The following is a 57,671-nucleotide window of genomic DNA, read 5'->3' on the forward strand; positions in this document are numbered from 1 at the left end:
TCATCGTCTCGTGCAATATGTATGGAATATTCCGTGGGAGATCAAGGTGACGGGCAATCGTGAGAAAGGTATCTTGCGCAAGGCGCTAGAAGGTGTTTTGCCTGATGATGTGCTATATCGCAAAAAGAGCCCCTATCCCAAGACGCACAATCCTGCTTATCTTCATGAAGTGCGCAAGCAGGCATTGGATATGCTGGATGATCCGTCCTCTCCCATTCTGCCACTGATTGATGCAGCCCGGATACGGGAAATTGCAGCTTCGCCTGAAGCCTCATCCAATCTGCCTTGGTTCGGTCAGCTCATGTCAGGCCCGCAGCTATTCGCCTACCTGACTCAAGTCAACTATTGGCTTCGCACGTATAAGGTCGCTATTCGTTGATAACAGAACAACCTTCCGATCGCTGTTATCCCCAGTTTTCTTTTGGCCCTCTATCCAGATTTCTTTCGGCTCTCTATCTTTTGGCTCTCTATATAGTTATGTAAAATAAGCAGGCAGCCCGTCATATTCGAGCTGCCTGCTTCCTTATTTCACGATATCCTGTAATTATCCCGGCTCCTTGATCTTACCTCTTGTAATTCTTGGTGATCTGTGGAGCGCATGAGTTAGCAGATAACGGCTCTATACTCACATATAATCTGTTCCTTACGCTAGGGCGAACCGTCCAACCATCCTCGGTACTTTACAGCTCGTGACTACCCAACTGTTGAACCAAAGAACGCAGCGCTGCCCCGCGGTGACTGATCGACTGCTTCTCCTCCATCGTTAGCTCGGCCATAGTCTTCTCGTAGGCTGGCACGTAGAATACAGGATCATAACCGAAGCCACCATTCCCGGCTCTCTCGGCGGTAATCCAGCCCTCGGCTTCCCCAGAAGCCTCCAGCGTACGTCCTGTATGCGGATCATACAGGACGAGCGAGCAGACGAAGCGGGCAGGACTCAATAACGGTTGTCCCGTATCATCTCCCTGCTGCGCTCCTTCCAGCAGCTCCAGCAGCTTCTCGATGTTACCCTCATCCGTGGCATTCTCGCCAGCAAAGCGTGCAGAATATACACCTGGCGCTCCATCCAGCAAATCCACACAGAGACCGGAATCATCAGCCAGAACGGGCAGTCCCAGAGCATCCCCTACTGTTCTGGCCTTCTTCAGGGCATTATCAGAAAAAGTCGCGCCATCCTCCACCACATCAGGCAGATCCGGGTAATCAAACATGCTCTTAACCTCTTTGTTAAAAGGGGCCAGCGCATGGGCGAACTCTCGTACCTTGCCCTTGTTTTTCGTGGCGACGATAACGATATCCTTCTGACTGCTCATTAAGCATTCACCCCAGCTTGGCGACTCCCAATCTTCAGTGCGATTGGCCCCAGCACTTCCTTCTGGCGCTCAATTAGCTGCAGAATGCCATTCTCGCCGAGTGTCAGCATCTCTTCCAGCTCCTTGCGATCGAATGGGCTGTCCTCTCCAGTGCCTTGTAGCTCTACGAATTTGCCGCTGCCCGTCATGACCAGATTCATATCGACCTTCGCTTTGGAATCTTCATCATAATTAAGATCAAGTACCGTGTTCCCCCCGGCTACTCCCACGCTCACTGAGGCCAGAAAGTCCGTAATAGGAAATACCTGAAGCTTATGCTGCTGGGCAATCTTATCGACCGCGATGGACAATGCCACAAAGGCACCTGTGATGGAAGTGGTTCTCGTACCGCCATCTGCCTGTATAACATCACAGTCCAGTGTGATTGTGCGTTCCCCAAGTGCCTGCAAGTCAACGACCGAGCGCAATGCTCTGCCGATCAGACGCTGAATCTCCATCGTGCGTCCTCCCAGCTTACCGCGAGCTGCCTCACGCTGGTTACGGGTATGTGTTGCTCTAGGTAGCATCGAATATTCTGCATTGATCCAACCCTTGCCTTGACCTTTCATGAAGGGAGGTACCCGCTCTTCTACACTGGCAGTACACATCACCTTCGTATCTCCCATTTCAATATATACGGACCCTTCCGCATATTTGTTCACACCTGTGGTCAACTTCATTGGCCTTAGCTCATCACTGTTGCTGCGTCCATTAGATCTCATGTTTTCCTCCTACATCGTTTGCGTCCTGCATGTTCACTCTATTCTAACAGAGGAATTGTAAAAATCCAAAAACAGGAACGCTCCGTGATCGCTCTAGATTGGAATTTCATTAATATGTTCAGGCCTTGCCACAGGTAAACCGTAATTTTGATTATCCTCGCCCATGACTGTCTTTTGCCCATTCAGCTCAATGCGGATCTTTGCTGTTCCGCCCGCATTATCTGCTGCGGTAAGCACGATGGACTGCAGGAATTCCGCTGGGACGATCTCGCCATGCTCGAACATATCGTCTGTAATCGCGACACTGACCACCCCATCCTCTGTCTTCTTGACAGATTCCAGCTTCGTCTGGCCAGTCAGCACCTGATTGAGTCCTTGCTTGGACTGAGGACCATGAATAAGCTCAGTCAGGGCAGAGCTTAGCTTGTCAGGACCAGACTGAACGAGCCTCGTAACAGGCACATAGTAGGCCACGCCTGCAGGAGAAGCAGCGGAGAAATAGACCGTTACAGGGCTGGAAGACATCGCGGACACTCCGTTTCCAAGCTCCAGATTAATCCCCAAAGCTCTTGTCAACAGACGGTCGGTCGGTGTCCCATTGACTGGCATCTCATTCAGTTTGCGGCCATCCACCCATATCTGCACACTCTGTACATCCGGACGCTCCGTTAAAGTCCATGTCAGGGCTTCCAGTATTTTGCGTTCATCCTGTGCGGGATAGTCAAGGAACGAGGGGTTGAATTCCACCACAGCAACCTTGCTATCCTGATCAATACTTACGCTTTCCACCTCGGTCCCCTGCGGGAGAATTCCCTGAAATCCCTCAGGGATAATGCCTGAGAATGGTCCGCCTTTAACGAGCATTTCAAGTGAAGTCTTCGCATTCGCTGCCGAATCTCCAGGTGCAATCGGAAGTGATACTGGAGCTAGCAGACCATTCTGATCCGACAAATAGACAGCCTCCAGTCGATCTCCAGTCGGTACGCTCTCTCCTGATGCTGCCTTCAGCATCGCTTCTTCTACCGAAGCTGGCGGTGGATCAATGGACTGTGCAGAAGAATTGAATAGACCGCATCCAGCCAGCAACAATGGCACCATAAGCATGCCAACAGCCGGAACTAATCTAATAGTTCTTTTACCCTTCATAAGTGTTAGCCCTCCCTAACCTAGTAATTGCAGCCATACTCACATCCGCCAATGATTACGGACTTTTCGTAGTGATGTTCCCGTAAACAAAACCATAGCTAGCATTGTGAACAGGCTGGAGATTGTACTAATATGTATACGAGCCTGTATGCAAAAAATAACCAGCAAATTCTTCATGCAGAGCTCACTAGAAATCTCTGATTCAGGAAATAATCATACGACAAGAACGGCTGAGAGAGGGTGCTTCATGATGAAGGAAGAAAAGGTTCCGTATAGTCTGAACAGCAAGAAGGTCGCCGATGCTACCCGAGAGTGGCTACACAAGCGCGGTGTCATGATTAGCGAAATTGCAGAGCTGGTCATGCTGCTCCAGCAAAAGTATTACCCCACCCTTACGATGGAGGAATGCATTCACAATGTAGAGCAGGTACTTGCCAAGCGTGAGGTGCAAAATGCTGTGCTGACTGGCATTCAGCTCGATATACTTGCAGAGCAAGGTGCCTTGATCTCTCCCCTTCAGGAAATGATTGAGAATGATGAAGGCTTGTACGGAGTAGATGAGATTCTCGCCTTTTCCATCGTCAATGTATATGGAAGCATCGGCTTCACGAACTATGGATACGTGGACAAGCTGAAGCCAGGGGTGCTGGAGCGTCTGAACGATAAGTCGAGCCTCCCGATTCATACCTTCCTGGACGATATCGTTGGCGCGATTGCTGCCTCCGCAAGTAGTCGCATTGCCCACCGCAAGCAAGCAGAGCGGGAGCGGGAGCTTGGTGAAGATACGCTCGGAGACAACATCGCTCCTTGATCACGTCCCGATCGCATGACCCTATGGGCGCTAAGATATGAATCCGCTCGCTGAAGGATGATTAATAACGTTGGGAAATGTAACTGTAAGATAGAGGGCTTAGTTGAAATGGAGAGTGAGAGGGTACTATTGAGTAAGCCAAGTAACGTAAGTGGAATGAATAGCATAAGTGGCAAAAGTGACATGAAGGTCTCATGGAGCATTCGTCCCATGACAATAGAGGATTATGAACAGGCGTTCAGCCTGTGGGAGCACATGGAGGGACTAGCTGTCAGCGAGGCAGATTCACGTGAGCAGATTGAGCGCTATCTGAATCACAACCCCGGCTGCAGCTTCGTATGTGATATCGGCAATGGTATTGCAGGGACCGTGCTGGCCGGGCATGATGGACGCCGTGGCTTCTTGTATCATCTGGCGGTCGACTCTGCTTGGCGAGGGCGTGGTATCGGTGAGCATTTGGTCGAGCACGCCTTACAGGCCCTACGACAGGAAGGCATTGATAAATGCCATATCTTCGTCATTAGCGGTAACGAGCAGGGAGAGCGCTTCTGGCTGTCCCACGGCTGGGAGAAGCGGGATAGCTTCCATGTCTTTTCCCGCTCCCTTTAAAGTTCTCATAATAAGTTAATTCTTGAGTAGTAAGTAGTACCTTCGTCAGATTCGATCAAGCTACGAGTTGACTGACCACGGGGACGTTGAGTGGTGGAAGAGTAGCTCTTCCGCCTCTGTTCCCCCTTTTTGCATTGCCCGCCCACGCCGAATCAACTCGAACAGATGCGCCAGTGTCTCTGACATGGCGAAGCGCATCTGATGAGGTGTCAGCTTCTGACTGAACAACTGAATGCAGAGCTGGAAGGCTGTCGTCGGTCCTGCAACGAGCAACTCCTCCAAACGGGTCAACCGCTCCTCATGATGGGATAGCAAGATCGACGTTCGATCTTGAAAATTAGAAAAAGGGTTCCTATGGCCTGGGTAAGCCTTCGTTACCTCATACTTTCCGAGCTCCCTTAACCCATCCATATACTGCTGTAAAGGATTCGTCTCACCACCCGGCACATAGCTGATATTGGGTGAGATCTGCGGTAGCACCGCATCTCCACATAGCATCGTACGCCGCTCCGGCTGATAAAAGGACAGATGACCAGCAGCATGTCCACCGGTCTGGATCATCTGCCAGAATTGACCTCCCATGTTGAAGCTCTGCTGCTCATCCAGCAGGGTCACTTCCGGTTGGGGCGTCACCTGCTGCTCCCCCTCCTGCATATGTGCAGGCAGAGCCTCGAGCCACGTCGTTGTCATGCCATGTCTGGCATACAGCTCAGGCAGCTGTTGAACCATGTTCGCAGAGGCTCCCCACATTCTCCTCGCTTCCTCCTGGCTTCTTTGGGACATGTAGACCGGCGCACCACTTCGCTCCTGTAGCCAGCCTGTCATTCCATAATGATCAGGATGATGGTGAGTCGCCACAATACCTTTAATCTGCTTAAAGGACAGGGATAACTGCTCAAGCAACCACTTCCACTCCTGCTCAGCCAGCTCCGTGTGGGGACCAGGATCGATAATAGTCACACCCTCTCTGTCTCGAAGAATATAACTATTCACCCAGCGCAGGGGGAACGCCATCGTTATTTTCGCCTGAATCAGATCATCCTCATCCCAATAAGTAAGCTCTGGCAATTTCATGAGGTCCAACACTCCTTCTTTTGGCACCAGCTTGTCTTTGTCGCCATTTATGTATAGCTTCTATGTAGCTTCTCCTTCGCACTACTCCTTCCGGTAACCTACAAAGATCATGCGGGGAGAATTCTGCTCATCATATTTGTCCTCCTGATAGCTCCCATGCACTTGCTGAACATGAAGCCCTGCCTCCTGCAGCATTTGCATGAATTCTTCATAGGTATACAGCTTGACACGCTCTTGGTGAGTCCGCACGTCCCCTTGACCATCCTTCATGGGGCGCAGCGTGATCTGCTTACTGACATATCCGTCCTCCACCTTGCGGTGCTCTTCAATCTGCAGCCCCTCTATGGATCGGACAGAATGCGGCACCAAATGACGAATGACATAGGACGGGTTCATATAATCAATGATGAATCGTCCGTCTGGCTTCAATATTCGGCGAATCTCATGCAATACCTTCTCCTGCTCCTGATCATCCCGGAAATACCCGAACGAAGTAAAGAGGTTCACTACCGCATCATATCCGCCTTCTAATGGAAGATTTCTCATATCTGCACATACCCACTCTACCTGTTCCTGCTCATCAAGATGAGATGCTTCTTGCAAAAGTACCTTGGACAGGTCGACTCCTGTCACCTTATAGCCCATCTGGGCAAGTACGATGGAGTGTCTTCCCATGCCACAGCACAGATCCAGCACACGGGCTCCCTTCGGAAGGTCCAGCCAGGATATCATTTGATGGACCTCACGGTTCGCTCCGGCTACATCGCGATGCTTATATACAATCAGATAATCTTCTCCAAAGCTGTCCTTATACCATTCTGTCATGATTTCTATCCCCCCAAATACAAGTCTATCTAGCTACTGACATTCCATTTGGCCTGTAAAATTCTCTGATATTGTATCACATGCTACAATAATTACATGTTGCATAATTCATGACAAATGAGGTGCTACGAATGATTCATGTCGGATTAACCGGATGGGGGGACCACGAAAGCCTAGAACCCTACGGCACTAAGCCCTCAGCCAAGCTCTATGTGTACGGGACGCATTTTCCCATCGTTGAGTTGGACAGCTCCTTCTATGCAGTACAACCAGCGGAACGAATGGCAAAATGGGCAGCGGAGACGCCAGATGGCTTCTCCTTCATCGTGAAGGCGTATCAGGGAATGACCGGACATACACGAGGCAAGATACCTTATTTCATCTCGGAAGAGGATATGTATCACGCCTTCTTACAGTCCATAGCCCCCATGGTAGAGGCTGGCAAGCTCAAGGCAGTCTTGTTCCAATACCCACCATGGTTCGATTGCACCTTTGAAAATGTACAGATTCTACGTGATACCCGTAGTCGGATGAAGGATATTCCCTGTATCGTCGAGTTCCGTCATCAGAGCTGGTACGCGGACGAATTCTGTGAACGGACACTGGCCTTCCTATCCCGTGAGCAGTGGATGCATAGTGTGTGTGACGAGCCGCAGGCCGGATGGGGATCGATCCCCATCGTCCCCAAGGCCACTCACCCGGAGCTGACACTCGTCAGGCTGCATGGACGCAATGTCAGCGGCTGGAATCAGAGTGATGCTCCGAACTGGCGTGAGGTACGATACCTCTATAATTATAATGAGCAGGAGCTCACCGACTGGAAGCACATCATTCTGGAGCTGCAGCAGCAGTGCAAGGAAGTATGCGTCATCTTCAACAACAACTCAGGTGGGCACGCTGCGTCTAACGCTAAGCAGTTGATGACGCTACTGGGCATGAATCCGAAGCCCCTGCCTGTTCGTCTAGCACCTGAGGATGGAGAAGACCCGGAGCAGATGAGCCTCTTCTAAGCTTCAAGTTATTTCCTTAGAATCCCCTCTCTCTTTTCCCCCGGAAGTGGCCGATATATATAGTATCAGCATGCTGCGGTATTTCATGTAATTAGCCCGCATATGCGTTATATCAAGCAGATGCTCCATTAACCGATGGGTGCAGTTCGTGCAGAAAGCCGGGGGATTGGAATGAAACTTGGATTCTTGACGCTTCGAAAAAAATTAATCGCAGCATTTCTTTTTTGCTTGCTTGTCCCCACGTCTATCATTGGTGTGTTCTCATATCTGGCTGCTGGAGATCAGATTCGTAATGAGTTATTGAATAGTGCACAAGCAGGCACTAATGCAGCCGATATGGCTGTCACCCAGACACTTCGTGTTAAGATGAAAGACATTGAATATTATGCAACCGTGTTCAGTCCAGACATGACTATGGAGCCGGAAGACTCCGGTATTCTTAATGTACTGGATACATATTTGAATACACATGGTGACGTTCTAAACATGTATCTGGCTACTCCAGATGGTCGGATTGCGCCGGGACGTCCCCTCACCTCCAGCAATTATGACCCTCGTGAGAGACCATGGTACCAGCTTGCGATGAGCAATCCTGGTCAGACGGTTATGACGCCTGTAGAGCTGAATTCGCAGCAGGTCCCTGTCGTGTTCATTTCCCGAACATTACCGGATGGAAGTGGCGTTGTGGGACTATCCCTGGATCTTAGCGCACTGCAAGCCATGACGAACATGAAGATTGGGCAAGAGGGCTACGTCCTGATTTTGGATAACACGCATAAGGTTGTTGTACACCCGACACTGGCCAGTGCCGACCAGCCGGAAGGCACATGGGTTAATCAATTGTTCAGTGCTTCAGAGGGGCTATTCTCCTACACAGATGCTGATAGCAGTAGAGAGATGAGCTTTACGACGAATGAGCTGTCTGGCTGGAAGATTGCCGGAAGCCTTGACACCGCCGAGATTCAGGCAGCTGTAAGGCCGCTCTTGAACTTCATTGTCATTGTAATGGTCGTATCGGCCTTGCTGGTTGGTGTCGCTGCGGTCATTATCGTCCGTTCCCTACTGCGACCACTTCACCGTCTCGGTCGGTCTGCCGAGAGCATCAGTCAGGGAGACCTGGCTAGCCAGGTCCCGATTGATAGCCGCGATGAAGTAGGCGTACTCGCCAGTCACTTCCAGACTATGGTGGACAATCTGAGAGGTATGGTAGGCGGCATTCAGGATATGACCGTCAATCTGTCCTCCTCCGCCCAGCAGCTGGCAGCTGGCGCTCAGCAAACAACGAGTGCGATAGAGCATGTCACGGTAGCCATGCAGGATGTGGCTTCAGGTACAGAGCAGCAAGCCATGCGGGTGCAGGAAGGTCAGGACAACATGCAAGTCATTGCTGGCAAGTCACACGCCATGACCGAACTGATTATCCAGATGTCGGAGCTATCTGAGCAAGCTATCGTGGCCTCGGATCAGGGCAGTGAACATATCGGGACCAGTATCATGCACATTGATGGCATTCAAGCCATCGTCGAGGAGCTGGATAGCGTGATCAACACGCTAAATGAACGTTCCGGACACATCGGCAGTATCATCACATTGATCTCCGAGATTGCCAAGCAGACCAACCTGCTGGCCTTGAATGCCTCCATTGAAGCAGCACGAGCCGGAGAGCAAGGCAAGGGCTTTGCCGTAGTAGCTACGGAGGTCGGCAAGCTCGCAGCGAACTCCTCTACATCTGCGCAGCAGATTCGGGATCAGATCTCCAGCATTCAGGAAAGCGTGAACCAAGCTCATCAATCCATGGACACGGTGAAGGCAAGAGTTCAGGAGGGAATTGCCTCCATTGATCTGTCAGGACGCTCCTTCTCTCGTATTCGTCGGAATGTGGCCAAGACCGCCAAGCAGCTGGTTACCATCACACGTTCCTCCGAGGAGGTAACAGCAGGAGCCAATAGGGCAGCCGAAGCCATGGCTGATATCTCTCGTCTAGCCCAGGAGGCAGCCGCAAATACCGAGACCGTCTCTGCTGCAGCTCAGCAGCAGCTAGCTTCTATGGAAGAGATCGGCTCGTCTGCTGCGGATCTGACACACCTGGCAGAGCAGTTACGTACACAGGTCGAGAAGTTCCGCATTGATTCAAATGAATAGAGAACAGCAGGGTAGATAGCGTCACAAGAATTGGATTGAGACTATGCTCAGCTTCATCAAAAAAGGTTCTTCTCCGGGTCTGCAATATACTCAGACCTGCGCAGAAGAACCTTTTGTGTCGTTCTTTCCGTTTTGCCTTCAAAACGTGTACAATAGACAGGGACAGATTATGGAAAGAAAAGATTGAAGGAGGTCCTAAGTAGATGAGTTCCAACATCTATACTACATATTTTGCAGACCATCGGGAGCAGCACCTGTCAGAGCTGAAGGAATGGCTGACCATCCCCAGTATTTCTGCACTAAGCAATCACAAACAAGACGTGAACAGAGCAGCATCATGGCTGGCTGATCACCTGAAGGCAGCAGGTCTTGAGCACATCGAGATCATTGAGACAGCTGGCCATCCCATCGTATATGCGGATCATCTGCATGCTCCAGGGAAGCCCACCTTGTTAGTCTATGGGCACTATGATGTGCAGCCCGTCGATCCACTCCATCTATGGGAGACACCTCCGTTCGAGCCGACGGAGCGTGACGGCAAGCTGTATGCACGCGGAGCAACAGATGATAAGGGACAGATCTTCATGCACGTCAAAGCTATCGAGGCCATTCTCCGTGAAGACGGCAAGCTTCCGGTCAATATCAAGTTCTGCATAGAGGGTGAAGAAGAGATTGGTAGTCCTAATCTGTTAAAATTCCTCAACACTTCAGAAGCGGCAACCAAGCTGTCTGCGGATGCAGTGCTGGTCTCCGATACCTCCCTGATCGAGAAAGGCAAACCAGCGATCTGCACAGGGCTGCGCGGACTATGCTCCATGGAGCTGTCCCTGCACACAGCCAATACAGATCTACATTCCGGCAGCTATGGTGGTGGAGTGCCGAACGCACTTCATGCCATGGTCACGCTATTAGCTACCCTGCATGATGAGCAAGGACGTGTCGGTGTGGATGGCTTCTACGATGACGTTGAGCCTCTCTCCCCAGCCATGAAGACGGAGCTGGAGAAGATGGATCTGGACGAAGAGAAGCTACGCCAGGGTCTCGGTCTGGAGAGTCTATATGGCGAAGAGGGCTTTAACTTCGTGGAGCGTGTCGGTGTACGTCCAACTCTGGAGCTGAATGGTGTATACGGTGGCTTTCAGGGCGAAGGCAGCAAGACGGTCATTCCTAAGGAAGCTCATGCGAAGATTACCTGCCGACTGGTAGCGAATCAGGACCCACAGGACATCCTGGACAAGATCGAGCGGCATTTGAATTCGCATGTACCTACTGGTGCTCGCATTGATGTTCGCCAGAAGGAGAAGGCCCGTGCCTTCAACATTGATCCGGATCAGCCTTTCCTGCAACAGGCGGCAGATGCGTTCGAGCGGGTCTACGGCAGACGGGCCATCTTTACCAAGGATGGTGGCTCCATTCCCATCGTTGAGACCTTCGCACGGGCTTTGTCCGCACCAGTTGTATTGATGGGCTTCGGTCTGCCAGATGAGAATCTGCACGCACCGAACGAGCATTTCAATCTGGAGAATTTCGATAAAGGTCTGTTGACGATCGTCGAATACATTCGTTCGCTGCAAGCCTGAATATAGAATAAAAAAACAACCGGCGCTCAGCCGGTTGTTTCTCTTTCCACGAAATATTTATTGGTCATATAGTATGCTTCGCCACGTGATGTTTCTACCATTCCCTTCTTTGAATCCAGGAACACGATCTCCTTACATTTGGTACAGTACCACTTGGTTCGCTTGAACGGAGACTCCGTTACATATGCGGTACCACACTTACAGTCAATTTTGATCAAAATCTCTGTTTCTTTGTAGGCGTTCGATAGCTGCTTCAAGCTGCTGTCTGTCTGTTGCTGTTGGACAGGCGTGATTACTTCCTGATAGCTGGAAGAAGAATTATGTACTTTGAAATCAGCAACCAAGTCTGCGTGCAGGCCGAAAAATTCTTTTCCAATCTCGGTGACGAACTTCGTTCCACTCTTGTAACAATTCATCCACTCCTGGATCTGCTGATTAGACAAAGGCACAGTGCCCTTAATGCCACTGTTTAATGTGTAGGTCATGATGTATAAAGTATCCTCTTGTCTGTTTGCGTACATGAAGAGCCTCCTTTGGATTCACTGCTAATGTACTATAAAGATATGAAAACATCAATGCTATCCCTTATTTTAACCTTAATGTGGCAAAAACCGTGGTTTGACGATTTTGATTTATTTTTTACATTCCTTCCTCCGGTCATAGGCTGTTATCTGCTCTGCTGCTCTGCTGCTCTGCTGCTCTGCTGCTCTGCTCCTCTACTTTTCTCATTCTTTACAAATTCCCCCTCTCTCATAACTTTTAGTGTTCAGCCCGATATATATGGATGTACCTGTAAAACAATTCCCAATACCAGAACAGAAACAGACAACGGAGGAGAGACATATGAAGTTAGGCTTTTTTACTTTGCGCAGAAAATTGCTCGGATCATTTCTAATCTGTATGGTGATCCCTGCTTTACTGGTTAGCATAATTGCTTATGAAGTCGCCGCTGACAAAATTGAAGCTGAATTGATGTCAGGAGCTCAATCCAGCATCACGGCTGCTGACATGATCACTACCCAGACGATTAGTACCAAGGTCAAGGATATTGAATTTTATGCGAGCACCCTGAGCACCGAGATGGCATCCAATCCCGAGGAATCCGTACTACTACATGAGCTTCAGCTGTATCTGTCTACTCATGCAGAGGTTACGAATATTTTCGTAGGTACGAAAGATGGCCTCATGGTGCGAGGTCTGGAGCGTAACTCCTCGGAGCCCTATGATCCGCGAGAAAGAGCCTGGTACAAGGATGCCATGGACAAGCCTGGTGAGACGGTAATCTCATCCGTATCTTTGAATACCGAGAACATCCCTGTCGTGTTCATCTCACGTGTGCTTGCTGATGGAAACGGGGTCCTGGGGATGTCCCTGAATCTTACAGCATTGCAGGAAATGACCAACATAAAGGTCGGTGATCATGGATACATACTGATCCTTGATGGCAGCAAGCAGATTATCAGTCATCCGACACAGCCTGCTGGAGAAGTAGCGGAGACGGATATCAGCGATGGTTTGTTCAAGGATGCCTCCGGTCAATTCGATCATACTGATGACGCAGGAGCCGCTGAACGTATGAAGTATATAACCAACGAGTTAACAGGCTGGAAAATTGCAGGGGTACTGCAAACTTCCGAAATCTCACAGGCCATCGCTCCAATTACCTATGCGACCTTCATCGTGCTTGGTGTGTCTACTGTGGTTATTGGCCTGCTTTCCTACTGGTTGATTCACTCGATGCTGAAGCCACTGCAACGACTCAGACAGGTGGCTGAGCAGGTCAGCCATGGAGATCTGACACAGCAGACAACAATCACCAGTCGGGATGAAATCGGCTTATTAGCTAGTTATTTCGGAACCATGGTACACAATCTCCGCTCAATGGTAGTGAGCATACAGGATCTAACCTCGAATCTGTCTGCCTCTTCTCAGGAGCTTGCGGCAGGTGCAGAGCAGACTACCCGTGCCATTGAGCATGTAACCGTAGCAATCCAGGATGTAGCCTCAGGCAGTGAGAAGCAGGCCGAAAAGGTCCAGCACGGTCAGGAGAGCCTACAGGGCATTGCAGAGCAGATGACTTCCATGACTAATCTTGTCGCACAAATGGCGGAGTTCACCGAGCAGAGCATTACCGCGTCTGACAATGGTAGCGAGCAGATTGGTCACAGCGTAGTCCACGTTGATGGCATCCGTTCCATTGTCGAGGAGCTCGATACTATTATCGCTGCGCTCAACGAACGCTCTGTGCACATTGGTACCATTGTCACACTGATGGCGGACATTGCAAGACAGACCAACCTGTTGTCTCTCAATGCTTCCATTGAAGCTGCAAGAGCTGGTGAGCATGGTAAAGGCTTTGCCGTCGTGGCCTCCGAGGTTCGCCAGCTGGCTGAGAACTCATCCGCTTCCGCTGGACAGATTAACGAGCAGATCGCGGGCATCCAGCAGCAGGTCACTGAAGCCCTGCAAGCAATGCAGACCGTGAAGGAACGCGTCGGAGAAGGTATTCTGTCCATTGACTCGTCAGGCCGCTCCTTCTCTCGCATTCGCAGAAGCGTCATGAAGGCTGCGAAGCAGCTGGAGTCGGTATCCGGCGCTGTGCAGGAGATATCCCACGGGGCTGAAGATGTCGTGCTTACGATGACCGAAGTGACCCATCTGGCACAGGAAGCTGCAGCACATACAGAGACTGTCTCTGCCGCAGCCCAGCAGCAATTGGCTTCCATGGAGGAGATTGGTTCCTCCGCTGCAGACCTGACTCACCTGGCAGAGCAGCTACAGGAGCTTGCCGGCAGGTTCCGCATTTAAGAATGTCCAGAATACGCTAAGATAGAATACTAGACGAATGTGCCTAGATAAATACCCTATACCTGACGTAGTTTCTAGCACAGCTGAGCACTTACAACGAAGAGCCTCCCCTCCACATCAGTGGACTGGTGAGGCTCTTCTCTGTATGCTCCATTTTTGCTCCGTTTACTTAGCCAGACGCTTGTCATACATCAATTGAATCAGAATACCGAATGGATCTTGTACAATTCCATAGGCTTCGCTGAAGACGATCTCGCCCAAAGGTCGGATCACCTCGATTCTCGGGTCCTTGACTAGTGAATGATACATGCGTTCAATCTCCTGCCGATCTGCAGATTGAATGCAGAGGGATATATGATTTCCTGCTTGGTAGCTTGATTGAGGGAGCATCGTCTCCTCCGCTAGCATAAGCTTATGCACCCCAACCTCCAGTATGGAATGGGATACCCACTGCTCTGTTCCTTCCTTCACCACCAGAGTCGGTTCCATTCTCTTCATCTCTTCATAGGTCACCTTGAAGATGACCTTGGCCTGAAGATGACGCGTATAAAATTCAATAGCCTCTGCCGCTCTTCCATTCATCGATAAAAATGTAACTACCTCGTAGCTCATCATGTCACTCCTTTATTCATGTATGATGTTACGTGTGATCTATGTATACTATAATCACGAAAGGTATCAAAATTAGACACCATTGGTGGAGACTATGAAAAAATACGAAAACATATACAAGATCATGAATTATGCCTATAAAAAAGATCGCTTCACACTGCAGGATCTAATGACAGAGTTCAGTATTTCCAAAAGCACCGCCCTCCGCTACGTCAAAGCTCTTGAAGATATCGGTGTACCCCTATACTCGGAAATGGGCCGCTACGGCGGTTACACTATTCTGGACACCTATAAGCTGCCACCCGTGACTTTTTCTCCACAGGAGGCCTACGCCCTGTTCTTCTCTATGAAGAGCATGGAGCTGTTAGGGGCTATGCCCTTCCAAGCCGAATACGGTGCCATACGCTCCAAATTCCTGGATTCGGTATCGCCGAACATCAGGAGTACACTGGAGCAGTTGAACTCCCGTATTTCATTTGGTACTGTGAAGTTAGCTGACGATTGCCCAATGCTGGAGCCTATTCTTCGAGCGATTCTGAAGCCGTCTGTAGTGAGCATCGTATATCAGACCGCGCACAAGCAGACTGAACGCCGCATCCAGCCTATAGGCATGCTCGCCAAGTATGGCAGGTGGTACTGTCCGTCATGGGACCTCGACAAACAGGAATACAGGCTGTTCCGCTGTGACCGGATCATCCAATTGACTGTACTTGACGATCTGCCTTTGGAGTGGCTGCAGGCTCTGGATTTGACCAATCACTTCCAGTTGATACACAAGAGTAATCAGGCGATGGATTACATTATTACCATTGCTACAGAGGGCGAGCCCATCTACGAGCGTTCTCATTATCCCAATATGTCGCTTGCGAAGCAGGATGGGCAGAGCTTGATTACCGGCTGGATTGAACCTTCTGAGATGGATTTCCTGCTCCAATATTGTCATCAATTCGGGCCTTATCTGCTCGATATCCATCCTTATTCCATTAAGCAGAGGTTCACTCAGCAGCTCGTCAGCATGAAGGAACGACTGGGCAAAAGCATTCCATAGCGAAGGAACTCAAATAACCTAAGTAATGGTACGTAAGATAATGAAGGAATTGAAATGATAGAACACACTGTTTAGCTATGAAGGAGAACCTATGAGAAACTATATTATTTTCGGTGCAAGCAAGGGGCTAGGCGATGCTTTTGTGAAAGGACTGCCTGATCAAGGGGATCAAGTATGGATCGTCTCCAGAAATAAGCCAGGCAGCATGGAGCTTGCGGACGGCGTCAATAGAAGATGGATTGCCGCCGATCTGGGGCAGCCGAACGCTGCACAGGTCGTATCCGATGCTTTGCAAGGCGAGACCATTGATGTACTGATCTATAACGTGGGTATCTGGGAAAGGGGAGGCTTCGAGGATCACTATAGCTTTGACCTAGATACCCCTGCTGAGATAGCAAATATTATCCAAGTGAATATCACCGCAACGATTACCTGTACACAGGCACTATTGCCTAATATACGACAAGCTGAGGCTGGCAAAATCATCATGATTGGTTCGACAGCCGGGCTGGATCATACCAATAATGCTCAAGTGTCCTTCGTGGCCTCCAAGTTCGGCCTGCGCGGGATTGCGAATGCCTTGCGGGAGCATGTTCGCAAAGACAACATCGCGGTCACCTGCGTCAATCCCGGAGAGCTGGCTGCAGAGATTCCGTTCGAGGATGGTCCTGACAAGGCGATTGCAGAATATGACGGGACCCGGATTCCTGTACAGGATATCGTCTCCATCGTGAAGTGCATTGTCAGTCTGTCCAAGGTTGCTTGCGTCAAAGAAATTCATGTGCCTGCCATTACGGATGTCAATGCATAGTAATTCGTAATGATGTTGCGTAGACACACACATTACAACTTGTAGTACCTGATGTGGAGCATTACAGGCCATCAATCGTTCGTATGCAAAACTAGCCCTAGGCTAGGTAACGATCTAGTTCATTTATCAACTAGTCAGTTCTCGAAGGAGGTACAAGCCATTGAATGCAAAGCCACAGTTCGAGCTTTTAACAGACATGTATAGCAGCAGTTATTATCCCGATTTTCTGGTAGACAAGATCAAGGATGAAATCGTTAGCCTGGTTCATTTTCTGGAGACCGACAATAAGGACCTTGAAGCCATTCAAGAGAAGCTCGACCAGATGACGAGTACCATTAACGATATTCAGGAGCTGTTCTGGGAACACGGGAGCGAGATTGAGACTGTTGCGCGGGATAGCATTGCCGTATCCGTGAGAGATGTACTCCAATTCTTCGCTATTGAGATTGATCTGGAGGAGGCCCTTCGCGAACGAGACTGGTAAGGAGCAAAAGTATGGCAGCAGACGCCTAATGAGAATAGATGATGGATGTAAAATCAATTCCCAGACATGAACAGTATGAAATTAGAGCCGAACATTCAGTTCCGTTATGAGGAAGGTGGCGATAGTTATTTTGATTTTGACTTCAGGCTGAACATCGAAGCAACTGATATCTTCAGCCAGATCATAGCATCGGAGCTAAGCACTTGCCGGACAATCCTTGATGTTCGCAAGTAATAATGGTCACAGCACATGAGCAATGAATGATTATGAATTCGACCATGGAGCAAGCGCACTGTTACCGAGAAGTAGGCTATGGCGAAGCATCTTCATATGAATTTATATATGATCCGATAGTTTTGACGCAGCACTTGATTACATGGGGGATTGTTTGCTGATGATTTTTTACGGGGCCGAGCACCACATCCTTGTTTTATCCGATACCATTGATGCCGATGTGCATAAGCACTCTTTTATACAAGTTACCATCGCCTTAGAGGCTCCGTTTGACATGGACATTGAGGGGGAACCTATTTGTTCCAGCGGGGTGATTATTAATTCCAATGTGACGCATCGTTTGCACGGGATGGGGCAGCCTTTGCTACTGCTGCTTATGGATAGTACTTCAACAATGGCGGCAAGCTTCAAGCACTACATGGGTAGTCAGCCGTATGCGCTTTTTCCAGCAGAAATAATCGTCGATGCTGTCGCCCCATTTGTTCAAAACACATCCCCTCATGTTAAGGATACCGATGGATATGTTTCGTTCCTGGAGAAGCTCATGCAGCATCTTCATTTGGATTACATGCAACCCGCTATGACGGACCCCCGCATCAAGAAGCTTATTCAGCTCATAAAAGCTTGTACAGATTCTGACCACTCGATTGGTCATTTTGCTAGCCAGATCGGCTTATCCAACAGTAGGCTGTCACATCTCTTCAAAGAAAATACGGGGATATCGCTGAGTGGGTACATTCTGCTCCACAAGCTTCAGAAGGCTTCTTATCTGATCTTCCAGGGACTCCGTATTACAGATGCCGCTATGGCAGCAGGATTTGATAGTCCATCGCATTTAGCTGCCACAAGCAAGAAATTGCTAGGTATGACGGCCAAGGATATTCGCAAGGATAGCGTCTTTTTGCAAGTTTCCTGCCTGCATTAGCTATACAATTAGTGCAAGGAGGTGCTCGTAATGAATTCATATCTAACGAATACTGTATTGCTTGACTACACTCACCCGACGATTCAAGGCCTCATTCGTAGTCGGCAGTGGGATCGTCTACCAGTGAAGGATCAGATTCTTGCCGCATATAACTACGTCCGCGACGAGATCAGCTTTGGCTACAATCGATCCGATGATATTCCAGCCTCCGAAGTGTTGCTAGACGGCTATGGTCAATGCAATACCAAGGGCGTACTTTTCATGGCATTGCTAAGAGCTCTTGGCATCCCCTGTCGTATGCATGGGTTCACTATCCATAAACAGCTGCAAAAAGGCGCAATGAAGGGCTGGTATTATAGACTGTCTCCCCGGGAGATTCTGCACAGCTGGGTGGAAGTATGGTATGAGGACAGGTGGTTGAATATCGAGGGCTTCATTCTGGACCTTCCTTATCTCACCAAGCTTCAGCAAAAATTTCAGCAATGTACAGGCTCCTTTTGCGGCTATGGCGTTGCTACAGACAATTTTCAGAACCCGCCCATCCATTGGAATGAAAATGACACCTATGTGCAGAAAGAAGGAATTGTTCAGGATTTCGGAACCTACGAGAGTCCAGACGCCTTTTTCTCCGCACATCAACAACAGCTGGGTCCGCTCAAAAAAAAGATCTATAGCCGGATTGTCCGTCATTTAATGAATCGGAATATCAGGCGCATCAGGGAAGAATAGTTCGCAAGGAACTTTCCAACACGGAGCCAAGAGCTCCGTGTTTTTGTTGTTGGTCGCTAATTCTCACCAGGATTTGATTGAATAATGGCAACGAAAAGGAATACCGCACAAAAACCCTCTCTCCCATCCTTCTACAGAAGGATAATCAAGAAGGTTATGCACCCGCAGGAGCGTAAGTACGTTAGATTTTCAGTTCTCCAAGCTTGATCAGTTCTACGACCGCTTGTGAACGCCCCTTAACATTCAATTTTTGCATTACGTTCGAGATATGGTTTCTCACCGTTTTCTCGCTAATGAATAGCTGCCCTGCAATATCCCGCGTTGTCTTGTCTTGTACCAGCAATTCGAATACTTCACGTTCACGGTGAGTCAGCAAAAATTTGCTTTTGTGGTCGCTGCCCTTCAAGATTCACCCCTCCTTGCTCGGGTTTATGTGGTGTAACAAGGTTAAGGGATACAGTCAACACATTTTATGTTAGGTGAAGGGTGTTGGTTCAGTTTTACTGCAAAAATGGGCAGTTGTTTGCTCGAATGAACTCCCTCCAGCGTTTTGGGGAGAAGGGTTGATAAAAAAGTCTTTCCAGTTCATCATACTGTGACTCGTCCAGTCTCAGGTGGAGTGCTTTGGGGACTATCTTCGAACCAGGCTGGTAGCGCAGCTTCCTGCCTCCTGCTCCGCGCTTCAATGGAATGCGAAACTGTAGCAGATCCTCAAGCCGCTGCCATCCCTCCCAGCTTAATCGCCCTCCACGCTTCCAATCGATGGCATACAATGCAAAATACGAGCCATGTGTGTGCATTTTCTCCGCAATAATCCAGAGTGAGGGTATGTACTTCTGACGTTGTCGTCGATTCATAGCCAGATATCTCCTTTGCTGCTGGTATCCATGTAATCCATAGTAAATGAACCCGGGGCCTTTGTGTAATATTATGTTTTTTGTGGCTATGGCCCAGAATTTACTTGCTTTACTATAAATGATTGATTACAATCAAGTTGTAAAAATAATTTTCTTATTTAAGATATAATTAACAAAAATAATTTTCAGAGGAGCTTCTACATGACAGCCATACTGCATGTACTGCAGCAGACATTGGAGGGTCTCCCTCCACAGGAGCGCCGGATTGCGGAGATTATTTTGCATACTCCCTCCGAAGTTCCAGGCTGGACGATTAACCAACTGGCATTACAGAGCGGGACAAGTCCCGCAACGGTGACACGTTTTTGCAAAGCGTTCCATTTCAAAGGCTTTCCCGATTTCAAAATGAAGCTGGCTGCCGAGATCTCTCAGCCCGCTCAGGAGACGGCCTATCAGGATATTGTAGCAGGCAATCCCCTGTCCCGAATCGTAGAAGCAATCGCCGCCAATCATCTGGCCTCCATTTCAGATACTACCAGGCTGCTAGATATGGAACGACTGGAAAAGGCCGTGGAGCTGCTATGTCGTGCTAATCGCATTGACCTGTATGGAATGGCAACCTCCTCCATTGTGGCTCAGGATTTCTATCAGAAGCTGGTACGAATCGGCAAGAACAGCACAGCTTTTGCCGACTCTCATATGCAGATCACTTCAGCCTCAACACTCGGACCAGGAGATGTAGCGCTCGCTGTATCTTATTCCGGTGAGACCCCGGAGACGATTGACGCACTGCGTGTCGCGAAGGAGAACGGCGCAGCTACGCTGTCGCTCACCTCTTATGGTAGCAATACACTGGCCCGAACTGCGGATATTCCACTATTCTCCTCCTCACTGGAGGAAGGAATGCGCAGGGGTGATATGGCTTCGCGTATTGCTCAGCTGCATGTGATTGATATTTTGTTTACAGGTATGGTGAGCGCTGGCTTTGAACACTACATTCCAAGACTGGAGCATTCCTACCGCAACGTACAGAAGATTCGTAAACATCAGGGAGGCGAATGAAGGATGAATATTCGAATTTTTGAACATGAGGATGACCTAAATGCAGCAGGAGCAGGCATCATTGCAAGCCTCCTTCAGACCAAGCCCCGTGCCACCCTCGGCCTTGCAACCGGAAGCTCACCGGTAGGCATTTATCGCCATTTAACCGCAATGTACCACAGGAATCTAATCAGCTTTGCCCAGGTGTCCACAGTGAACCTTGATGAATATGTCGGATTGTCTTCCGACCACCCCGAGAGCTATCGCAGCTTCATGAACAAGCACCTCTTTGACGAGGTTGACATCCCACTCGCCAATACGCGTGTGCCGAATGGAAATGCTCCTGATCTACAGGCAGAATGCGCTGCTTATGATCGACTCATTGATGATCGAGGGCCAGTAGATCTTCAACTACTAGGCATCGGACACAACGGCCATATCGGGTTCAATGAGCCTGCTGAGAGTCTGATTGGTGGTACACACGTCGTCGAACTGGATGAGCAGACACGCACGGCCAACGCACGCTTCTTCGACTCGATTGATGATGTCCCCCGTCAAGCCATTACGATGGGCGTAGCTTCGATCATGAAGGCGCGCCAAATCCTGCTGATTGCACGCGGTGGAGATAAAGCGGATATTATTCGCCGAGCATTCACTGGGCCCATAACAACCGCATGCCCGGCGTCCCTGCTACAATGCCATCCGCATGTCGTTGTTCTGCTTGATCGTGAAGCAGGGAGTCGGCTGTCATGAGGGAGCAAGAGTCTAAGCCGCAGGTTATGTATGGCGCTGTCGTTACTCCGAGAGGCATTATCCATGACGGCGCGCTGGTCATACAGGATGGAGTTCTGCAATATGTAGGCAATATGGAGAACATCCCAACCCAATGGAAGGATGTCGCCTCCACTCTAGCACCGACGGCAGGAATCTCTTCTGATCAAGCGATAGCATCTGGCTCGCATGGCTACCTTGTACCTGGATTTATAGATATTCATGTCCATGGGGGTAACGGAGAAGACTTTATGGACGCTAACAAAAACGTACTCGATACCATTACTTCCTTTCATGCCTCACAGGGGACAACTTCTATGCTAGCTACGACCATGACAGCTCCCCGCAAGAGCATCGAGCGTGTACTGGCAGAAGTGCATGCCTATAGCCAACAGGATATGCGATACGCTCAATTGCTTGGCGTCCATCTGGAAGGACCCTTTCTCAGTCCCAAGTGGCCAGGAGCACAGAACCCGGAGCATATTGCTCTGCCCAATCTCGAATGGGTACGATCGTGGGTCACGCAATATCCTGACTTGATCCGTCAGCTCACATTGGCTCCAGAGCAGGAAGGTGCACTGGAGCTGATTACCTGGCTGAGTCAGCAAGGAATTACCTCAGCACTCGGACATACCGATGCCACCTATGAAGAGGTTCAGCGAGCTGTCGAGGCTGGACTACGCCACGCCGTTCACACGTTCAATGCTATGACTCCACTGCATCATCGGAAGCCTGGAGCGGCTGGAGCGGTGCTCGGGGATGATCGGATTGAAGCGGAGGTCATTGCCGACGGGATTCACGTTCATCCGGCAGCGGTGGTTTTACTTGCCAGACTGAAGCAGAATCATAATCTGATACTAATTACGGATGCCATGTCTGCGGCAGGGCTTCATGACGGGAACTATACGCTCGGTGATCTACCCGTTGTAGTGAAGGACGGGATCGCACGCCTTGAGGATGGGGTGACTCTTGCTGGTAGCACCTTAACTATGATCCGCGGCTTCCGCTTCCTCATCGAAGAAGCTGGCATGAGTCTGGTGGAGGCCTCGCTGGCTGCCAGTCTGAATCCGGCACTATCCATTGGCATGGCAGATCGTGTCGGTTCTCTGGAGCAGGGTAAGCAGGCAGATATACTACGCTTGTCCCCTCAGCTTGCGCTTGAGGAGGTATGGATTCAGGGCAGGCAGTTACCGTTGAAACCTTGAATATACCCTCCAACTGACAACCACAGTACATGCAACAATGAACCTGCAGCCCCTATTGGATAAAAACAAAAGTCACAGCAGCACCGATGATCAGGTACTAACTGTGACTTTTGTTCATGGATACTCCGTCAGAACATCTACAGAGCATTCCAGAATGCTACCAGCCCATATTATCGCACGGTATTACCGCGCATCCCTTGAGTTCCATTGACTGTTCCGTTCGGGTGGGTTGTTCCAGCTGGAGTCGGGAACAAGCGCTCAGTCATCACACGAAACTCATCAGTAATCGCGCGTACCGGATGCCCATTCTCCATATCACGGGCAAAAGTACTCATGCGCTGCGTGAAATGTGGGTCAGCCGATACATATACATTCTCAATCTCAGGAGCAAATTGCTTGACTTTATTGGCAATTTTATTCTTCAATTGTTGTGGCAGCTCTGCAGCTGCTGTGTTGGTATTATACGTGTGTACACCAGCTCGATTCGTCATCCCGTGATCACGAACACCTGCGTTAGGGTTCGCCGTTGCGCCTCTCATCATACCAAGCACACCTGTACGTGACGTCATATCCATACTGTGATCGGCTGGGCCATAGCCTGTATTTCCTCCAACCATATTACGCTCACCAATCAATGGCACGCCGGTCGTGTTAGGCGTATTCGTATACACACGGGGACCTCCCAGGTCTGTCGTCCGCTCATTTACACCGTTCATCCCACGAGTGCCATTCATTCCATTTGTGCCATTCATCCCACGCGTGCCGTTCATTCCATTTGTGCCATTCATCCCACGCGTGCTATTCATTCCACGTACGCCGTTTGCACCCATGTTATTCGTATTTACGGCTACATAGGCATCATTATTGCGCAGCATCACGGTAGCATTTCTTACTTCTGACATTTCAGAAATGCGCTGGGACAGCTCCTTGCTGACCCGCAGATTTTCACTGCGACCGTTCGCGCTCCCATCCATCAGACCATCCCGGCCCGTGGAATTGACACCGTAACGATTCACTCGGTTCATATCCAGAGTCTTCGCTCCATACCGAGTACTATTCGTGCTCACGTTTCTGTTACCATCCCGGTATCCACAGCCTGTCACGCTGACCATACCAGCAATCAGTACAGCAGATAAGGACAAAGAAATGAGTTGTTTCCCTCCAGGCATGAATTCATCCTCCAATATGATAAATTGTGTGACAACCCTAGAATGCTCTCTTGAGAAGGCATTTATCCTGCAAGGATATGGGAGCACAGTCGCACGCTTTATCTTCCTGAGAATCGCCTGCTACAGGATTATTCTGCTGTAGTAGCCTCATTTGCTGATTTTCCGATATCAGACACCTCACTCGCTGAGATGCCATAGGCCCAATTGCTATTGGGTGGAACTACCCATACCTTCGTATCGTTGGGAAGCGTCCAGCCTTGGTATACCTCTGTTGGATCTTGCCCTGAGCGTGTGACTGTCAAGGTAAACTGATGTACAGCCCCCTTGAGGTCGGAAGCGGGAAGCAAAGGTAGCTCTGCAACGGTATTCTTGATCTGGTCTGCAATGCCTGAAGCCACTTCGTTGGTTACGCTGGCTCCGTTCAGCTTCCACTCCGTCTCTGATGTTGTGCTGCGAGACAGCATCCATGATGCTTCTCTTCCCTCCCATTCCAGCTGGGTAATCTCGGACTGATCCCACAGGAACGGGGTCGTATTCACGAATTCGGAATAGCTCAGCAGCAAGGAAGTCACCGTATTATTGGCTATGGAAATCATATCTCCTTCATTCACCCGAGCGTATACCTGATCACCCGTAGGAAGGGTGTCGCCAAAAGCAACCTTTGTGATCGTTCCCTGCTCATCCGTAATTTCAATCTCGTCGTGATTCCCATCTATTCCATATTTGGAAATATCCTGCGGGTTCGCTACAATGACATCTCCAGCTTCTGCAGTCTGTAGCGTATCCAGCCAACGCTCTACACCGTATTTGTTCAAGGGATAGGAATCTGGCTCTTTCATCGTCCAGGCCCCTTTGTCCTGAATAAGTCGAATATCCGTCCCCTCTTCTCCTTTTCCACGAATCACAATCTCTCGGATCAAGCTTTTATCCTGTTGGACTAATCGCGCTGCTACGGTCTCAGTGCTCCGAAAGTAATTCTCCGAGCTTGCATACCAAAAGCCGGCTATACATATCACGACCAGCAATAATGTAGGCATCCATTTTCTCATGGCTGTCTTCTCCTCCACCACAGAAGTGCCCCAGCCGCTATCAGCACCAGCGGAATTCCGACCACGGTAATGGCGAAGATGGTCCGGGCTTGAACAGGCGTCAAATAAGCCAGCTCATAGCCTTGCTGTTGACGCGGTCTGATCGACAGATCGTTGGAACGCTCCAGCAGATGATTATAGCTATTCAGCGCCAGATCCCGATTGCCTCCATTCATCCATTCCGTATCACTGAACAGGGCCGAGCTGCCTAAAATTATCGCCTTGGGCTTGCCCTCTGCCGTATCAGCCGCATACCCTAGATTTACTGGTCCCTGAATATCAGTACCTTCATTAAAGCTCGTATCTCCATTTAACAGGCCCTTAATATCTAGCTCTCCATAGCTGTCACCCGAGCTCTGCATGAGAGAGGTCAGCTGCCAATTGCTCTGCTCCTCCTCGGATGTGGTCAAAGCAATAGACAGAGACAGCATGGGCAGCAGATTGGCTGAAGCCAGCTTCGATGTAATCGGATGCTCTCCAAGACTAGGCACAACCCACAATGGTCCCAGTGTATTGGTCTGGGTACGATCCACTGTGACGGCATGCAGGTCCTTCACGCCATAGTCAGAAGCCAAGGCATCAATATTACTCCAGCTCTTTGCCATATCATCCTTGAACCCAAGTGCTAGAATAAGCTTGCCGCCATTGCTCAAATATTCACGAATCAGCTTCAACTCCTGATCACTAAGATCACGTTGCGGACCTATGATCGCTAGTACATCCGTATCCTCAGGAATGGCTCCATCCCGATTCAGTTGAAGCTCGGTAGCCGTAGCGTTGTACTGCTCCAAAGACGAATGTAGCCCCGTCATTTCTGATAGTGGAATCTCTTCATGCCCGCTCAGGAAGGCAATCTTATGCATATCCGAGGAGGACAGAGACATCAGACTTGAGGTGAGCTGCTCCTCCCCTGCGAACTCGTAGCCATTGCCATCTGCCGTGGCACGGAACAAAGTACCGATATCTACGACTCGGCTCTGATCACCCTGCAGGAGCACAATCGAGGCGGATGAAACACCATACTGCCGCGCGAGTGCAGGCTCCTGATTCAATTCATACTCCTCCACAGACAGCTTGCTGCTGCGTTTCTTATATTCTTCAAGCAGATCAGAGACATCCTGATTCAGAACCTGATTCTGCGCACTACCTACCGTAAAGGACAAAATGCGCACATCCTGCCGGATCGACTTCAGCACACTCTGTGTCTGCTCAGACAGGGTGTACTGCTTATTCGCGGTCAGATCGAGCTGAAAGCCGCCAATCGAACGAAGAAACAACGTAAGCAGAATGAATATTCCAACTGCAGCCAGTGATAACACCACACTGTTTCCATGTCCCAGCCATTTTTTCATGTTCCGTTCACCTCCACCGTTTCCGTTCCACAACCTGTATGCTGAACAGCAGGAACAGTGCGGACAGTGTTATATAGTAGATGATGTCGGCTCCATTCAGGATGCCCTTCAGGAATCCATTAAAACGACTGGATAAGGAGAAGGGCTGAAGCCATTCCATAATAGCTGTGTTGCTATTGCCTCCGAGTGAATCAAGCATCCACAAAGTGAGCAATATAATGAAGCCGGCTACGGCCGCCACCATCTGATGTCGCGATAGAGACGAAGCGAATAGACCAATCGCCATCATACCAGCCCCCATGAGGAATAACCCGAATGCGGAGGTGAAGAGTATAACGAGGTCCAGCTCTCCGAACTGGGACATTAATAACGGATAGAGCAAATTAAGTAAGACCAGCACCAGCAAGAATACGAGCGAGGATAAATATTTACCTAAAATGATCTCTGTCGTGCTTGCTGGTGAGGTCAGTAATAACTCGTCAGTTCCCTGGCGGAATTCCTCGGCCATCAGTCTCATCGTCAATAGCGGAATAACGAAGATGAAGACAGATAATGTATCCCCCAGTACCAAGCGATAATCTACGATACTTGGCTGATAAAACACGAAGCTTGAGTAGAACAGTAACCCCGACAGGAGCATGTATACGGCAAGTATCCCGTACGACATAGGTGTCCATAGATAGCCATGCAGCTCCTTTCGACAGATCGCAAGCATCCTTCTCATCGCTTGTCCTCCTCTACTGAATTCTGCTTGTCCAGTGTGGAACTCGACGATTCAGGCTCGCCCGCTGAAGGAGTGTCCTGTCCGGAAGACTCTACCTGATTTGGAACGGTCTGTTGAGGATCTTCCGCTGAGACTATCTCTTCTGATGGGGAGGAGGCGCGCTCCAATGTCAGCTGCTGGAATATCTGCTCCAGACTTGGCTGTTCTCGCTTCATTTCCAGGATGGGCAGGTTCGCCTCGGATAAAAGATAGAATAACGGCTCACGGAAGTCCTCAGCCGTATTTCCTTCAAGGACCAAGCGAGTAATCCCGGGATTCGCTGGCTCATGGAGCGACTCATTTTCACCATGGCTCGAACGCCGCTCTGCCTCAGTTAATGTGTCCACAGCTAACGTGTTCACAACACCAGCTACCTGAGCCTTGGCATATGACCATCCTTCCAGTACACTCATGACTTGCTGCCGCTCCCCCTTGACCTCCAGCGTTACTTTGAAGGCTTCATTCACGCCTCCTCTCATCGCTTGCGGATCACCATCCAGGACAATCTTCCCCTCATGGATGATCAGCACTCGGTTACAGAGCATGCTTACCTCAGGCAAAATATGTGTACTAAGCAGTACAGTATGTTCTTCACCCAACTCACGAATCAGATCCCGGATCTCCATAATCTGATTAGGGTCCAGCCCCGATGTAGGCTCGTCCAGCACTAGTAAATCTGGCCGATGGAGGATAGCCCCCGCAAGGCCAAGTCTTTGCTTATATCCCTTGGACAGGCTCCGAACAAGCTGTCGTTCCCTTCCCTTCAGACCTAGTCTGCTAATCATTTCGCTAATGGTCATTTTTTGTTCACGGGCAGGAACATTTCGCAGATCCGCTACGAATCTCAAATAACCTTGCACGGACATTTCCGAATACAGAGGCGGTGTCTCTGGCAAATAACCAATTCGTGATCTTACCCGCTTCCCTTCATCATGCACGGATATCCCATTCACCAGCACTTCTCCCGAGGTGGGATACAGATATCCGGTAATCATTCGCATCGTCGTGGTTTTTCCGGCTCCATTTGGCCCCAGAAAACCAACAATCTCACCGGGCTGGATGCTGAAGTCAAGCTCTTTGACCCGCATCCGGCCTTCATAAGCTTTGCTAACCTTCTTCACATCAAGCACATCACTTCATCCTTTCTCCGCATATTCCCGCCTTTGTGCACGGGAGGCTGTACCACTATATCTAATAACTACTAATTCTCGCTTAAAGTTATCTAAATACAAGCTTAAAATAATGTGTCTAACTTGTGAACTGATAAATCATTAATATCAGCTTTCCCGTTTATTGCCATTTGACTTGCTGAGCCTGAAAAAAAAAGAAACTGCTCCTGCCGGAGCCTACGACGAAACATGGATGTCGCAAGCACGGCACGAACAGCTATAAAAGGCAGAAAAAATCCTGATATCTATCTAGAGTCTACATACTCCAAATATACTCCAAATATTTGCTCAAGATAACGTTCTTACTCACTACTTATCTCCTCGAACACCCTTGTAGACAGATTCGCACAGCTCCGTTGTAAACCTGCCCGACATTCCTTCAAGCGCCGTATTAGTGAACGCTACAACACTAAGCTCCTCACTCGGATCAACAAACCAGGAGTGCCCATAGGTGCCGCCCATCCGCCACGTTCCCGGCGATTCAGGTGTATTGGCATCCGCTGGGTCTTTAAGCAGCGTGAAACCTAGTCCAAAGCCTCTCCCCGGCCAATAAGGCATCACCAGGTGACCAATTTGATTGGTTGTCATTTCTGCGACAAGAGCCTTAGGCAGAATCGGATTTTCTCCCTGCCGCAAAGCTTCCAGCAGTTTAAGAAAGTCTCCTGCGCTACCAATCATGCCAGCTCCACCAGAAGGATAAGCTGTCTTATCGGTAAACCTATTGGGTGAAAGGCGAAATCCTGCCGTCCCCTGCACGAAAGGAACGGTATCCAAATCGTGCAAGCGCCGGGGCTCTCCTGCACTGTCTGCGTATGCTGCGGTCAATCGGTCCACATCCACAGCCTTGAAATCCGTGTCCATCATTGAAAGCGGATAAGTTACAAGCAAACGTACAGCTTCACTTAGCGGCATTCCAGTTACCTTTTCGATGACCGCTCCGAGCACGTCTGTTGCTATGGAATACCTCCACATTTTCCCCGGCTCATATAGAAGCGGGACAGAAGCGAGTCTTTGCAGATTCTCTTCAAGGGTAATTCCTGCCAGATCCATGCCGTCTGATACCCCGGCAAGCTCATAAGTTCCCGTTTCTTCCTGAAAGAAACGGTAGGTTAAGCCGGCGGTATGTGTCATCAGATGATGAACGGTCATGGAGGCATATTGTCCGTTTGGCAGTTTGGGTCGAAAGGCGGGCAACCATTTTTCCACCAGATCGTTTAACTGCAATCTCCCTTGCGAAATTAATACTAAAGCTGCCGCTGACACGATCGGCTTGGTTACCGAAGCATATCTAAACAAAGCATTTTCCTGCATCGGTCGTTTCTGCTCGCGGTCGGCCCAGCCAGCAGACCTGTTGTAAACAACATTTCCGCCTGATGCAATTAGGACGACGGTGCCTACGATCCTTTTTTCCTCAAGTGTGCGGTCAATTACCTCATTTACACTTTTATGTAGCCATTCCAGATCTATATTTCTCATGCTCCTCATCCTCTCCCGCTGTAATTTACTTGATTTTTTATAGCAAGTGTGTTTATTATATAAATAATTTCTGCCACCTTACATAAAGAAAACAAGTTATACAAAGAAATTTTCGATGATTTTAAAGGCATTAAAAATAAATTGATTTTAAATTAAAGGAGGATGATTTTCTTGGACGAAATCGATAAAGACATCCTGCTCCATTTGCAGAATCAGGCGAGATTATCAATGACAGATGTAGGAAAGCTAGTGGGGTTATCTCAGCCAGCTGTTACTGAACGTGTAAAACGCATGGAAGAAAAGGGGGTTATCGAGGAATACCGAACCGTCATTTCTTCGCAAAAAATGGGGAAGCAATGCACAGCCTTTATGCTTGTTCGGACACGGAATTGCTATCCTTTCCTTGATTTTTGTCGTTCATCGCCGGAGGTCACGGAATGTTACCGGATAAGCGGAGAGCATAATTATTTATTGAAGGTCCTCACGCAAACAACCCAGGACCTGGAGGAGTTTGAAAACCGGTGCGATCAATACGGAACCTATACGACTCTGATCGTCATGTCTTCACCGATCGCTTACAAAAATCTCATTGGAGAAACAGATTGGCTCGCATAAGATGTACTTCTCTAATCCCAAAAAAATGAATCCGCCATGCAGCGGATTCATTTTTTGCTAATGTTACATATACTCTTGGGCTCCTTTAGGTAGGAAATCCATGCTTTTTAGCTTGCCAAGCTGCAAGCAAAGAGAGAAGCAACAGGATAATTAATGCTCCCGGAAGGAATCGGGCTCCGAGCAACTCGAGAAGAAAGCCACCAATAATGCCTCCGCCGCCGATGGCCACATTCCACGCAGTAACCAGCATTGATTGGGCTATATCTGCGCTTTTCCCTCCAGCTTGTGCTATTGCTGTTTGCAGTAAAGTGGCTGCCCCACCAAACGTAAGCCCCCACGCTGTAATAGCAAGCATGATGATTACAGGCTGATTCATTCCGATTCCCAAGGCTACAGAAGCCAAGGCAAATCCTGTGATGCTGATTAAAACCAGCATTCTTAGAAAACGGTCAATCAGTATGCCTATTACCCAAATGCCAACAATCGAGGTAACTCCAAAAATAAGAAGAACCAAATCCACTCGCTGAGCAAACACGGTCTCCGCAAGATATGGTGCAATATAAGTGTACAAAATATTATGAGCCAGTATCCATGTCAAAACGACGAACAAAATTGTACGCACACCAGGAAGCAGGAAAACCTTGTGAAAAGGGACTTGATCACCAGCTGGCTCACCTGCATAATCCGGCACCTTCCAGAGCACCCAGCCAATAAGCGCTACAGTCAGTAATGATACAGCTCCGAAAATGAGACGCCACCCTGTATATGTTCCAAAAAAAGTACCAAGCGGAACGCCAAGCGCCAATGCCAGCGGAGTGCCGACCATGGCTACGGCCATCGCTTTTCCTTTCAGCGAATCAGGTACCATGCGCCGTGCATAACCGGCCGTCATCCCCCACAGAACACCTGCCGAGACACCTGCGAAGAAACGCGCGACAAGCGTCAGCACATAAGCAGAAGATAACGCGGTGATGGTGTTAAATACAAGAAAACCGATGATGCACAGCAATAGAAGCGGCCGACGCCTCCACCCACGGGTAGCCGTTGTCAAAGGAATGGCGGCCAGAAGCGATCCAATCGCATAGAGAGTGACCAGTTGTCCAGCAAGAGCTTCTCTAACCCCAAGATCCTGTGCAATTTGCGGCAGTAATCCAGCAGGTAGACTTTCCGTAAGAATGCAGATGAAGCCCGCCATAGCTAAAGCTAGCAACCCGGCCCACGGAAGACGTTTGGAAGACGACACATTAGCCCCGCCTTTTCTTACAAGAGCAGTGTTTAGGTTCACGAAAAAATCTCCTTTATTTATTTTTTGCCGCTAAAAAGGCTTTCGCTTCCGTATAAGCTTATATAAATAAAACACTTTTTTACATGGATGATTAAAGGGGGATGAAGTGAATTACGAGGAAAACACTTTTGTTTTCAAAGAAATCCCTTAATTTTAAAAGCAAAAAAGCAGCATCGCAGATGCCGCCTAATGATAGATCATAATCGCCGAGCTTGAAGCGTTCGATAGGGATGAATGTGAATTTCTCTTTCCCTCCGTACTGGATCGTGTCTTTCTACCCAATTGCATGGAGCATCTTCATAAATTCTATACAATATTTCTCAGCGCTGAATTCTTGCTGCAGATGCTTGAGCCCAGCATCACGAATACCGTCCCTATGTTTCGGATCATTCATCAGCTCCTTGGCACCACGCACAGCCTGCTCAATATCTCCGAGCATGTAACGCTTGCCAGTGACATTATGGATAACCGAAGCCGTCACACCATCTGAGTTCGAGGCCAGTACAGGGCATCTGCAGCTCAATGCCTCCAGTATTGATAACGGGGCGCCCTCTACCTTGGAGGTGGAGCATAACAGTCCGCCAGAATCGCCTATCTGCGAATAATAATAAGCCATCTGGACATTCGGTATATTGGAGCGGATCTCCAGACGAGGTCCCAGCCCCAGTCCCAACACCAGCTGCTCGAATTGCTCACGTTCTGTGGGCACAGACAGACTCGCATCCTCGAACATCCATAGACGTAGCTGGGGGTACTCCTGTATCAGTCGATACCCGATGTACAGGAACTCTCTCCAATTTTTGTTGTCCTCGATGCGCCCGATCCAGGCAACAATCGGAGCATCAGGCTTCGATGCCGAATAATAGGTGAAGCTTGTTGTATCAAAGCAATTGTTCATGTGAAACTTCGGAATGGTCGGATACAGCTCGTTGAAGAGTTTTGCGATATGGGGTGTATTAGGATTCAACAAGGCAGATGCATGGGCCTGAACAATGGGCATAGCCTTGGCTAGCTCTGCACGTGCTACCTCCATCGGACCGTAGCCCTGAATTTCAAGCACAAGCTTGCCTTGGAATCCGAGGCTTCTGAACCGTTCAAAGCTGCTATGATCCGTTGTCACGACGATAACGTCATACTGACCCTCCTGCAGAATTCGCCGCGTCTGCTCATCATCCCGAGTGACGTGAACCGGGAAGTCCACGGGATTTTGTAACCCGGCTCCCGGTTCATAATATAGGCATTCGGCCATAATCCCACGCTTGCGAAGTGCAGTGCAGCGCTGGCGGTTCAACGTCTCCATTCCCCCGCTCGGGATATAAAAAACAAACAGAACTTTCACTGCATGCTTCCTCCCTTCTACACTTTCCTGTCTGCTTGTGGGGACACATTAAGCCTCGTGATGGATGTAACCAAAATGGTGCCGTGAACATCGCTGCCAAAATAACTTTGGACCTGTGAACGAACTCTAGTCGAGGCTACACTGTCGAATGTGTCTGAATTCATTTCTCCTGCCCTGCTCCATGACCCGTCAGTCGATCTCCAGCTGCCTTCGCAAAAAAGGGATGTCAGGGATGGTATATTGTGCAGGCAGATTTTGCTGCAGCCGAGTCCAAAGATCAACCGTGCCACTTCGCTGCTCCAGCTCTCGGAATCCCTCCATGTTGAACCTTCTCTCCTCGCCACACAGCTCATGTGGGTCCAATGTCTTCAGAAAAGCAGGGTCAGGGAATAGACAAGTCGCTTCCAGAAGCTCTGCTAGTTGCTGCTGCCTCTCTTCGGGAAGGACAGGGCGGGTCGTGATATTAAATATAGGAATTCTAGTCACTCTTGTGCAGCTCCTTTCACCGAATCTATGGCAGCCTGATAGACCTGCAGTGTACGCTTCATTAGCGTAGTCGATGACCAATGCTTCTCTGCCCAAATTCGGGCCTGTTCCGCTAATTGCTGCCTGTATTCGTGTCCGGTTAACAGTAACTGAAGCGCTGCTGCCAACTGACGTTCATTTCCCGTCTCTACAATATGACCGGTTACACCATGCTTAATCATCTCCGGTATTCCTCCGGTATCCGATGCAACAATGGCTGTTCCCGCCAGCTGTGCCTCCATAATTGAGAATGGAAGATTATCCTGCAAGGATGGCAGCACCATCAGATCTGACTGACGCAGTAGGGCAGGCACGTCGCTCCGGTCACCAAGCAGCACTACCCGCTCCTGTAATTGGTATTCCGCAATCATGGCGCTGATCTCCTCTCGCAGCACGCCATCGCCGATTAACCAGCAGCGCCACGGAAGCTTGTGCTTAGCGGCCAGCAGACGCAGTGCCCCCAGCAGCACCCGATGACCCTTCACTGGTACGAGTCTGGCCGGACAGCTGATGATGGGTACTCCCTGCTGGAATTCAGCTTGCGTCAGGACAGGCACCTCTTTTGTACGCTTCAGGAAGCCAGCAATGTCCATTCCATAAGGAAGAACACACAGCGACTCCGGTGGCACCGCGAACTGTCCCATTTCACGAACCAGCCATTCGGTGGGAACGATCGTAGCATCTGCCGAAGTACAGCCATAGTACTCTTCATCTGCAACGTACTTCCAGGCCAGGCTTTCCTTGCTTGTAATGTCCCCGGCATAGACGTGCTCCTTGGCCAGCAGCCCATGAATCGTAGATACAAGTGCGGTAGAGGCTGGCTTGACTCGTGATAGAGCTCGGGTTGAGATAATATCCTGCGTATGAATGAGATCATATTGCTTCAGATTGAACAAGGAGGCTGCCAGCTCGAAGCAATAGCGCTCAATTTCACGGTAACGGACCCAGGGCTGAATATGAGGGAGATATTTTTGATACAGGGGCATCAGTCTCTCGTATACCACTTCCTTGATCGGCCATTTGTCCTCTACTTGGCTACCATCTGTCAGGTAATAGTGCGCCATATCCGGGTGGTGGGCCAGCACATCGACTGTATGCCCTTGCTGCTCCAGCTCTTTTTTGAGCAGGCGCACATAGACGTCTACGCCTCCCACGTGCGGAAGATACCAATAGGTGACGATCAGAATGCGCAAAGGTCTAACGTAGGTGGGATGACCTTTGGCTGCGAGAGCTGATGATAGATGCGTGCTGGAGGTGGAATCAACTATTGTGGGTGACGGCATAGTTCGGTCAGGAACCTTGGCTGGTGTTTCCGATTGCTTCACAGAGTCGATCTGATCAAACGAATGGAAGGACGAGGATTCAGTAGTTTGGATGAGTTCATTAGATGCACTAGAAGTGGTTGGTGTGGTTGATGCATTAGTTTCGTTAGTTTTGTTAAATGCGTTTGCCGTTGACTCACTTGATGCACTTGATGCACTCGATGCAGCTAATTCCGTTGGAAGGGCTGTTTCGGTTGAGCATGTTAATCCCGTTGGTTCGCTGGAATCGTTGGAATTGGTGAATTCCACTGATGGAGTTGTTGGAGTTGTTGGAGCTGATTGGCTCGATTCTCTAGTTTCGGGGGAATGGGATAAGTTACTGGATTTTACAGAGCTAGTAGCATCCTGAGCGTTCCCTTCTTGATTGAAAATATACACACAGCCCGCCATCCAATGCTGACGATTCAAGCCCGACAACGCGCCGATCGCAAGCCGTCTACGGCCCATTCCAGCATCTAATACGCACAGGGAATGACCGAATAATTCATGCTCGGCACCCTCCAGTTCATGCAGCACCTGTCCCAAAGAATCCAGTACGTAGGTAAAGCCTGCTCTGGAGCCAATAAGCCATTGCTTCTGTCCGCTCAGTCCACTGCCAACGAAGGTTCCGAGCTGCTGGGATGCAAATGTCCCTTCCTTCTGCAGAAGCTCCCGCTGTAGCGCAACAGAATAGACGGTGACGAGTCCTCCACGCTGGTATTTGCGACTGGCATTTGGTGAGCCTATCAGGATATCTGGTATTCCGTCTCCGTCCACATCCTGTACGGCAACACGACTCCCACCTTCATCATAGGCACGGCTCCCTCTCCATTCGCCCAGCACGCCGTTCGGTGCGCAGATCATCACTCTCCCACTGCGTGTCATCCCATCTGCATGATAATGAGGAGCACCGATGATCAGCTCATCTCGGCCATCACCATTGACGTCACCTGCCGCCAGTGATAGACCCAGTCCCTCTCGGGCATTTCCCATGAAGCGAGCCAAAATTTGCTTTCCATCCTGCTTATAGACGGTAACCATTCCATCTTGCTCCGTGCCATACATGTCTGTCTGATGGGAGGACACAGCTACCTCCGGTATCCCGTCTCCATCCCAGTCCAGAATGGCCAGTTGAGATCCCAGACGAGCGTAATCCTCCATCCCTTGCCAGCGATATAGCAATTCTCCCGACACGCCAGAGAAGACACGGATCTCTCCGCACTCTACGCAGGTGAGACTACTTGCTCGTGGAGAGGCTACAACAATCTCAGGAACGCCATCACCATTGAGATCTCCAAGCGCAAGAGCTGCTCCGAAGCAATCCCCGTTGTTATTTCCCTCCAATGTATACAGGAGCTCCATATCACGGGTGTAGACGTATACTCTGCCGCTAAAAGGATACGGGATAGGGTTCACTCCATTTTTATCCTCTACATAAGTAGCCGTACTGGCTGCAATGATCCATTCTTCCTGTCCGTCCCCGTTAATATCTCCCGCTAGAATACGGCTGCCGAATCGGTCATGCTCCCCTTCTCCCTCTACTGTCTTCCATAGATAAAAGGGCTGCTGCTCACTCATTCATTCTCCACCTCTCCAAGTACAGCTGTAATCCTGAGTTCGCTGGATGTATGCAAAGTGATCTTCTGCGTATAAGGCTTGTAACCTTCCTTCACACATACAAGCTCATAGCTTCCAGGCTGAACATCACTTAGTTGAAATGCTCCATCATGCCCGCTTCTCGCGTTGTACAACACCATCCCTGCACAATCGAGCAAATGAAGACCTGCATCTGGGATCGGCTGTGCTGTTGTCGTAGCTGTTACAACGCCTGATATGTCAGATAGCTCACGGGCTAATGCTTCAGGTGCGCCACCTGCCAGGAATATGCTCCTCTGATCCGACTCTTCGGGCATTATGAATTCTAAAGACCCCCAGGGATGTGAGCATGTTATATCATCCATCTCGGTGGTGTTCGTTGTGGTTGTTGTTAAAATCGGAATGCTCGGATTGCTGGTTGTATGCTTGTTGGAATGAATATTTCCAACGGGATCGGTACTCTGATCCATACCAGAATCATTAATAGCAGTAACCCCAGCATTAGCAAGGTGGGCAGCTGTATGTGCCTCCGTGTATATGTTCAACATTCGCCTCGTCATCACAGCTTCATCCCACTCGCCCCGCTTGGCTAATGCTTGCTGTGATTGACGGTGTCTCAGCGCAGGGTCGTCGATCAGTAGGGCAAGCTTCTGATACAGCATGTCGGCATTGGCTGGTTCGACCAGGAAGCCATCTCCCCCATCACGAATCATTTCCACGATACCGCCTACACCAGAAGCCACTACAGGCTTACCAGCACTCTGGGCCTCGATAATGGAATACGGAAGATTGTCCTGCAGCGACGGAAGCACCACGATATCTGCACGGGACAATAGCTGTGGAATATCCTTACGCTTACCGAGTAAATACACCGAAGCTTCCAGACCAAGAGTCGCAATCTGCTCCTCCAGTGTCTTCCTGAGCATACCATCGCCAATGATCCAGCAGACGAATGGACGACCCGAATCACGGAGCTTCGCAAGCGCCTTCAGCAGATATACATGTCCCTTAATGGCAACCAGCCTCGCAGGACAAGCAATGACAAGCTTATCCTTCCCCTGAGCCTGTACAGGTACAGCCTCTAATAGAGGCAAGGACATGCTGTGGGCATAAAGCTTCTGATCCAGGCCATATGGAATATGTGTTGTGTTGGGATGGTAAACACCCAAACCTTGCATTCTGCGAGTCAGCCAGAGGCTGGGGACAATCAAGCGCTCAGCAGACATCACCCCACTGTACTCCTCACAGACAAGATACGCGCGTTCTTGAGCAGTCCGGTAGCGAATCTCTCCATTTACTACCCACTCCGTAGCCAGACAGCCATGAATGGAGGAGATTAATGGGGTACGCGCAGGCTTATGCTTGGCACAAACTGCAGAGGCATAAATATCATGAGCATGAATGATGTCATATTGCCCCAGCTTCGCCTGGATACAGGCCAGGCCAAAAGCTGCCTTCTCGATCTCCTTTCGCAGTAGCCAGCTTGTCAGGGTGATCTGTTCCTGCTGCATGCGTGCCATAATGGCTGCCTCAGCTTGATCCAGAAGCGGCTGCTTTGGGATCAGTCGTCCTTCTTTTACCAAGTAATAATGAGAGAGATTTGGATGCTGAGCGAGTACCTCCACCTCATGACCTAAATCTTCTAGCCGTGAGGACATGCCCTGCAAATGTGTCGTCACTCCGCCTGTATGGGGGTATGGCCAGTAGGTTACAAGCAAAATCTTCAAACGAAGCCCTTCCTTTCCCGAACAACCGCTCACCTTCCTGAGCAAATGTCACGATACGAACCCATCCCTTGGGTGAAATTCTTCGATCCTTGCAAAAGCATAAGTCACAAGGAGTTATACTATTTAATATATTCCACTCGTTGCCGTTGGTATGGACCTTAGTTGAAGCTATGGAACGAAAAAAAACCTCAGGGATTCTTCTGAATCCTGCTGAGGTAGATTGTGGACTATTTCGAAAATCAAATGGGAGTAGGACCGCTACGCTCTTCAGAACATTAAAACCTGAAACCAGATCCGGTCAGGATGCTAGTTCTATTGCTAGTTCTATTGCTAGTTCTAGTTTTATTGCTACTAATAGTTCTATCAATGACTATCACTGTGTCTATGGCTACTCTCTTACACTGCCATCTGTAACGGCCCTCTACTACGACTCAAATATAATACGGTTATAAATCTCTAATCTCTAATGATTTTCTCTAATAATTTATATCTAATAATTTATCTTTAATCATTATTCACTCATCTCATATTTCCCATCACATATATTACTCACTTATACATACTGAACGTTCTTCTTCGAGCGTTGCACCAATCTCCTGCCTTTACCGTGCGGAATGACAAGGGGGGTACCAAAAATAGGGTCTGTGTCGATCTGACAGCTTAGACCGAAGACAGCCTGAACCATGTCCTTCGTCAAAACGACCTCTGGTGGCCCCTCGGTCCATACCGACTTGTCATGAACAGCCACAATGTGGTGTGCGTAGCGGCAGGCCAGATTCAGATCGTGCAGCACCATCACCACAGTACGCCCTTCCCGTTCATTTAGCTCAAACAACAAGTCCAGAATTTCAATCTGATGCGCCAGATCAAGGTAGGTCGTCGGCTCATCCAGTAACAACCAATCTGTATCCTGTGCGAGTGTCATAGCAATCCAGGCCCGCTGTCGCTGTCCACCAGACAGGGAGTCTACCGTACGCTCCGCATAGACACTCATTCCTGTCTTCTCCAGCGCTTCACGAACGACTCGTTCATCCTCACGACTCCATTGCTTCAGCCAGCTCTGATGGGGATAGCGTCCCTGGCGTGCCAGCTGCAGCACCGTGAGTCCCTCAGGAGCGGTCGGCCCTTGTGGGAGAATAGCAAGCTTACGGGCTACCTCCTTCGTTGGCATTTGCAGCAGATCCTTGCCATCCAAGAGCACACTACCTTGCTGTGGCCGCAGCAAACGTGCCACTGTACGCAATAGCGTTGATTTGCCGCAGCCGTTGCTACCGACGAATACCGTTATTTTTCCGGCCAATAGCTCTAAATCCAGCCCTTCAATGACCGGATCTCCTCCGTAGGAGATCGTTAAGTCACGAATGTCGAGTCCATCTGTCTGTTGCATGGCATTTCACTCCCTATCCTGATTAATGACGTCGATGACGAAGCAGCAGCATGATGAAGAATGGAGCTCCGATTGCGGCGGTGAATACGCCCGCTGGAATATCCAGCGGCTGAAAGAGTGTCCGTCCTGCGGTGTCCGCCAGCAAGAATAGCAATGCTCCGACTAACGCTGCGGCAGGTAGCAACCCGCCATAAGATGGTCCGACAAGTCTGCGCGCAATATGTGGCCCAAGCAGGCCGATGAAGCCGACAGCTCCCACCAAGGCAACGGCCGATCCTGCCAATGCCACAGTAATCAGGAGCAGGCCCAGGCGCTGACGCTGTACAGCTGCGCCTACGCCAGCAGCCACCTGCTCGCCCAGTTCATGCACATTCAGATGTCGTGCGCAGATCATTGCCAGCGGTATAAATATCAGCGTCCACGGCAGCAGCGTCAGCACCTGCTCCCAGGAGGCTCCATATACGCTGCCAGTCAGCCAGATGTAAGCACGGCTCGCTGTGGTGATCGAGCTGAACGACAGCATGAGCATGGTCAGAGAACTTGTACCCGCTGAGATACCAATGCCGATTAATACGAGGCGAATCGGTGAGACGCCATCCTTCCAGGCAAGGGCATAGATCAAACCAGACACGAGAGCAGCACCGAGCATGGCGGCAAGCGGTAGCCAGCGAATGCTGAGCTCCCCTCCGAAGAAAGCAATAAAGGCAACGGCAGCGACCGATGCTCCCCCTGTCATCCCGAGCACATCCGGGGAAGCCAGCGGATTACGAATTACTCCCTGCAGGATTGCCCCTGCCACACTGAGACCCGCTCCGGCCAACATCGCCAGCACAAGCCGAGGTAGACGAAGCGTACCAATCACAAAAGCTGAATCTCCCCCCTGGCCGACAAGCGTAAGCAGCACCTGCCACGGTGACTCCCACTTACTACCGAGAGACGCTCCCAGCACGAATGACACCATGAGAAGAAGCATCAATACCAGCAATGTCAGAGCAATTCTTCGATCAGCCAGAAGGGATATACGCTCTTGACGACTACGAATTGGAACAAGACGACTCATCCTGCGGCCTCCTTCCCCCGAAATCCAGTACGGGCAATATAAATGAAGAACGGCATACCAATTAGTCCAGTCACGACTCCAAGCGGTAGCTCTCCCGGCTGCACTGGGAAGCGGGCGACAATATCCGCAGCAAGCAGCAGAATTCCGCCAAGCACGGCACTGTATGGAATGACCCAGCGATAATCGGTTCCGGCCAGATAGCGGGCAAAATGTGGCATAACCAGTCCAACGAAGCCGATGGCTCCAGCCACTGCTACTGCACTGCCAGCCAGCAATACGACTGCAGCGGCAGCAATGACTTTGACGAGCAGGGTACGCTGACCAAGACCTTTGGCTACATCCTCACCAGAGCTGAGCACAGTTAGCGGGTAACCGAGCCCCAGAGCCGCGATTCCACCTGTAATCATATAAGGAAGCACCTGCTGTAGCAGCGGCAGCTCCTTGCCTGCCACCGAGCCTGCCAGCCAGAACAGTACATTTTGCAAGCCTGATTCGTCCAGCACGAGCAAGCCCTGAGTCATGGCGCCGAACAAAGCGGTGAGCGCGGAACCAGCCAGCACTAGCCGAAGCGGTGACAGGCCTCCGCCCCCTAATGAACCAAGTACATAGACTAGCAGAGCGGCAATCGCAGCGCCTACGAAGGCTGCCCACACGAGTTGTGACAGCGAGGACAACGGCAGAATTGTGAGCGACAGCACCACCGCCAGTACGGCACCGGCATTGATCCCGAACAGCCCCGGTGAAGCCAGCGGGTTACGAGTAAGGGCTTGCATGAGTGCCCCGGCAATCGCCAGCGCTGCACCAACAGCCAAGGCGAACGCAGCCCGTGGTACACGCGTAGTCATGATGATCAATTGCTCATTGTTGGCCGGATTGTAGCTGACGAGCGCTTCCAGCGTTGTAGACGGGGCAATGGGTGTCGTTCCGAGTGCGATGCTGCCGATAAAAGCGACAGCAAGCAGCAACAGCGCGGCCACAAGGCCGATCAGCTTGCTACGGTTACGTTGCAAAAGTGGCTTCACGATGATCCTCCCTCATATCATGGTGCACAAACATCCAGGGTCAATGCAAAAAAGACAGAAGCGGCAAGCCATATCGGCCGCCGCTATACGGAGCAACAGCGGCGCACCGATACACACCTCTCGGCACTTGCCGCTGCCCTGCCGCTCATTAGTCCAGTTCGTAGAATTCCTTAAGATCCTTAAGCATCTCTTCGGCCGCCAATGGACCTGAGCCACTGTTCCAGACGGCTGTATCCACCTGATAGACACGATTGGCTTGCACGGCCTTGATATTCTTCCAAAGTGGATGCTCTGTCCACTCCTTGCGCAAGTCGAGGCGTCCATCATCGCGATCTGTGCTCGTCTGATCGAAAATGATGTCTGCATCCATTTGCGGGATGTTCTCCTTCGATACCAGCTTCACTCCCCACTCCTCGCTCTTCTGAACGTCAGGACGTGTGAAGCCCAGCTCATCCAGGACCAGCGCCGAGAAGCCTGTATGGACAATACGTGCATGATCCGCACGGAAATCAACAATTCCCACCTGCTGGTTCAGCTTGTCACCCATTTTTTCCTTAAAGTCGGCAACTTCGCTTGCCCAGCGATCTAGAAAGGCCTGCTCTTCAGTCTTCTTGTTCAGTGCATCCGCCGTCAACGCTAGCGAATCCTTCCAGATATGCACTTCCTCCGTCATCACCGTCGGCGCAATGGCACTGAGCTGGTTATAGATTTCTTCATGACGGGTCTTGGAGCCAATAATGACATCTGGCTTGAGTGCAGCGATCTCCTCCAGATTCGGCTGGTTCTCGGAGCCCAGATCCACGACCCCATCCATCCGTTCACGGATATAGTTATACCATGGCTTCTCAATCCATGCCTCTACGGCACCTACAGGCTTGACGTCCAGCGCCAATGAAGCATCAGTAGCTCCCTGGAACAAGGTAACGACCTTCTGTGGCGTTCCCTTGATCACCGTCTCGCCCATGGCATGCTGAACAGTACGCTCCTCACCAGCAGCTGCGGAAGAGCCCTCCTGTCCCGCTGCGGTCGAGCCCGACTGAGCGTTGGAGGATGCAGCTTCACCACTGCCCGAGCTTGCGGTGTTGCCGCCACTTTGTCCGCATCCAGCCAATACAACCAGCACAAGCAGACAAGCCGTAAACATCATGAACCCGGAGCGCCTCCGAAGTCCTCTATGAAATAAGCTAAACATGAAATGGACACTCCCCTTTTTCTATCTCAACCTTAATTGATATTGATTCTCATTATTACATGAAGATTATGGCTTGAAAATGAACATTTGCGTCAGCAGTTCTGGACATTTCCGACAGTGGGGGTATTTATGAGAATGGGGATACTTATGAGAATGGCAATAATTTCTGATAATTGAGATATTAACGGGAATGGTAAAAGGACAGTCCAGGAACACCCTAAAGTGATCCTGTGCTGTCCCTGATTTAAAGGATTTATGTAGACTGGCTCATTCGGTTCGCTAGGATGCTCTTCTCCAGTCGGACCTCAAATAACTTCCGATTCAGATCCTGCTCCACGGCATGGAGGTGATACGCAGCCTGTGTAACTGTGTCCATGTGCAGCACGCCCGCTCGCTTCGCGATGATGTTCATAGCGTCCATGATGAGTTTGTTACACGTGACCAGTTGGTCGACGTAATCGTCTTCACGTTGGACGAGTTGTGCGTACTGTAAAGCGAGGTCTTCGCTGTTGGTACTTGTCATGTGACCACTCCTTTGTTAAGGAGAGGTTAACATAAGGAGTAGATGAATGTGGTACGTGGACACGTATCATTTTGCAGTATCAATATTTATTTAGAAATAATCATCTATATTACTGAAGTTATGAGCTTTGCTTGTATAAAGGTAGCAAGCAAATTCTTTAGAGATTCCCATACACCCACTACGTTCAAATAAAACACTACAATACATCGCGGCTTGGAAGCCAATTAAGAGCTTTGTAACCCACTACGTTCATATAAAACTACAGGCATTTCTGCTGATTCCGTTGAACTCAATCGTCCAGAAAATCCCTCTTCTTTTCTTGCTCTATTCTATCCCGCAAATAACTTATGCGACCTTCTATTTCATGTTTATGTTCAAGTAAGTCAACAGAATTCAAAAGTCCTAATACCAATTCAAAATAAGCTATTCTTTCTTGCAGAATAGGCACCTCACTTCCCGACCAACTTCTTAGGCTTTCCTCAAGCGGTAGTTTTCTGAAATGACTATAATCTTGATTATATATTAAAAAATCTTGAAGTAAGGACAATTTCCTTTCCGTAGAGAAGTGTGAAATAATATGGAAAATCATTCTCATTAGTTCTATGTTTGAATTCATCATGGTAATGATCTTCTTCAAAAATTTATCTTGCCTTTCTATAACTAAGACATTTTCCTTTCTGTTATGTAAGAAAATATCTTTTAATAGAGGTTCTCTATATGAATATCCATTTTTTTTATATTCAAGTATAGAGAGTACTACTTCTTCCATGATTTCATCATATTCTTCATGCAACCAAATACAAGCATAATCATTGTTAACATGATAATGTCGATTCTTCAAATCCTCGTACCTTTTTATAAATTCAAGCATAAATCTAGAGTCTAATTCAAGAATTTTATCCAGGTTTGAACCTTTGTAATCAACATAATGATTACTACACTCAAGTACCACTAAATAAGCCTGTTTCAAAACGTCAATATCATCCTTAAACAGAAGTATAAGATTCTTATTGATTTCTGTATGAGGATTAAAGATCATCTCCAATGCCCCAGCAAATTGTTTGTTAACATTGGTCCGTTCCAAAAGTATTTTAACAACAGTAGTAATCAATTTTTCTCTCTTGTCCAAATATTTCAAAAGATAATCTGTTTGATATGGCATATGCTCAGGACTAGCTTCTTTGTAAAGAGTGAGTAATACATCAGCATCTTCTTCCGTGATATTATCTTTCGGTAAATAGAACAAGTATGCATATATCCATTTATTTATCGAGTTAACATGCGAATTTCTAATAATTCTGGACAGTGATTTATAATCTTCCACTCTTGAAGTGAATACTGCTAAAAAGGAAAAAGAATTTATGGATAACGGATCGTTTAGATTAAGGTATTCATTAAAGACCGTTTTCCCCAGTGTAGGGTCTCGATCTAATAATGCACCGAAAACCTCAAATATACTTTCGTGAAACCTATACTCATCTCGATCACCAAGAAATCCGCTCGTTTTAATATCTATACATTGCTTAAAGAAGGTTAGATAATCGACCTGGGTATATTCTCTAAAAAATTCTCTAATTTTTATTTTTCTCATCTCTGTTCTTCTAATGTAGTCAAACTCCTCCCCATCTAACTCTTCTGGTTCCCAAAATAACAACTCGGATAGAGTATATGTTTCATTTTTAAATTTCTCCTGCGTCATTATATCGAACTCAATTTTATGATCCTTTAACAAATCCAAATATTCTTGTAAAATGCTACATTCCAAATAGCTTTCTTTATCAAAAGAATTCACGATAAATGGGAAAAGGACGCTGTAATCACTTTGTATTATTTCTGTAGTACATACGTTTAAACGTGATGAACTATAGTTATAAATCAATTCAAGTACTTCGCTACGTAGTTCCTTATCTTTGTATAACTCAAATACATAATTCCATATTTTTGTTCTTAATTGAATTAGAGAGTCTGAATTGTATAACTCGAAAGTCCTAATTAGTACCGTTTTCCCTTGGTAGCCCATACTTTCGAATTTTGTTTTAAGGTGGTTATCTGCAACTTTAACGAATAATTTTATTAAAGCATCATTATTTTTATTTTTTTGAATTCTGTTCCACAATACATCAATTACAATGTGTTGGTGCTCATATTTGAATAAATGGGACTCTACATCAAAACCGAACGTCTCCGTTAATATCGTGTAGACATGGTAGGCTAGACTTGGGCGCTTATCGAAAATTGATAAAAGAAGTTCATTTGCTATTTTGAAATTATCTTTTTCCGACGAAACAAAAGCACTCAATATACTAAGAAGTGTTGGTTTAGGTATGTTATTGTTCTTTTTTATTTGGAAGTCCTTATAATCGAACTCCTCAGACTCTAGCCCCTTCATACTGTCTCTCACATATAAAAGTGTGGATGTTCGATCTATAAACCAAAATACGCTATAAAGTTCAATAGTTGTTTCCTCGTCACCGTTTTCTTTTGCAATAGCCAATGCATTCTTAACATGAGAACTCATTTCCTCCATAATATCTTCGGTATTTAAGGAATTTAGCACTGGGTTGATAGCATCAATTATTAACTGTTTTCTGTTCGGAAAGAAGTTGTTTAGTAAGACTGAAAAATCGATTATGCCCTCTTTAAAAACTGTCAAATAGAATAGATATGTAGCCAAAACTTGATCTGAAACCCGTACTGCTTCGTTTTCGTACATATCAAACACTTCAATATCATGTAATTTTTTTACGGCTTCCCAAAATTCGTACCTGGAAATTGAAAATGCTTCCTCGATAGAGATCATTTGATCGTTATTTGAGAAATCTATAGTACGAAAAAAAGAAACTATCCCAGCGGCTTTCTTTATGTTTACATCATCTAATGCCTCAATATCCTTTTTTATTGACTCATAATATTCCTCATAAATCATAGTTACATCTCTAATACTCTGAAGGTTATTTTCCCTTTTTGCTACCTTTGCAGCCATAATAGCAAGCCGTGGATTTCCCTTGGATATCTCAGAGATTCTTTTTAAGTAATGATCGTTCTTTATCTCGAACTCTTCTTCGATTAAATTACTAATCTGCTCTTCATTCAACGGATTAATTTCTAATTCAAATCCTCCACCGTACTGACGAGCAATATTTCGAATCTTCTCTATTGCATAGTCCCTCACAGTAGCTATAATTTTTATTTTTCGACCGAATTCCTGTTTGTGTATCCATTGGAGTACATAATCAAGTTGGTTTAACCTATTAGCATCATCAACAAAGATTAAAAAGGGCTTGGAGTCAGAAAAGTGAATAGCTAAATCCTCAAAAATACTGACCCCTCTGTTAAAAATGCACTTTATTTCGTAATTTGAATGAAGTTGTTTATATTTATGGCAACACTCTAGAGCCATTCTTGATTTCCCTACACCTGATCGTCCAGAAATCACTACTAAATCTGTAGTTTCCAGTGCATTTACTATGGTACTTACTTCTTCTTCTCTAAAGTGGAATTGAGTGTCTAACGGAGTTGCCACTGCACTTTTATTATAGGCTGAAACAAAATCTTCAATTGTAATGACTTGGCCAGTGTCAACTTCAATGCCTAAAAGATCTCTTGCAATACCTGGATACTTTTGATATAAGTCAAAAGAAAGGGGGCCTATTCCAAAAATATTAATATTAACGCCTTTCTCTTGGCATAGCTCTCTTATACCTTTCTCTTCTTTTGTCGAAAGTAAAGACGTATGACAATAAACAACCTCATCGATTAGATCGACAGCAATACCAGTTTTACCTTCATCAAAACACTTCTCTAAATCTTCAATAATTTTCTTATATAATTCTTTTGATTTGTGTGTTGTGTACTCAAAGAAAGCATATTTTCCATTGGGAAGTGTGCATAATGAGTCAGGTGTACCTTTTCTAACTTTATCAGCACCTATGACTGATCCTAACGGATTTAAATTGCTATAACCTTTCCTGTGCAGATAAGCGTCGGCAACCTTCTGAAAAACATCCCCACTTAATTCATGAATTCTATCTTGAATTTGATTTATTTTAGACATTCTAAACCCCCGAGCCATTTATGTTGGACACTTTACTAATTTCGACAGATTCTGGAGGGCATCCTCTTATGTTTAACATTTCGCAACTACTTTTGTACTTATTTCGATAGGGAGGGCGAGACGTAATAACGTTAATATTATGTCAAAAATTCTCTAGGAGGAAAAACATATGAGCACACTCTCATAAATTCTGACCGTTCAAGAAGCAGCAGAGAAATTGGATTTGTAGTATCTCAACTGTTACAAGTTTCATTGAAAGAGGTGCCCTACCCGTAAAAGATACAGGGGTAGGTCGAGAATTCATATCGCTGATCTACAAAAATGGGAGCATGTACAAATAAGCAACCATCTTATTGAAAGGGGCATTCCCACGCCAAGAACTGTATGTGGTGGAAGTAACACTGGGCAATTATGGAACCAAAGCGCGGTGAAACTAATTTCGAGACATTTTGCATTGAGCTTCTAAAACTGCATTACAAAAAACCTTGTTACCTAAGGCGTTCACCCCAATTAACAAGGAGTTCTTCCATTCGCTTCACATCCCACTACGTTCATATAAAACCAATCAATTCTAGTGCCAAGATAGCGGAAAATAAACTCTTTATATCCCACTATGTTCACATAAAGCCCCGTTTTTCGTAACCAAAAATCCTTATTGTATCAAGGTTTTTACAGCGCGATCTTGAGCCGGTTTGCATTGAACCTCCGATGCTACAAAATAGCTTCTGTTCAAAAACAAGCTCGTCCCCTTACCAAGCTGTTATTGACCCGTATCCTCCGATCTAAACCTTGAAATCAACAAAGGCCATCCCTCTCGGGATAGCCCTTGTTGATTTCACTATATATTGTGTCCACTCACAATCTTGGCCTGAACAACAGTGGTAGTATGCCTCAGACTAGCTGTGTGGCAGGCAGTTCAGTCAGTCCCAAGTGCTCACGCAGTGTATTTCCACTATACTCTGTACGATAGATACCGCGGTTCTGCAGCTCAGGGATGACCTTCGTCACAAAATCCTCCAGTCCCGTCGGCAATAGTGGCGGCATCAGATTGAAGCCATCGGCCGCACCTGCCTCCAGCCAGCGCTGCATGGTATCGGCAATCTGGATCGGCGTACCTGCTACAGTAAAGTGTCCTCTTCCTCCCGCTGTTCGGATAATCAGCTCTCGGATCGACAGCTGCTCCTCACGTGCAAGATTGACATAGAGCTGGAAGCGCGCTTTCTGGCCCTGTATCTGCTCAAGCTGAGGTAAGCGCTCATAAGGAAGCGGTCCGTCCAGCGGACAATCCGACAGATCTGTCTGCAGCAACGCTGACAAATTATAGAGCCCGTATTCGGAAGCACTTAGTTCATTCAGCTCGCGTTCCTTCTCCTTCGCCTCTGCCTCGGTATCCCCCACAAAGGTAATCAGCCCCGGCAAAATCTTCAGCTGCTCAGGTCGGCGTCCCCATAGCTTCAGCCTGCCCTTCAAATCCGTATAGAAGTCCATCGCCGACTCCATCGAAGGCTGTGCCGTGAACACAAGCTCCGCCCACCGAGCCGCGAATGAGCGACCAGCCTCAGAGGAGCCTGCCTGTACAAGCACGGGCACCCCTTGAGGAGATCGTGGCAGATTGAGCGGACCAGCCACCGATAGATGCTTGCCCTCATAGTCAGCGGCTTTGATCCGGTTCATATCCGCATATAGACCAGCCTCCTGATCGATCAATAGCGCATCTTCAGCCCAGCCAGTCCACAGCTTGACGGCTGCCTCGACGAATTCATGAGCGCGATCATAGCGAAGCGAGTGATCGAGATGGTTATCCCTGCCAAAATTACGGGCAGTTGCATCACCCGTTGAGGTCACGATATTCCAGGCTGTTCGGCCACCACTAATGTGATCCAGCGAGGCGAATTTGCGAGCGATATGGAAAGGCTCGTTATAGGTAGTCGACGCCGTCGCAGTGAGACCAATCCGCTCCGTTACCGCTGATAGCGCGGCAAGCATGGTGAATGCCTCCAGCTGCGGAATGACGCGGTACTTCGTCATTTTGTTCAATCGGTATTTCTCTGCAATGAAGATGGAATCCATCTTCGCCTGCTCAGCCATCCGGGCCAGTCGCTCATAATAGCGAAAGTCAGTTGCCAGCTGCGGACTAGCATCGGGATGACGCCAGCTTGCCTCATGATGTCCTGTGCTGAGCAAGAACAGATTCAGGTGAAGCTGACGTTTTCCTTGGTCGATTGCCCTCATACTCCCTCTCCTCCTTCGCCAATATGGCTGTACCCAAGCTTGTCACGGGTGCGTTGCTCACGCTGCTGCTTCTCCACAGCCTTCCGCCCCAGCTCCTCTGCTCGCGAGGGATCAATGGCGAACAGCCCGTCCTCATCTCCGATGATCAGATCACCAGGACGTACCGCTACACCCCCCACGCTGATGCAGGTGTTCACCTCTCCCTCCAGCTCCAGCGAGCGGGTGGTCAGAGCACTGATACCACGCGAAAACACTGGAAAACCAAGCTGTCTCAGCGCTGCTGCATCCGAGACGCATCCCGATACGACTGCTCCGGCTACTTGCTTGGCTATGGCTTTGTAGGCCCGGAATTCTCCCCAGCAGGCCCGATCCTCATCACCTGACATGTCGATGACGAGCACATCCCCGGGCTGAGCCATCTCCAGCGCCTCACGTAGCGCTGCAGAATCCAGGTGGGGTAGCCTTACTGTAAGGGCTGAGCCAAGCAAGCGGATCGGATGAAATAAGGGCCGTATCCCGCGAATATAACCGAAGTCGGTCAAATGTCCAATCGTAGAGGGCTGAATGGTGCGATATAGCTCTAGAAGCTCTGGCGCCAATGGCTTGGCATGAGGCTCAATACGCAACATAGGGCACCTCCTCTTCAGCTTGGACAGCACGCAGTGGATTCGGCATTTCACCTTTGCCATATGGCATGCTGCCTGGTACCTTGGACGTCTGTGCGAGCAATGGTCGGACGATCTGCTTCCATGGCCACTTCTCAGTGGTGAACAGACAACTGGAGATAACCCCCTCCTGTTGTTCAGGCAGTGCCGCTCGCTCCATCGCCGTCTGTAGAGCCTGCTTAAGTTCTGACCACATTCGCTCCTCAGAGAGGCTGTAGGCGTTGGCTAAGCTATCCATGATGGAGAACAAATTCACCTGAATGCCAAGCATCTGGAAGAACGCAATAAGCTGCTGTGGCGAATCATGATAAAGAGAATTAGGCACGCCTTGACGCAGCACATATTCGGGATCAGCCAGACCTGCTTCCTGCAGCCATGGCACATGGACGCGCAGCGCATCATGATCACGCAGCAGGAGTCCCGATACCTTTCCTTCATGGAGGACGAGGACTGCATTTTGCCCGTGCGCCTCTGGTACGAGCCCGAAGCGCAGAAGGCGCAATGACAGCTCGCCGAACGTCTCGGCGACTTCACGGAATAGCTCCAGTGCAGACTCCGCTGTATTTGGAAGATCTCGTTCCTGCAGCCATTCGGCGAATAGCAATGCCTGACTGCTCTCCGCAGCCAGAGCCGACATCGGGACAAGCCGCTTCTTGTCGTCGCTCATTAATTCCTCTGGATAAGTGCGAACCAGTGCCGAGAGATGGCGTGGGTTGTCCGCGAACAAGTCATCGTCCTCAGGTCTCAATGCCCACCAGCGCCCTTCCTCGCATAAATACAGCTGTGCGCTCAGGACCGGATCAAGCTCTCGGGCTTGTCGCAGCAAGCTCTCGGCACGAACGCCATTCATCATCTTGATCGCAGATAGATAACGCAGGCCACCCAGTGAGCGAATGCCCAGCGGCAGCTTCACATGCCGTGGTGTTGCTTCTAGGCTCATTAATGAGCGTACAGATGAAGTAGCATAATAGGTGCCTGCCTCTATATCCAGCGGGATACAAGCGCCGTTCTCCAGCTCTGGGCGCAGACGACTCGGCAGCATATGCTCCATCTGCCATGGATGCACAGGCAAGGCAACGTGCGTATCCTTCAGCCCACGGCGGGTTAACTCCTCCGCCAGCTTCTGCTGTTCTCCTTCAGAGAGCAACAGTTCATGCGGCAGCACGCTCGCAACATCCGCTCCACTCAGCAGGCGATCCCGTTGCACGGCGATCCAGCGCAGCTTGATCGGCTCTGCCGCCTCCGCCGTAAAGCTCCCGCATTCCTCCTGACCCCAGCCGAGCTTCGCCTTTGCTACCGGATGGAATGGACGGTCCCGCCTTGCGGCATAACGCTCCAGCGAGAGCAGAGCATGCTCCGGCGGTAGTGACAGCTGGTCCGAATAGGGCTCACGACGCTCCAGCGACCACGAGATCTGTCTCATCGTCTGCTGCAGCATGTCAATGAACACGTCGGTACCTTCAGGCTGTATTCCGGCTGCTTCCCCGTGACTGTCAGCAACCAAGCGCATAAGCTCTGACGGAGATAGAAGTCGGGCTCTTCCCTTAGTATTACTTCCTACTACCACGGCTCCCGGGATGCAACGCCAGCGCTGCACCACGGAGGGACGAAGGGCGAACAAGACCATCGTTCTGTCCTTGGACGAACGCCAAAGGCCTAGCATCGTTTCGGATGCTTCTGAATCTATGCCCTGTTCTGGCTCAAATCCTACAGTAGATCCTAGAGCAGGTCCTACAGCAGCTTCTGCTGAACTATTTCTCTCCCCATTTATTGTGCTTTCCGTTGCACCTGTTATGACATTCTTTTTGGCACTAGTGACGCTTGGTTTGGCACCAGTTATAGCACTTATTTCATCTCCTGCTCTGGCACCTTGTGTAGCAGCTTCTATAGCACCCACTCTGGCACCTGCTCGCTGAGCAGTGAGCGCTGCTTGGCTTCGATATAGCTCCCAGACGGAATCGAACCCTTCATCCGCTTCAGCGAGCGCATCACAGGCTGCTGGTGTGAGCATGATTAGCCCATTTAACAATTCTTCAGCCAGCAACGTGTTCAGCAGATCCTCCATGACACGTCGTAGTGCTTCCTCTTCAACCAACTTATTCGGCATGAACGCCCACTCCTTTCACAGCACGAAATGCATGAAGTGGATTAGGCACCCACCTCGGATCGACCTGCGTATCAGGCCACAGACGGCGGCGGGCCAACTGCTCAATGCGAATGCTATCCGAGAATAGATCATATAGCTCGTACTGAGCTGCGAACTCAGGGTGGCTCTGCTGATATTGATGGATAATTCCGGCTACACGCTCCCAGAAGGACTCCTCTGCGATGCCATGACGCTCATGCAAGAAGAGGGCAAGGTCACCCAGACAGACGAAAAAGAATGCGCTGTGCAGAAAATCCCGAACAGCATCCGGGTCATCCGTCTGCATATAGGAATGGCGATTCTGAGCCAAATGAGCCGCAGGCTCGGGATGCAGCTCTGGACAGAGCTGTGGCTGTGGCAGCAAGCGCCGGGAATACCGAACGCCATCATGAAAATCGCGTAGCGCGATGCGCACGGGTCGTCCGTCTCGATGCAGCAGGAGAATATTTTGCGCGTGTGACTCCAGCGCCACTCCATGCGCATACAGTAGATGAATAAGCGGTGTAACCGATGCCTCAAGTAGCTCGCCAAGCCATTGATCTGCCCCATATCGGGCTATCCACTCCCCTACAAGGTCTGCCTGCTCTCCTTCCGGGTGTGACAACGCGGCAAAAGGAAGCACCTGCTCGCCATCCCGCACAACAGCTCCCACACCGCGCCTCATAATGGCGCCCAGCGCACCGTAAGCCCGCTCACGCACCGAGGGCGACAGCTCCTGCGTATCAAAGGCTATACCGGCATACTCATCCAATAGCGCGAACTCCGGCTTGTTCGGTGTACGGTCCATCGCCACCAGATCATGCAGCCAATCCGACACCAAGGCAGCATTCAGCACCGTGTGTCGTGCCAGCATGCGGCGAGTCGACGTGTTTACAATACCAAGTGCCAGCTTCAATGTTGCTTTGCTGCGATCGCTTGCATTTTCCAGACTGCGAATGGACTGTTGCGCCCGATAGTCATCCTCTACATAACCTAATGGCAGTACGATACCTTCCGCTATTTCACGGTGCAGTGCAGGCACCACTACATGCTCCCATTGCCAAGGATGCACGGGCAGGAACAGGTAATCTATTGGATCATAGCCGCTATGGAGAATCACGGCGCGAAAATCCGCCAGAACCCTCTCCCCAAGCTCCTCCTGCAACCACTCCTCCTCCTTCATGCCCCGACGCAGTGACAGCTGCGCATAGGAACGTGAGACAGCTACCCATACCGGCTTCAGTAGCTCACCGAACTCCGGTCCGTAATGACGGTTGTCACTGGCATCAAATCCAACACGGGATTTGAAGCAAGGATGGTACGGATGACCATCGAGCTCTCCCTCCGCATGATCACGCTGTCGCTGTGCCCCCTCTTCTACACGCCAGGCGCGGGATTCTGCGTCATGTAGCAACGTGCGTGACAGCTCCTCCTGCAAACGAAGCAGCAACTCCCCCTGCTGATATTGACCCAGTACTTCATCCACAAAAAGCGCAAGTCGTGCAGGAGATGACTCTCCGTCTGGCCCGATCCGTTCCAGCGATTCACGATCAAGACGAATCCGCTCAAAGCTGAGCTTACGGCGGCAGACACAACGGTAATGAACGACCTCTCCAGACGCTGAACGTCCAGCCAGCTCCACCATTCGGCTCTCGCCTGCCTGTGGCAGGCCTTCCTTAGGCAAAGCAATTTCCTCGTACAGCACAGCTTCAAGCAATTGTCCCAGCACGCGTCGCTCTGCCGCCTCGTAGTGCTGAGAGCGAATCGCTAGGCTGCGCGGGTCGATTTCCTTCCAAAGTTTCATGTGTTTGCTCACCTCTTTTAATTTCATTTATACGTTGTTTTACGAATTAATCAAATGATCACTCACACCTTGGACTATACTCACACCTTACTATCACTTATACCTCACTATCACTTATATCTTGGATCAGGTCGATGTATTGACCACCACTGGATTGCCAGCGGTGAGACACACCCGGGAGGACGTCCAGCAAGATAACGCCTCTCCGTCGATAGTGCTGTCTATAGCTCCCGTTTTTCCGATTGGATCATGCTTGTATCCGATGCAGCTTCACCCGACAGGGAATCTGTATTCGTGACCCCCTCCCGCCGCTCTGCTGTCCACATCCAAACGAAGTTGGCCGCGAGCAGCACCGCCGAGCCTACAAATATATAACGCAAGCCAAAAGCCGCAGCCATCCAGCCCAATCCGATCGAGCCGAGCAGACCTCCTGCCATTTGCGCGCAGTTGAGATAGCTGAAGGAACGGCTCTCCATCCCAGACGGAGCATAACGTCTTACAAGCACATTCAGTGATGGGCCAAGTCCACCAAGACAGGCGCCACTGAAAAAACGAAGAGCAATCAGCTGCCACAGCTGCTGTGCGAAGGCCTGAGGAACCATGAGCACAACGGCGCCGAACAGCGCTCCATTCAGCACTCGCCGCTGTCCATAATGATCGCCGAGTCTGCCCAGTTGTGGTGCCGATAGCATATTGGCTACACCCATTGCGGCTGCAGTAAATCCTGCGAGCAGTGCGATATTATCGCTGCCAGGCGCCAGCATTTGTACATACAATGGAATGAATGGCAAGGTACCTACCATAGCCGCCCGCTGCAAGAAGGCCGAGACTAGCAATGTGGGCATGGCGCGACGGGACATGATTTCCTTAAAATCCCCTCGCAATCCCGTCGTCTGCATCTGGCTCGTTGTCTCCTCCCGCTGCTCATGTACACCGAACAGAACAACCAGCGAAGCAGCGAATATCCCTATCCCGATGTATAGAAATACAGGTGCGAAGCCGAATTGATCCGCCAGTGCTCCTCCCAATAGCGGACCACATATCGTGCCGCCAACCGAACTGGAGTGCAGGACGCCAAGCGCATAGCCGCTTCTTTCCTTGGGAGCATTCTTCGCGATCAGCGCTACTGCAGCTGGACTGAAGCCAGAGAGCATACCATTTACCAAACGCAACAGGAAGAGCTCCAGCGGACCGTTCACCACGCTCATCAGCGTGATCGTCAGCGCCGTGCCAAAGCCGGAGCGCAGCAGCATCGGCTTGCGTCCATAGCGGTCAGCCAGTCTTCCCCAGAAGGGACCAAGGACAAAGGCACTGAGCAGATTCGCACCGTAGATCGCTCCCGACCAGAGCATCACTTCTGATTGTCCATGCACGCCCAACTCCTGCAGATACAGGGGCAGAAACGGTGTCACACAACTGACGGAGGCCATAGCTAGGAACTGGCCGATGCACAGGATGTATAGACTACGCTTCCAAGCTTCCATCTTGGCCCGTCTTCCTTTCATTGCATTCATTGTTGGTGTGGAACATGCTGTGATGTCTGAAGCCTATCCATTCAGTTCTCACAGTCTCGTTGCTCACGGTAAGATGATCATACTCCACATTGTCTTCCATGCTGTTTTCCACCTTGATCTTCTATGCTGCCCTTCATGGTACTCTTCACGTTGCTTTTTATGTTACCTTTCATGCACCATTCTCTGTTAATGCTATTACATTCTTCGTTGCTCCTATTACACTCTTCGTTGCTTCTATTACACTCTTCGTTGCCCCATCACATTCTCCGTTGCTCACCTAAAATGCTGTTACCGCGCGAACCCCTTTCGGGTGAAAGACAGCTCTCTCGTATTGGATTCGGAATTCCCAAGTACGAAGGCGTATCTCCCTTATCCGCCAGGCAACTGGAAAAGTTGGCCTTCGCCGGCAACGTATCCGTATTCAGTAGCTCTTCCACATACGGACGCAGTCGCACACTCGCACGCTCCCGCTCCTCTAGCAGCAGACTACGCACGACAGCCCAGCCTTCACCCTCTGGCCGCCCCTGCCATAGAGCGAGAGCATGAATCAGCGAACCGAGGTGGTTCACAAAAAAGTAGTATTTGGTGCGATGCCAAGCCTCTGCCGGGGCGTATAACAGTGGGCTATCCTCCGCTATAGAGCCACCGATCCATTCTAGCTTGCGGGCGAGCTCATGATCTACACTCATCCCTTCCAGATCGCGGATGTAAAAGCAGCTAGGCCAGCCGTCCTTCAGCGACAACAGCGAATTCTGTGCATGCGCCTCAAAGCTGATGCCGAAGCGATCCCAGACACGCAGCAACGGCAGCATAGACAACCGCAGATAGCATTCCAGCCATGCCTTCATATCGGGTATGGGCAGATTCCCCCCATTTTGCGCACGATCTGATATGGCCTGGGCTAGCTTGGGTGTATGCTCACCCGGCCAGCTCTCCAGCACCGAAGCCAGCACGAACGTGGACGCTCGATCCACCTCCATCGGTCGGATGAGTACGGTGAAGGCCGGATCAGGCTGATCCTGACCCTGCGCTACAAGGCCGATGAACCCCGTCTCTGGAAGTAAGCCAGGTAGCTCCTGGACCAGTTCATGCCCCAAAAACGCAGTCAAGGATGCCGCATCCATGGTACGAGCCGTCTGCTCTGGCGTATTGACACGAATCAAATTCGTAATGCGCACCTCCAGTGGCAGCTTCCAGCCATTCCGACTGGAAGGCTCCCAGACGGTTCGTACGGATGAGGTAGGGTATACCCTCGGGCCTAATGGCCCCAGTGGAATAAGCTCTTCACGCTGTATCAATTCCCGCACCCAAGGGCGCTCCAGCATGCGATGGGCCTGCCACGGGTGCATGGGCAAGGGTTTGTACAGCGTGTCTGCCTCGCTACTCAGACGCTCCGACAATGCCTGCCGGAACTGCGCATATACCTCCGCTGGAAAGGCGCGGCTTTCTTCCCCCTGCAGCCACTGCTCCTGCAGTCTGGAAGCATGAACCGCGAAATAATATAAGACAAAGTCCGCACCGCGCTCCGGGCTGTAGCGATCCTGCTCGGATTCGCTCATGCCTTCGGCACTTTTGGGATATGGATGGAATGGGTGGCCTGCAAATACACTTTGCTCTGAGGCAATGTAATCCAGCCTGTTCAGGTTCTTGTCATCCGCCCCGGCATCCACCCACTGCTCCAAATGCCCCCGTAGTTGAGAGACGCTACGGTGTATGCGCTCCAACACCGCTGTCGTGTTCAGACGAGCCTCCGAGTCAAAGCGGAGTGCCAGCTCCGTGACCAGCGTCTCGGCCAACTCTTCGAAGCTGATCTGCCCAGTATAGCCGCCACGTTCCAATAACCAGCCTTCCTCGAACAAATGCTGTCCGGTCAGTGAGGCATAACGGATCGT

49 protein-coding genes (2 of these 49 cut by a window edge) are annotated in these 57,671 nt (G+C 49.5%); 16 read left to right on the plus strand and 33 right to left on the minus strand.

Translation table 11 applies throughout. The features are described 5' to 3' along the window. Positions 1-379, plus strand: the final stretch of a protein-coding gene (gene asnB, locus D328_RS0112960; protein ID WP_018885446.1) for an asparagine synthase (glutamine-hydrolyzing). Its footprint begins 1,466 nt before the window's first position; 379 of the gene's 1,845 nt are visible here — the last part of the coding sequence; its start codon lies beyond the left edge, outside the window; its stop codon occupies positions 377-379. 301 nt (positions 380-680) lie between these two features. On the opposite strand, the gene D328_RS0112965 is transcribed toward asnB, so the two are convergent. The 3 genes from D328_RS0112965 to D328_RS0112975 all read right to left on the minus strand — a co-directional run bounded on the left by D328_RS0112965 (position 681) and on the right by D328_RS0112975 (position 3,220). Next, complete coding sequence (locus tag D328_RS0112965; RefSeq protein WP_018885447.1) at positions 681-1,313, minus strand: XTP/dITP diphosphatase; 633 nt, start codon at positions 1,311-1,313, stop codon at positions 681-683. Continuing rightward, complete coding sequence (rph, locus tag D328_RS0112970) at positions 1,313-2,074, minus strand: ribonuclease PH (RefSeq protein WP_018885448.1); 762 nt, start codon at positions 2,072-2,074, stop codon at positions 1,313-1,315. Before rph ends, D328_RS0112965 begins: the two co-directional genes overlap by 1 nt. A 93-nt stretch (positions 2,075-2,167) precedes the next feature. Next, positions 2,168-3,220: a GerMN domain-containing protein gene (locus D328_RS0112975; RefSeq protein WP_018885449.1), complete on the minus strand. Its 1,053-nt coding sequence runs from the start codon at positions 3,218-3,220 to the stop codon at positions 2,168-2,170. Positions 3,221-3,470: 250 nt separating this feature from the next. Here D328_RS0112975 and D328_RS0112980 point away from each other — a divergent pair, with 250 nt between their 5' ends. Together D328_RS0112980 and D328_RS0112985 are read left to right on the plus strand one after the other, a co-directional pair. Beyond that, on the plus strand, positions 3,471-4,031 hold the full coding sequence (locus tag D328_RS0112980) for a phosphatidylglycerophosphatase A family protein (RefSeq protein WP_026281161.1): 561 nt from the start codon (positions 3,471-3,473) through the stop codon (positions 4,029-4,031). Between the two features lie 156 nt (positions 4,032-4,187). Beyond that, on the plus strand, positions 4,188-4,640 hold the full coding sequence (locus D328_RS0112985; RefSeq protein WP_051091149.1) for a GNAT family N-acetyltransferase: 453 nt from the start codon (positions 4,188-4,190) through the stop codon (positions 4,638-4,640). 60 nt (positions 4,641-4,700) lie between these two features. On the opposite strand, the gene D328_RS0112990 is transcribed toward D328_RS0112985, so the two are convergent. After that, complete coding sequence (locus D328_RS0112990) at positions 4,701-5,714, minus strand: MBL fold metallo-hydrolase (RefSeq protein ID WP_018885452.1); 1,014 nt, start codon at positions 5,712-5,714, stop codon at positions 4,701-4,703. Positions 5,715-5,795: 81 nt separating this feature from the next. Next, complete coding sequence (locus D328_RS0112995; RefSeq protein ID WP_018885453.1) at positions 5,796-6,539, minus strand: class I SAM-dependent methyltransferase; 744 nt, start codon at positions 6,537-6,539, stop codon at positions 5,796-5,798. 131 nt (positions 6,540-6,670) lie between these two features. Here D328_RS0112995 and D328_RS0113000 point away from each other — a divergent pair, with 131 nt between their 5' ends. The 3 genes from D328_RS0113000 to D328_RS0113010 all read left to right on the plus strand — a co-directional run bounded on the left by D328_RS0113000 (position 6,671) and on the right by D328_RS0113010 (position 11,271). After that, positions 6,671-7,549 carry a DUF72 domain-containing protein gene (locus D328_RS0113000; RefSeq protein ID WP_018885454.1) on the plus strand — a complete coding sequence of 293 codons (879 nt, stop codon included), beginning with the start codon at positions 6,671-6,673 and terminating at the stop codon, positions 7,547-7,549. Between the two features lie 171 nt (positions 7,550-7,720). Beyond that, positions 7,721-9,691, plus strand: coding sequence for a methyl-accepting chemotaxis protein (locus tag D328_RS0113005; protein WP_018885455.1), 1,971 nt, complete (start codon positions 7,721-7,723; stop codon positions 9,689-9,691). A 203-nt stretch (positions 9,692-9,894) separates the two neighbouring features. Beyond that, positions 9,895-11,271: a dipeptidase gene (locus tag D328_RS0113010; RefSeq protein ID WP_018885456.1), complete on the plus strand. Its 1,377-nt coding sequence runs from the start codon at positions 9,895-9,897 to the stop codon at positions 11,269-11,271. Between the two features lie 26 nt (positions 11,272-11,297). Here D328_RS0113010 and D328_RS0113015 read toward each other — a convergent pair whose 3' ends face one another. Then, the gene (locus D328_RS0113015) at positions 11,298-11,792 is read right to left on the minus strand and encodes a hypothetical protein (protein ID WP_018885457.1); all 495 of its coding nucleotides are present in this window, start codon (positions 11,790-11,792) and stop codon (positions 11,298-11,300) included. 322 nt (positions 11,793-12,114) lie between these two features. On the opposite strand from D328_RS0113015, the gene D328_RS0113020 reads away from it, so the two are divergent. Continuing rightward, positions 12,115-14,079: a methyl-accepting chemotaxis protein gene (locus D328_RS0113020; protein WP_018885458.1), complete on the plus strand. Its 1,965-nt coding sequence runs from the start codon at positions 12,115-12,117 to the stop codon at positions 14,077-14,079. A 165-nt stretch (positions 14,080-14,244) separates the two neighbouring features. Here the strand turns inward: D328_RS0113020 and D328_RS0113025 are convergent, their stop codons facing one another. Then, positions 14,245-14,691, minus strand: coding sequence for a VOC family protein (locus D328_RS0113025; protein WP_018885459.1), 447 nt, complete (start codon positions 14,689-14,691; stop codon positions 14,245-14,247). 94 nt (positions 14,692-14,785) lie between these two features. Between D328_RS0113025 and D328_RS29045 the strand changes: the two genes are divergently transcribed. The 5 genes from D328_RS29045 (at position 14,786) to D328_RS0113055 (ending at position 18,922) form a co-directional block, all read left to right on the plus strand. After that, a complete protein-coding gene (locus D328_RS29045) occupies positions 14,786-15,739 on the plus strand; it encodes a helix-turn-helix transcriptional regulator (RefSeq protein WP_018885460.1) in 954 nt (317 codons plus the stop codon). Positions 15,740-15,830: 91 nt separating this feature from the next. Then, entirely contained in the window at positions 15,831-16,550 is a 720-nt protein-coding gene (locus D328_RS0113035; protein WP_018885461.1) for an SDR family NAD(P)-dependent oxidoreductase, read from the plus strand. A gap of 160 nt (positions 16,551-16,710) precedes the next feature. Then, a complete protein-coding gene (locus tag D328_RS0113040) occupies positions 16,711-17,034 on the plus strand; it encodes a DUF5713 family protein (protein ID WP_018885462.1) in 324 nt (107 codons plus the stop codon). 394 nt (positions 17,035-17,428) lie between these two features. Further along, complete coding sequence (locus tag D328_RS0113050; protein ID WP_018885464.1) at positions 17,429-18,193, plus strand: helix-turn-helix domain-containing protein; 765 nt, start codon at positions 17,429-17,431, stop codon at positions 18,191-18,193. A 30-nt stretch (positions 18,194-18,223) separates the two neighbouring features. Beyond that, entirely contained in the window at positions 18,224-18,922 is a 699-nt protein-coding gene (locus D328_RS0113055) for a transglutaminase-like domain-containing protein (protein ID WP_018885465.1), read from the plus strand. A gap of 181 nt (positions 18,923-19,103) precedes the next feature. Here D328_RS0113055 and D328_RS0113060 read toward each other — a convergent pair whose 3' ends face one another. Both D328_RS0113060 and D328_RS0113065 read right to left on the minus strand, forming a co-directional pair. Further along, positions 19,104-19,328, minus strand: coding sequence for a helix-turn-helix domain-containing protein (locus D328_RS0113060; protein WP_018885466.1), 225 nt, complete (start codon positions 19,326-19,328; stop codon positions 19,104-19,106). A gap of 94 nt (positions 19,329-19,422) precedes the next feature. Then, positions 19,423-19,779 (minus strand): hypothetical protein, encoded by a 357-nt coding sequence (locus tag D328_RS0113065; protein WP_018885467.1) that lies wholly within the window; start codon positions 19,777-19,779, stop codon positions 19,423-19,425. A 201-nt stretch (positions 19,780-19,980) separates the two neighbouring features. Between D328_RS0113065 and D328_RS0113070 the strand changes: the two genes are divergently transcribed. Genes D328_RS0113070 through nagA form a run of 3 tightly spaced genes read left to right on the plus strand, consistent with a single transcriptional unit; the run spans position 19,981 to position 22,796 of the window. Beyond that, positions 19,981-20,841, plus strand: coding sequence for a MurR/RpiR family transcriptional regulator (locus D328_RS0113070; protein ID WP_018885468.1), 861 nt, complete (start codon positions 19,981-19,983; stop codon positions 20,839-20,841). Positions 20,842-20,844: 3 nt separating this feature from the next. Further along, positions 20,845-21,573, plus strand: a complete 729-nt coding sequence (gene nagB, locus D328_RS0113075) for a glucosamine-6-phosphate deaminase (RefSeq protein WP_018885469.1) — start codon at positions 20,845-20,847, stop codon at positions 21,571-21,573. Then, complete coding sequence (nagA, locus tag D328_RS0113080; protein ID WP_018885470.1) at positions 21,570-22,796, plus strand: N-acetylglucosamine-6-phosphate deacetylase; 1,227 nt, start codon at positions 21,570-21,572, stop codon at positions 22,794-22,796. Before nagB ends, nagA begins: the two co-directional genes overlap by 4 nt. Positions 22,797-22,966: 170 nt before the next feature. On the opposite strand, the gene D328_RS29050 is transcribed toward nagA, so the two are convergent. The 6 genes from D328_RS29050 to D328_RS0113110 all read right to left on the minus strand — a co-directional run bounded on the left by D328_RS29050 (position 22,967) and on the right by D328_RS0113110 (position 29,813). Then, the gene (locus D328_RS29050; protein ID WP_018885471.1) at positions 22,967-23,965 is read right to left on the minus strand and encodes a YhcN/YlaJ family sporulation lipoprotein; all 999 of its coding nucleotides are present in this window, start codon (positions 23,963-23,965) and stop codon (positions 22,967-22,969) included. 128 nt (positions 23,966-24,093) lie between these two features. Beyond that, complete coding sequence (locus D328_RS0113090; RefSeq protein ID WP_018885472.1) at positions 24,094-25,014, minus strand: DUF4340 domain-containing protein; 921 nt, start codon at positions 25,012-25,014, stop codon at positions 24,094-24,096. Next, positions 25,011-26,405 carry a GldG family protein gene (locus D328_RS0113095; RefSeq protein WP_018885473.1) on the minus strand — a complete coding sequence of 465 codons (1,395 nt, stop codon included), beginning with the start codon at positions 26,403-26,405 and terminating at the stop codon, positions 25,011-25,013. The genes D328_RS0113090 and D328_RS0113095 overlap by 4 nt, the downstream gene beginning before the upstream one ends. Positions 26,406-26,412: 7 nt before the next feature. Then, complete coding sequence (locus tag D328_RS0113100) at positions 26,413-27,129, minus strand: ABC transporter permease subunit (RefSeq protein WP_018885474.1); 717 nt, start codon at positions 27,127-27,129, stop codon at positions 26,413-26,415. Then, positions 27,126-28,298, minus strand: a complete 1,173-nt coding sequence (locus tag D328_RS0113105; RefSeq protein ID WP_018885475.1) for an ABC transporter ATP-binding protein — start codon at positions 28,296-28,298, stop codon at positions 27,126-27,128. Before D328_RS0113105 ends, D328_RS0113100 begins: the two co-directional genes overlap by 4 nt. 348 nt (positions 28,299-28,646) lie before the next feature. After that, positions 28,647-29,813, minus strand: coding sequence for a serine hydrolase domain-containing protein (locus D328_RS0113110; RefSeq protein ID WP_018885476.1), 1,167 nt, complete (start codon positions 29,811-29,813; stop codon positions 28,647-28,649). Between the two features lie 171 nt (positions 29,814-29,984). Here D328_RS0113110 and D328_RS0113115 point away from each other — a divergent pair, with 171 nt between their 5' ends. Further along, positions 29,985-30,428, plus strand: coding sequence for an Lrp/AsnC family transcriptional regulator (locus D328_RS0113115; RefSeq protein ID WP_018885477.1), 444 nt, complete (start codon positions 29,985-29,987; stop codon positions 30,426-30,428). A gap of 85 nt (positions 30,429-30,513) precedes the next feature. On the opposite strand, the gene D328_RS0113120 is transcribed toward D328_RS0113115, so the two are convergent. The 18 genes from D328_RS0113120 to D328_RS0113205 form a co-directional block, all read right to left on the minus strand. Then, positions 30,514-31,713, minus strand: a complete 1,200-nt coding sequence (locus D328_RS0113120) for an MFS transporter (protein ID WP_018885478.1) — start codon at positions 31,711-31,713, stop codon at positions 30,514-30,516. A 274-nt stretch (positions 31,714-31,987) separates the two neighbouring features. Beyond that, the gene (locus D328_RS0113125) at positions 31,988-33,052 is read right to left on the minus strand and encodes a glycosyltransferase family 4 protein (protein ID WP_018885479.1); all 1,065 of its coding nucleotides are present in this window, start codon (positions 33,050-33,052) and stop codon (positions 31,988-31,990) included. 189 nt (positions 33,053-33,241) lie between these two features. Continuing rightward, positions 33,242-33,538 (minus strand): hypothetical protein, encoded by a 297-nt coding sequence (locus D328_RS0113130; RefSeq protein ID WP_018885480.1) that lies wholly within the window; start codon positions 33,536-33,538, stop codon positions 33,242-33,244. After that, positions 33,535-36,456: a glycosyltransferase gene (locus D328_RS30680; RefSeq protein WP_018885481.1), complete on the minus strand. Its 2,922-nt coding sequence runs from the start codon at positions 36,454-36,456 to the stop codon at positions 33,535-33,537. Before D328_RS30680 ends, D328_RS0113130 begins: the two co-directional genes overlap by 4 nt. Continuing rightward, the gene (locus tag D328_RS30290) at positions 36,453-38,201 is read right to left on the minus strand and encodes a glycosyltransferase (protein ID WP_018885482.1); all 1,749 of its coding nucleotides are present in this window, start codon (positions 38,199-38,201) and stop codon (positions 36,453-36,455) included. The genes D328_RS30680 and D328_RS30290 overlap by 4 nt, the downstream gene beginning before the upstream one ends. 553 nt (positions 38,202-38,754) lie before the next feature. Further along, positions 38,755-39,588 carry an ABC transporter ATP-binding protein gene (locus tag D328_RS0113145; protein ID WP_018885483.1) on the minus strand — a complete coding sequence of 278 codons (834 nt, stop codon included), beginning with the start codon at positions 39,586-39,588 and terminating at the stop codon, positions 38,755-38,757. 22 nt (positions 39,589-39,610) lie between these two features. After that, positions 39,611-40,648, minus strand: a complete 1,038-nt coding sequence (locus D328_RS0113150) for a FecCD family ABC transporter permease (protein ID WP_018885484.1) — start codon at positions 40,646-40,648, stop codon at positions 39,611-39,613. Then, a complete protein-coding gene (locus D328_RS0113155; protein ID WP_018885485.1) occupies positions 40,645-41,670 on the minus strand; it encodes a FecCD family ABC transporter permease in 1,026 nt (341 codons plus the stop codon). Before D328_RS0113155 ends, D328_RS0113150 begins: the two co-directional genes overlap by 4 nt. Positions 41,671-41,818: 148 nt before the next feature. After that, positions 41,819-42,817 carry an ABC transporter substrate-binding protein gene (locus D328_RS0113160; RefSeq protein WP_018885486.1) on the minus strand — a complete coding sequence of 333 codons (999 nt, stop codon included), beginning with the start codon at positions 42,815-42,817 and terminating at the stop codon, positions 41,819-41,821. Between the two features lie 298 nt (positions 42,818-43,115). Further along, positions 43,116-43,385: a hypothetical protein gene (locus tag D328_RS0113165; protein WP_018885487.1), complete on the minus strand. Its 270-nt coding sequence runs from the start codon at positions 43,383-43,385 to the stop codon at positions 43,116-43,118. 289 nt (positions 43,386-43,674) lie between these two features. Further along, positions 43,675-47,439 (minus strand): nSTAND3 domain-containing NTPase, encoded by a 3,765-nt coding sequence (locus D328_RS0113170; RefSeq protein ID WP_018885488.1) that lies wholly within the window; start codon positions 47,437-47,439, stop codon positions 43,675-43,677. A gap of 891 nt (positions 47,440-48,330) precedes the next feature. Continuing rightward, complete coding sequence (locus D328_RS0113175; RefSeq protein WP_018885489.1) at positions 48,331-49,671, minus strand: LLM class flavin-dependent oxidoreductase; 1,341 nt, start codon at positions 49,669-49,671, stop codon at positions 48,331-48,333. Further along, positions 49,668-50,300, minus strand: coding sequence for an RraA family protein (locus D328_RS0113180; RefSeq protein WP_018885490.1), 633 nt, complete (start codon positions 50,298-50,300; stop codon positions 49,668-49,670). Before D328_RS0113180 ends, D328_RS0113175 begins: the two co-directional genes overlap by 4 nt. Next, entirely contained in the window at positions 50,287-52,443 is a 2,157-nt protein-coding gene (locus tag D328_RS29060) for an IucA/IucC family protein (protein WP_018885491.1), read from the minus strand. The genes D328_RS0113180 and D328_RS29060 overlap by 14 nt, the downstream gene beginning before the upstream one ends. Further along, positions 52,433-54,265: an IucA/IucC family protein gene (locus tag D328_RS0113190; protein WP_018885492.1), complete on the minus strand. Its 1,833-nt coding sequence runs from the start codon at positions 54,263-54,265 to the stop codon at positions 52,433-52,435. Before D328_RS0113190 ends, D328_RS29060 begins: the two co-directional genes overlap by 11 nt. Positions 54,266-54,486: 221 nt before the next feature. After that, on the minus strand, positions 54,487-55,749 hold the full coding sequence (locus D328_RS0113195; protein WP_018885493.1) for an MFS transporter: 1,263 nt from the start codon (positions 55,747-55,749) through the stop codon (positions 54,487-54,489). Continuing rightward, a complete protein-coding gene (locus D328_RS31245; RefSeq protein ID WP_018885494.1) occupies positions 55,730-55,879 on the minus strand; it encodes a hypothetical protein in 150 nt (49 codons plus the stop codon). Before D328_RS31245 ends, D328_RS0113195 begins: the two co-directional genes overlap by 20 nt. A gap of 157 nt (positions 55,880-56,036) precedes the next feature. Then, positions 56,037-57,671, minus strand: partial view of an IucA/IucC family protein gene (locus tag D328_RS0113205; RefSeq protein WP_018885495.1) — the 3' portion only. The gene runs 195 nt beyond the window's last position; only the last 1,635 of its 1,830 coding nucleotides appear in the window; its start codon lies off the right edge, out of view; it ends in the stop codon at positions 56,037-56,039.

This window comes from Paenibacillus massiliensis 2301065 = DSM 16942, assembly GCF_000377505.1.
In the GTDB taxonomy this organism is placed as follows: domain Bacteria; phylum Bacillota; class Bacilli; order Paenibacillales; family Paenibacillaceae; genus Paenibacillus; species Paenibacillus massiliensis.

Excerpts from the sequence above, each read along its gene's own strand:
- D328_RS0113175 (WP_018885489.1), bottom strand. The coding sequence starts at position 49,671 with ATGAGGGCAATCGACCAAGGAAAACGTCAGCTTCACCTGAATCTGTTC.
- D328_RS0113035 (WP_018885461.1), top strand. The coding sequence starts at position 15,831 with ATGAGAAACTATATTATTTTCGGTGCAAGCAAGGGGCTAGGCGATGCT.
- D328_RS29050 (WP_018885471.1), bottom strand. The coding sequence starts at position 23,965 with ATGCCTGGAGGGAAACAACTCATTTCTTTGTCCTTATCTGCTGTACTG.
- rph (WP_018885448.1), bottom strand. The coding sequence starts at position 2,074 with ATGAGATCTAATGGACGCAGCAACAGTGATGAGCTAAGGCCAATGAAG.
- D328_RS0113005 (WP_018885455.1), top strand. The coding sequence starts at position 7,721 with ATGAAACTTGGATTCTTGACGCTTCGAAAAAAATTAATCGCAGCATTT.
- nagA (WP_018885470.1), top strand. The coding sequence starts at position 21,570 with ATGAGGGAGCAAGAGTCTAAGCCGCAGGTTATGTATGGCGCTGTCGTT.
- D328_RS0113170 (WP_018885488.1), bottom strand. The coding sequence starts at position 47,439 with ATGTCTAAAATAAATCAAATTCAAGATAGAATTCATGAATTAAGTGGG.
- D328_RS0113055 (WP_018885465.1), top strand. The coding sequence starts at position 18,224 with ATGAATTCATATCTAACGAATACTGTATTGCTTGACTACACTCACCCG.
- D328_RS0113145 (WP_018885483.1), bottom strand. The coding sequence starts at position 39,588 with ATGCAACAGACAGATGGACTCGACATTCGTGACTTAACGATCTCCTAC.
- D328_RS0113025 (WP_018885459.1), bottom strand. The coding sequence starts at position 14,691 with ATGAGCTACGAGGTAGTTACATTTTTATCGATGAATGGAAGAGCGGCA.
- D328_RS0112980 (WP_026281161.1), top strand. The coding sequence starts at position 3,471 with ATGAAGGAAGAAAAGGTTCCGTATAGTCTGAACAGCAAGAAGGTCGCC.
- D328_RS0112965 (WP_018885447.1), bottom strand. The coding sequence starts at position 1,313 with ATGAGCAGTCAGAAGGATATCGTTATCGTCGCCACGAAAAACAAGGGC.
- D328_RS0112985 (WP_051091149.1), top strand. The coding sequence starts at position 4,188 with ATGAATAGCATAAGTGGCAAAAGTGACATGAAGGTCTCATGGAGCATT.
- D328_RS0112990 (WP_018885452.1), bottom strand. The coding sequence starts at position 5,714 with ATGAAATTGCCAGAGCTTACTTATTGGGATGAGGATGATCTGATTCAG.
- D328_RS0113090 (WP_018885472.1), bottom strand. The coding sequence starts at position 25,014 with ATGAGAAAATGGATGCCTACATTATTGCTGGTCGTGATATGTATAGCC.
- D328_RS0113020 (WP_018885458.1), top strand. The coding sequence starts at position 12,115 with ATGAAGTTAGGCTTTTTTACTTTGCGCAGAAAATTGCTCGGATCATTT.
- D328_RS29060 (WP_018885491.1), bottom strand. The coding sequence starts at position 52,443 with ATGCCGAATAAGTTGGTTGAAGAGGAAGCACTACGACGTGTCATGGAG.
- D328_RS29045 (WP_018885460.1), top strand. The coding sequence starts at position 14,786 with ATGAAAAAATACGAAAACATATACAAGATCATGAATTATGCCTATAAA.
- D328_RS0113100 (WP_018885474.1), bottom strand. The coding sequence starts at position 27,129 with ATGAGAAGGATGCTTGCGATCTGTCGAAAGGAGCTGCATGGCTATCTA.
- D328_RS0112995 (WP_018885453.1), bottom strand. The coding sequence starts at position 6,539 with ATGACAGAATGGTATAAGGACAGCTTTGGAGAAGATTATCTGATTGTA.
- D328_RS30680 (WP_018885481.1), bottom strand. The coding sequence starts at position 36,456 with ATGAGTGAGCAGCAGCCCTTTTATCTATGGAAGACAGTAGAGGGAGAA.
- D328_RS0113150 (WP_018885484.1), bottom strand. The coding sequence starts at position 40,648 with ATGAGTCGTCTTGTTCCAATTCGTAGTCGTCAAGAGCGTATATCCCTT.
- D328_RS0113165 (WP_018885487.1), bottom strand. The coding sequence starts at position 43,385 with ATGACAAGTACCAACAGCGAAGACCTCGCTTTACAGTACGCACAACTC.
- D328_RS0113065 (WP_018885467.1), bottom strand. The coding sequence starts at position 19,779 with ATGAATCGACGACAACGTCAGAAGTACATACCCTCACTCTGGATTATT.
- D328_RS31245 (WP_018885494.1), bottom strand. The coding sequence starts at position 55,879 with ATGGAAGACAATGTGGAGTATGATCATCTTACCGTGAGCAACGAGACT.
- D328_RS0113015 (WP_018885457.1), bottom strand. The coding sequence starts at position 11,792 with ATGTACGCAAACAGACAAGAGGATACTTTATACATCATGACCTACACA.
- D328_RS0113110 (WP_018885476.1), bottom strand. The coding sequence starts at position 29,813 with ATGAGAAATATAGATCTGGAATGGCTACATAAAAGTGTAAATGAGGTA.
- D328_RS0113190 (WP_018885492.1), bottom strand. The coding sequence starts at position 54,265 with ATGAAACTTTGGAAGGAAATCGACCCGCGCAGCCTAGCGATTCGCTCT.
- D328_RS0113160 (WP_018885486.1), bottom strand. The coding sequence starts at position 42,817 with ATGATGTTTACGGCTTGTCTGCTTGTGCTGGTTGTATTGGCTGGATGC.
- D328_RS0112975 (WP_018885449.1), bottom strand. The coding sequence starts at position 3,220 with ATGAAGGGTAAAAGAACTATTAGATTAGTTCCGGCTGTTGGCATGCTT.
- nagB (WP_018885469.1), top strand. The coding sequence starts at position 20,845 with ATGAATATTCGAATTTTTGAACATGAGGATGACCTAAATGCAGCAGGA.
- D328_RS0113000 (WP_018885454.1), top strand. The coding sequence starts at position 6,671 with ATGATTCATGTCGGATTAACCGGATGGGGGGACCACGAAAGCCTAGAA.
- D328_RS0113070 (WP_018885468.1), top strand. The coding sequence starts at position 19,981 with ATGACAGCCATACTGCATGTACTGCAGCAGACATTGGAGGGTCTCCCT.
- D328_RS0113010 (WP_018885456.1), top strand. The coding sequence starts at position 9,895 with ATGAGTTCCAACATCTATACTACATATTTTGCAGACCATCGGGAGCAG.
- D328_RS0113095 (WP_018885473.1), bottom strand. The coding sequence starts at position 26,405 with ATGAAAAAATGGCTGGGACATGGAAACAGTGTGGTGTTATCACTGGCT.
- D328_RS0113050 (WP_018885464.1), top strand. The coding sequence starts at position 17,429 with ATGATTTTTTACGGGGCCGAGCACCACATCCTTGTTTTATCCGATACC.
- D328_RS0113180 (WP_018885490.1), bottom strand. The coding sequence starts at position 50,300 with ATGTTGCGTATTGAGCCTCATGCCAAGCCATTGGCGCCAGAGCTTCTA.
- D328_RS0113195 (WP_018885493.1), bottom strand. The coding sequence starts at position 55,749 with ATGGAAGCTTGGAAGCGTAGTCTATACATCCTGTGCATCGGCCAGTTC.